The 57,671-nt window shown below is 63.2% G+C and carries 47 protein-coding genes and 2 pseudogenes (1 of these 49 running past the window's edge); 34 read left to right on the top strand and 15 right to left on the bottom strand.

Annotated elements, in window-relative coordinates:
* The 3 genes from ABD906_RS00255 to ABD906_RS00245 form a co-directional block, all read left to right on the top strand.
* Positions 1–138 carry the final stretch of an MSCRAMM family protein gene (locus tag ABD906_RS00255; protein ID WP_345097570.1) on the top strand. 915 nt of this gene lie to the left of the window's left edge, so 138 of the gene's 1,053 nt are visible here — the last part of the coding sequence; its start codon lies beyond the left edge, outside the window; the stop codon is at positions 136–138.
* A 239-nt stretch (positions 139–377) separates the two neighbouring features.
* Positions 378–1,139 (top strand): c-type cytochrome, encoded by a 762-nt coding sequence (locus tag ABD906_RS00250; protein ID WP_345097569.1) that lies wholly within the window; start codon positions 378–380, stop codon positions 1,137–1,139.
* Between the two features lie 361 nt (positions 1,140–1,500).
* Positions 1,501–2,085: a hypothetical protein gene (locus ABD906_RS00245; protein WP_345097568.1), complete on the top strand. Its 585-nt coding sequence runs from the start codon at positions 1,501–1,503 to the stop codon at positions 2,083–2,085.
* 425 nt (positions 2,086–2,510) lie between these two features.
* Here the strand turns inward: ABD906_RS00245 and trhO are convergent, their stop codons facing one another.
* Entirely contained in the window at positions 2,511–3,443 is a 933-nt protein-coding gene (gene trhO, locus ABD906_RS00240) for an oxygen-dependent tRNA uridine(34) hydroxylase TrhO (RefSeq protein WP_345097567.1), read from the bottom strand.
* Between the two features lie 1,000 nt (positions 3,444–4,443).
* Here trhO and ABD906_RS00235 point away from each other — a divergent pair.
* From ABD906_RS00235 to trmB, 11 genes are all read left to right on the top strand, one after another.
* A complete protein-coding gene (locus ABD906_RS00235; protein ID WP_345097566.1) occupies positions 4,444–6,621 on the top strand; it encodes a malate synthase G in 2,178 nt (725 codons plus the stop codon).
* Positions 6,622–6,666: 45 nt separating this feature from the next.
* Positions 6,667–7,347, top strand: coding sequence for a tRNA (adenosine(37)-N6)-threonylcarbamoyltransferase complex dimerization subunit type 1 TsaB (tsaB, locus tag ABD906_RS00230; RefSeq protein WP_345097565.1), 681 nt, complete (start codon positions 6,667–6,669; stop codon positions 7,345–7,347).
* Positions 7,347–7,847 carry a GNAT family N-acetyltransferase gene (locus ABD906_RS00225; protein WP_345097564.1) on the top strand — a complete coding sequence of 167 codons (501 nt, stop codon included), beginning with the start codon at positions 7,347–7,349 and terminating at the stop codon, positions 7,845–7,847. The genes tsaB and ABD906_RS00225 overlap by 1 nt, the downstream gene beginning before the upstream one ends.
* 7 nt (positions 7,848–7,854) lie before the next feature.
* On the top strand, positions 7,855–8,640 hold the full coding sequence (gene olsA / locus ABD906_RS00220) for a lyso-ornithine lipid O-acyltransferase (protein WP_345097563.1): 786 nt from the start codon (positions 7,855–7,857) through the stop codon (positions 8,638–8,640).
* A gap of 111 nt (positions 8,641–8,751) precedes the next feature.
* Positions 8,752–10,176 (top strand): tRNA (N6-isopentenyl adenosine(37)-C2)-methylthiotransferase MiaB, encoded by a 1,425-nt coding sequence (miaB, locus tag ABD906_RS00215; protein WP_378187653.1) that lies wholly within the window; start codon positions 8,752–8,754, stop codon positions 10,174–10,176.
* 13 nt (positions 10,177–10,189) lie between these two features.
* Positions 10,190–11,230 carry a PhoH family protein gene (locus tag ABD906_RS00210; RefSeq protein WP_345097562.1) on the top strand — a complete coding sequence of 347 codons (1,041 nt, stop codon included), beginning with the start codon at positions 10,190–10,192 and terminating at the stop codon, positions 11,228–11,230.
* On the top strand, positions 11,223–11,720 hold the full coding sequence (gene ybeY / locus ABD906_RS00205; RefSeq protein WP_345097561.1) for an rRNA maturation RNase YbeY: 498 nt from the start codon (positions 11,223–11,225) through the stop codon (positions 11,718–11,720). Before ABD906_RS00210 ends, ybeY begins: the two co-directional genes overlap by 8 nt.
* 29 nt (positions 11,721–11,749) lie before the next feature.
* The gene (locus ABD906_RS00200) at positions 11,750–12,805 is read left to right on the top strand and encodes a hemolysin family protein (protein ID WP_378187656.1); all 1,056 of its coding nucleotides are present in this window, start codon (positions 11,750–11,752) and stop codon (positions 12,803–12,805) included.
* Between the two features lie 464 nt (positions 12,806–13,269).
* The gene (locus ABD906_RS00195; RefSeq protein WP_345097559.1) at positions 13,270–13,683 is read left to right on the top strand and encodes a helix-turn-helix domain-containing protein; all 414 of its coding nucleotides are present in this window, start codon (positions 13,270–13,272) and stop codon (positions 13,681–13,683) included.
* Between the two features lie 143 nt (positions 13,684–13,826).
* Positions 13,827–15,104 (top strand): methionine adenosyltransferase, encoded by a 1,278-nt coding sequence (metK, locus tag ABD906_RS00190; protein ID WP_345097558.1) that lies wholly within the window; start codon positions 13,827–13,829, stop codon positions 15,102–15,104.
* 108 nt (positions 15,105–15,212) lie between these two features.
* Complete coding sequence (trmB, locus tag ABD906_RS00185; RefSeq protein WP_345097557.1) at positions 15,213–15,920, top strand: tRNA (guanine(46)-N(7))-methyltransferase TrmB; 708 nt, start codon at positions 15,213–15,215, stop codon at positions 15,918–15,920.
* Between the two features lie 155 nt (positions 15,921–16,075).
* On the opposite strand, the gene ABD906_RS00180 is transcribed toward trmB, so the two are convergent.
* Complete coding sequence (locus ABD906_RS00180) at positions 16,076–16,240, bottom strand: hypothetical protein (RefSeq protein WP_345097556.1); 165 nt, start codon at positions 16,238–16,240, stop codon at positions 16,076–16,078.
* 337 nt (positions 16,241–16,577) lie between these two features.
* On the opposite strand from ABD906_RS00180, the gene rimP reads away from it, so the two are divergent.
* The 10 genes and pseudogenes from rimP to ABD906_RS00130 all read left to right on the top strand — a co-directional run bounded on the left by rimP (position 16,578) and on the right by ABD906_RS00130 (position 29,958).
* Positions 16,578–17,171 carry a ribosome maturation factor RimP gene (gene rimP, locus ABD906_RS00175; RefSeq protein ID WP_345097555.1) on the top strand — a complete coding sequence of 198 codons (594 nt, stop codon included), beginning with the start codon at positions 16,578–16,580 and terminating at the stop codon, positions 17,169–17,171.
* Between the two features lie 159 nt (positions 17,172–17,330).
* A complete protein-coding gene (gene nusA, locus ABD906_RS00170) occupies positions 17,331–18,959 on the top strand; it encodes a transcription termination factor NusA (RefSeq protein WP_345097554.1) in 1,629 nt (542 codons plus the stop codon).
* 37 nt (positions 18,960–18,996) lie between these two features.
* Positions 18,997–19,632 carry an RNA-binding protein gene (locus ABD906_RS00165; protein WP_345097553.1) on the top strand — a complete coding sequence of 212 codons (636 nt, stop codon included), beginning with the start codon at positions 18,997–18,999 and terminating at the stop codon, positions 19,630–19,632.
* A gap of 8 nt (positions 19,633–19,640) precedes the next feature.
* A pseudogene (gene infB, locus ABD906_RS00160) lies at positions 19,641–22,307 on the top strand (translation initiation factor IF-2); the annotation flags it as partial.
* Between the two features lie 111 nt (positions 22,308–22,418).
* A complete protein-coding gene (rbfA, locus tag ABD906_RS00155) occupies positions 22,419–22,817 on the top strand; it encodes a 30S ribosome-binding factor RbfA (RefSeq protein WP_345097551.1) in 399 nt (132 codons plus the stop codon).
* Positions 22,818–23,026: 209 nt separating this feature from the next.
* Positions 23,027–23,965 (top strand): tRNA pseudouridine(55) synthase TruB, encoded by a 939-nt coding sequence (truB, locus tag ABD906_RS00150; RefSeq protein ID WP_345097550.1) that lies wholly within the window; start codon positions 23,027–23,029, stop codon positions 23,963–23,965.
* A 289-nt stretch (positions 23,966–24,254) separates the two neighbouring features.
* Complete coding sequence (locus ABD906_RS00145) at positions 24,255–25,994, top strand: sensor histidine kinase (RefSeq protein ID WP_345097549.1); 1,740 nt, start codon at positions 24,255–24,257, stop codon at positions 25,992–25,994.
* Between the two features lie 158 nt (positions 25,995–26,152).
* The gene (rpsO, locus tag ABD906_RS00140) at positions 26,153–26,422 is read left to right on the top strand and encodes a 30S ribosomal protein S15 (RefSeq protein ID WP_345097548.1); all 270 of its coding nucleotides are present in this window, start codon (positions 26,153–26,155) and stop codon (positions 26,420–26,422) included.
* Between the two features lie 209 nt (positions 26,423–26,631).
* Positions 26,632–28,785, top strand: a complete 2,154-nt coding sequence (gene pnp, locus ABD906_RS00135; RefSeq protein ID WP_345097547.1) for a polyribonucleotide nucleotidyltransferase — start codon at positions 26,632–26,634, stop codon at positions 28,783–28,785.
* A gap of 153 nt (positions 28,786–28,938) precedes the next feature.
* On the top strand, positions 28,939–29,958 hold the full coding sequence (locus ABD906_RS00130) for a class I SAM-dependent methyltransferase (RefSeq protein ID WP_345097546.1): 1,020 nt from the start codon (positions 28,939–28,941) through the stop codon (positions 29,956–29,958).
* A 250-nt stretch (positions 29,959–30,208) separates the two neighbouring features.
* Here ABD906_RS00130 and fabI read toward each other — a convergent pair whose 3' ends face one another.
* The 3 genes from fabI to fabA form a co-directional block, all read right to left on the bottom strand.
* Positions 30,209–31,066, bottom strand: a complete 858-nt coding sequence (gene fabI, locus ABD906_RS00125) for an enoyl-ACP reductase FabI (protein WP_345097545.1) — start codon at positions 31,064–31,066, stop codon at positions 30,209–30,211.
* A gap of 12 nt (positions 31,067–31,078) precedes the next feature.
* Positions 31,079–32,299, bottom strand: a complete 1,221-nt coding sequence (gene fabB / locus ABD906_RS00120) for a beta-ketoacyl-ACP synthase I (protein WP_345097544.1) — start codon at positions 32,297–32,299, stop codon at positions 31,079–31,081.
* A gap of 61 nt (positions 32,300–32,360) precedes the next feature.
* Entirely contained in the window at positions 32,361–32,873 is a 513-nt protein-coding gene (fabA, locus tag ABD906_RS00115; RefSeq protein ID WP_345097605.1) for a 3-hydroxyacyl-[acyl-carrier-protein] dehydratase FabA, read from the bottom strand.
* 222 nt (positions 32,874–33,095) lie between these two features.
* On the opposite strand from fabA, the gene irrA reads away from it, so the two are divergent.
* Positions 33,096–33,530, top strand: coding sequence for an iron response transcriptional regulator IrrA (irrA, locus tag ABD906_RS00110; protein ID WP_345097543.1), 435 nt, complete (start codon positions 33,096–33,098; stop codon positions 33,528–33,530).
* Between the two features lie 177 nt (positions 33,531–33,707).
* Here the strand turns inward: irrA and ABD906_RS00105 are convergent, their stop codons facing one another.
* From ABD906_RS00105 to ABD906_RS00080, 6 genes are all read right to left on the bottom strand, one after another.
* Entirely contained in the window at positions 33,708–33,956 is a 249-nt protein-coding gene (locus tag ABD906_RS00105) for a formate dehydrogenase subunit delta (protein WP_345097542.1), read from the bottom strand.
* A complete protein-coding gene (gene fdhD / locus ABD906_RS00100) occupies positions 33,943–34,761 on the bottom strand; it encodes a formate dehydrogenase accessory sulfurtransferase FdhD (protein WP_378187668.1) in 819 nt (272 codons plus the stop codon). The genes ABD906_RS00105 and fdhD overlap by 14 nt, the downstream gene beginning before the upstream one ends.
* 96 nt (positions 34,762–34,857) lie before the next feature.
* Positions 34,858–37,731, bottom strand: coding sequence for a formate dehydrogenase subunit alpha (gene fdhF / locus ABD906_RS00095; protein ID WP_345097541.1), 2,874 nt, complete (start codon positions 37,729–37,731; stop codon positions 34,858–34,860).
* 10 nt (positions 37,732–37,741) lie between these two features.
* Entirely contained in the window at positions 37,742–39,304 is a 1,563-nt protein-coding gene (locus ABD906_RS00090; protein WP_345097540.1) for a formate dehydrogenase beta subunit, read from the bottom strand.
* Positions 39,304–39,774 carry a formate dehydrogenase subunit gamma gene (locus tag ABD906_RS00085; protein ID WP_345097539.1) on the bottom strand — a complete coding sequence of 157 codons (471 nt, stop codon included), beginning with the start codon at positions 39,772–39,774 and terminating at the stop codon, positions 39,304–39,306. Before ABD906_RS00085 ends, ABD906_RS00090 begins: the two co-directional genes overlap by 1 nt.
* 92 nt (positions 39,775–39,866) lie before the next feature.
* Positions 39,867–40,766 carry a LysR family transcriptional regulator gene (locus tag ABD906_RS00080; RefSeq protein ID WP_345097538.1) on the bottom strand — a complete coding sequence of 300 codons (900 nt, stop codon included), beginning with the start codon at positions 40,764–40,766 and terminating at the stop codon, positions 39,867–39,869.
* A 278-nt stretch (positions 40,767–41,044) separates the two neighbouring features.
* Here ABD906_RS00080 and ABD906_RS00075 point away from each other — a divergent pair, with 278 nt between their 5' ends.
* On the top strand, positions 41,045–42,202 hold the full coding sequence (locus ABD906_RS00075) for an Mrp/NBP35 family ATP-binding protein (protein ID WP_345097537.1): 1,158 nt from the start codon (positions 41,045–41,047) through the stop codon (positions 42,200–42,202).
* Positions 42,203–42,320: 118 nt separating this feature from the next.
* Here ABD906_RS00075 and ABD906_RS00070 read toward each other — a convergent pair whose 3' ends face one another.
* A complete protein-coding gene (locus ABD906_RS00070) occupies positions 42,321–42,797 on the bottom strand; it encodes an SRPBCC family protein (protein ID WP_345097536.1) in 477 nt (158 codons plus the stop codon).
* Between the two features lie 296 nt (positions 42,798–43,093).
* On the opposite strand from ABD906_RS00070, the gene pgi reads away from it, so the two are divergent.
* Complete coding sequence (gene pgi / locus ABD906_RS00065; protein WP_345097535.1) at positions 43,094–44,728, top strand: glucose-6-phosphate isomerase; 1,635 nt, start codon at positions 43,094–43,096, stop codon at positions 44,726–44,728.
* 56 nt (positions 44,729–44,784) lie between these two features.
* On the opposite strand, the gene ABD906_RS00060 is transcribed toward pgi, so the two are convergent.
* A complete protein-coding gene (locus tag ABD906_RS00060) occupies positions 44,785–46,725 on the bottom strand; it encodes a long-chain-fatty-acid--CoA ligase (protein WP_378187672.1) in 1,941 nt (646 codons plus the stop codon).
* A 139-nt stretch (positions 46,726–46,864) separates the two neighbouring features.
* Positions 46,865–47,416, bottom strand: a complete 552-nt coding sequence (locus tag ABD906_RS00055; protein ID WP_345097534.1) for a DUF924 family protein — start codon at positions 47,414–47,416, stop codon at positions 46,865–46,867.
* A 252-nt stretch (positions 47,417–47,668) separates the two neighbouring features.
* On the opposite strand from ABD906_RS00055, the gene ABD906_RS00050 reads away from it, so the two are divergent.
* From ABD906_RS00050 to ABD906_RS00020, 7 genes are all read left to right on the top strand, one after another.
* On the top strand, positions 47,669–49,219 hold the full coding sequence (locus tag ABD906_RS00050) for an ABC transporter substrate-binding protein (RefSeq protein ID WP_345097602.1): 1,551 nt from the start codon (positions 47,669–47,671) through the stop codon (positions 49,217–49,219).
* 102 nt (positions 49,220–49,321) lie between these two features.
* A complete protein-coding gene (locus ABD906_RS00045; protein ID WP_345097533.1) occupies positions 49,322–50,326 on the top strand; it encodes an ABC transporter permease subunit in 1,005 nt (334 codons plus the stop codon).
* 15 nt (positions 50,327–50,341) lie between these two features.
* Positions 50,342–51,277: an ABC transporter permease subunit gene (locus tag ABD906_RS00040; protein WP_378187675.1), complete on the top strand. Its 936-nt coding sequence runs from the start codon at positions 50,342–50,344 to the stop codon at positions 51,275–51,277.
* 2 nt (positions 51,278–51,279) lie between these two features.
* Positions 51,280–52,134 (top strand): ABC transporter ATP-binding protein, encoded by an 855-nt coding sequence (locus ABD906_RS00035; RefSeq protein ID WP_345097532.1) that lies wholly within the window; start codon positions 51,280–51,282, stop codon positions 52,132–52,134.
* On the top strand, positions 52,131–52,967 hold the full coding sequence (locus ABD906_RS00030; protein ID WP_345097531.1) for a dipeptide ABC transporter ATP-binding protein: 837 nt from the start codon (positions 52,131–52,133) through the stop codon (positions 52,965–52,967). Before ABD906_RS00035 ends, ABD906_RS00030 begins: the two co-directional genes overlap by 4 nt.
* 729 nt (positions 52,968–53,696) lie before the next feature.
* Positions 53,697–54,377: a hypothetical protein gene (locus tag ABD906_RS00025; protein WP_345097530.1), complete on the top strand. Its 681-nt coding sequence runs from the start codon at positions 53,697–53,699 to the stop codon at positions 54,375–54,377.
* A 20-nt stretch (positions 54,378–54,397) separates the two neighbouring features.
* Entirely contained in the window at positions 54,398–56,758 is a 2,361-nt protein-coding gene (locus ABD906_RS00020; RefSeq protein ID WP_345097529.1) for an autotransporter family protein, read from the top strand.
* A gap of 559 nt (positions 56,759–57,317) precedes the next feature.
* Here the strand turns inward: ABD906_RS00020 and ABD906_RS00015 are convergent.
* Positions 57,318–57,671, bottom strand: a pseudogene (locus tag ABD906_RS00015) (hypothetical protein); the annotation flags it as partial.

Here is a 57,671-nt window from a genome sequence, read left to right as displayed (position 1 = left end):
AAGGGAACGTATACGGTCTTCGTGTCCCGCAGTCCCTATTTCGCATTCAAGAGCCAAGGGGAGATCAGTGAGGACATGACATTGACCGCCGAGCTGCATGAAGACCGCGCGTTGACCGATGCCGAGTTGTGGGCGTGACGGCCGTGCGTGTCGCGAATGCCTGCCGCGCGCAGCGATCTGCCTGGCGTGCGGTTCCGGCCGCCTGCAGGCGTGCATGCGCGGGCTCGTTGTTGGGGCGCCGCCAGGTTGGTCGCAAGCGGGCCGACATGTGAGCTCAGGCCCGCCGCTGTCGCGCCGGCGGGCCTGATGAGCTGCGGGGTTGTGGAGAGGCTGTGGTTCTTCGCAGCACGCGGGAACAATGAAGGGGGAACAACGGGATGAAGGTGAACTGGAGGATGTTGCTCGCGGCGCTCGGATTGGTGGCGGCGTCCGAGACTTCGGTCCTTGCCCAGGAAGGCGGTGGCGCCGGTCCGATGGAGCAGGGAAGCAGGCTATATGCGCAAAACTGCGCGATCTGCCATGGCGACGACGGCAGGGCAGTGTCACCGGATTTCCCGTCGCTGGCCGAATCCGAGAGCGTGGAAGACCTGAGCCTGATCGTCGCCAACGTGCATCAGGGCGTGGCAATCATGCCGCCGTTTCCCTGGCTCAGCGACGAGGAGATCGCGGCCATCGCCAGCTACGTGCGCAACTCCTGGGGCAATGCCTATGGGCAGGTGAAAGCCGAGGATGTCGCCGCTATCCGCGCGGATCTTGAGCCGGCAAGCGAAATGCGTACCATCTGGGAGGGCGTGTACACGGCCGAACAGGCCAAGCATGGTAAAGCCGTTTACGATGGCGCGTGTGCGCTATGCCACGGCCGCCGTCTGGATGGCGTGCCAGAAGATCGTGACATGCTGCCCGGCCCGCCGGTCGGACGCGCGAAGTTCCTGCGCAATTGGGATGGGCGGTCGCTCGGCGCCCTGTACTCGTACACGCGCTGGACCATGCCCAAGAGCAATCCTGGCTTTCTCAGCGAGGAGGATTACGCAAGCCTCCTGGCTTACATGCTGGAGGTGAGCGGCGTGCCTGCCGGAGATAGCCCGCTTCCTGCTGATCCCCTGGAGACCGGCCTTATCCGCATCACGCCGAAGCAGTGACGGCGGGCAACTACTGAGGCATGGCAGGGGCAGAAACGGGAATGGGCAAGGAAAGAACGGGAATATGACGGGAGGGTCGAAATATCCGAAGGATCACGGAGGGAAGAAGCGCCGAGAAATGCAGGAGGGACTGAGCCGGTCAGAAACGGACATTTCGGGAAAGACCTGTCCCTGGGTGCCAGCTTGGGTGCCCAATGACTTTCTGATACGCTGATAACATTACGCGTATGGTAGCTTGGGCTGCACTGGGGTCTCAGTGTGGTTTGCAGCGGACAGTTGGGGCTGGCGGCCTGATCGTCACGAGCCTTGCCTGTTGTCGTGCGCGGTTTGGTGTCAGACTTCGGCATCAGGGAGGTCTTGAGTGATGCGCGGGGATCGCTCGGCGGAGTGGCAGGAGGATGCGGGTTCCGACTGCGCGGGCCTGCAGCGGCAGCGCAGTGAGGCGACTGATTGCGTGGCTCCCGCGGACACACGGGACGTTGGTAGCGAGGGATCCGGAGAAGCTGCTGAAGACATCCCGGATGCCGGAGCGCCGGATGCGCGTCGCGAACTGTTTGCAGAATACATAAACAGGTTTTCGGAAGTGATGGACAGGATCGCCATGTCGACTCCGGAAAAGAAGAATGTTCTCGCGGCCGCGTTTCTGGCGGGCACTTCGTTATGCCTGGTCACAGCGGCCGTGGATGCGCAGGAACGGGAGGCTGCCACCGCGGGCGGACTGCGCTGCATGGCAAACGGATACGACGTGGTGGTCATAAACGAAGGTTCGGCGGAACTCGAGGCGGGCACGGTCGTGGAATGGTCCGTTTCCAGCGTGCGCGTGGGGGGAGAAGTCACGCTGGATGAGGGCCTGCCAGCATCGGGCTCGCACTTCCTTACAGCGGCCCTCGGGTCCAACTATACCAACCCGCGCGTGAAATGCGTCGTGACCGTGCGCGAGCCATAGCTCAAAGCCGGCCCTGGGTGTGCCATTGGTCGAAGCCCTCCAGGATGTGAAGTGAGTCGCGCAGTTGCCGCTATTGCGGACGGTGAAAGCCCGGCCGTCACACCAATGTGGCTATGGCGCAGTGGCGCGAGTTCCTGCATCTCCGCAAGCAGGTGGCAACACCTAGGGCCGGAATCCGGACGCGACGTATTCCTGGCACGACGTACATGAGCATGACGCCCATGAGCGTCGCAGAGCCGCGGCAGATTTCGGGAAAGGCGCGCGTGAAATAGTCTGGCCGGGCAGTTGCGATCGCTCCCGATGAGGTCTGCGATGGTCCTGGCGATGCGGAAGTTAAGCCGTTCTTCGGTGTGCACGCGGCGTATGAACCAGGCCAGGAGTAAGAAACAGTCCAAGGCCAGCAGATTGAATCTCCCGGGCGGCTGTCAGCTGCCAATGTGCTTGCGGCCGCGCTTTTCCGCGAGCTTCACCTGCCTGTGACGCTCGGCATAGCGGGCGCGGTCCTCGGGAGTGCGCTCATCGTGGCAATATTCGCAGGAGATGCCCTCCACGTAATGCGGAGACTTGCGGTCCTCCGGCGTCAGCGGGCGGCGGCAGGCACGGCACAGAACGACGTCGCTCTCGGCGAGGCCGTGCCCGACGGCCACGCGCTCGTCAAAGACGAAGCATTCGCCCTCCCACAGGCTCTGCTCGCGCGGCATCTCTTCCAGATACTTCAGGATGCCGCCCTTGAGGTGGTAGACCTCGTCGAAGCCCAGGCCCTTGACGAAAGCCGTCGCCCTCTCGCAGCGGATGCCGCCGGTGCAGAACATGGCGATCTTCTTGCCCTCGAGCTTCTCGCGGTTCTCCTCGACCCATCTCGGGAATTCGCGGAAGGTCCGGGTCTTGGGGTTCTCCGCCCGCTGGAACGTGCCGATCGCCACCTCGTAGTCGTTGCGGGTGTCTATGATGATGGTGTTTTCGTCGGAAATAAGGTCGTTCCACTGCTTCGGGGGAACATAGGTGCCGACCGACCGGAGCGGGTCGATGCCGTCGACGCCCATGGTGACGATCTCGCGCTTCAGGCGAACCTTCATGCGGTGGAAGGGCATGGAGCTCGCGTAGGAATATTTGAGCTCCGGGCCGGCAAGCTCCGGAATGGACTCGATGTAGCGGACCAGCTCGGCGATGGCTTGTGCGGAACCGGCGACGGTGCCGTTGATGCCCTCGGCGGCAAGGAGGAGGGTGCCCTTGATGCCGTTGTCATTGCAGAGTTGAAGCAGCGGCTCGCGCAGGTCCTGATACTGCGGCAGGCGCGCAAACCGGTACAGGGCTGCGACCGTGAACGGCAGATTGCTGGTTTGCGCTTTGCTCTGCATGCCTTTGCCTCGAAATTTCCTTGGTGCCGGGACGCGGCCGTCCGGCTATTCCGGGCGGACGGGACGCGGTGACCGGGATAGCGGGCGTCACGGCATCACGGGGCCTTCGCTGCGTGCGGGCCCGGTCCGTCCGGCGTCCGGTTGTGCTGTAATCGGGATGGGTGGCGATGGCAAGCGCCTCAACGGCGGCTGCCTCGCCGGATGCCCTCATGGACTGCCTCGCGGGCACTTCGGCCGTGCCTGGCTGGGCCCGGCGGCGTCTGGCGTGTTGCGCGACGGGGGCGGCGGTTTCGCAAAGACGCCAGCCTCCACTGGAACCAACCGCAGGCATGGCGATTTGAACAGATTGTCGCAACAGGTCAGCTTCCTCCCGGGCCTGTGCGCGAAAGCCGCTCCAGCGCCCCAGCCGGAGCGGCTTTTCCGCCGGCCGCTTTCACCTCTTCCATCACATCTGTCGCGTGGTTTGTGCCGGAAATCGCCCGTGTCGTACCTCCTTCATCGGGCCTTCCAGCGAGGAGATGGAAAACGGCTTGCGCGAGGCCCTTCCCGGCAGGTCACTCGACCGCAGTGATCGAGGCCGCGCCAGATTGCTCTGCGGGTGAGATCATGGTTGGAGTGAGCAGCACACGGACCCGTCACCTGGCGCGTGTCTGGTTGCGCTGAATTGCGGGAGCGGGCGTTGAAACCCGGTCAGGAAGCATTGGATCCCGCCGGGGGCCGCATCTTACCGAAGGCCGCTCTCGGCTTGATGGGCAGAACACTGCCCGTGTGCTCCCCGGAGGGCGCGCAGCACGATGCTGATTGCAGCGGGGGGGGGCGCGGGCAGGTGTGACGCCCCGGCCGGGATTTCATTCCATCACGCAGCGTTGAAAGTGTTTGTCCCCAACGAATGGGATCAGCTGGGCTATGTTTGAAGCGTGACAGATGCGTCACCCCTGTAATTGACGGCTTCGGAAGAAAGTGGTCAAAGCCACATGGGTTTAAGTTTGGGAGAGGCAGCATGAGTGATCGGGTCGAGATCCATGGGCTGAAAGTTTCGCAGGCGCTGTACGACTTTGCCAATCGGGAAGCCCTGCCAGGAACGGGCGTAGATCCGGATGTATTCTGGCGGAAGCTGTCCGAGATCGTGCACGCCCTTGCGCCGAAGAACCGCGCACTGCTCAAGGTGCGTGACGAACTGCAGGCAAGAATTGATGCCTGGCACAAGGAGCACGGCGCGCCCACGGATCTCGCCGCCTATGAGGCTTTCCTCCGCGAGATCGGCTATCTCCTGCCCGAAGGGCCTGATTTCAAGATTACCACCAGCAATGTGGATCCCGAGATTGCCGACGTGGCCGGTCCGCAGCTTGTCGTGCCGGTGATGAACGCCCGCTACGCGCTGAACGCTGCCAACGCGCGCTGGGGCTCGCTCTATGACGCGCTTTACGGCACCGACGCCATTCCGGAGACGGACGGCTGCGAGAAGGGTGCGGGCTACAATCCCAAGCGCGGGGCGAAGGTGATCGCCTGGGCGCGCGATTTCCTCGACCAGAGCGCGCCGCTCGAGGGCGCGAGCTGGACGGATGCGACCGGCTTCGCCGTGGAAGGCGGCAAGCTCGTGGTGAAGACCGAGCAGGGCGGGGCGGCGCTCAAGGATGCGTGGCAGTTCGTGGGTTACAACGGCGATGCGGCGAGCCCGTCCGAGATCATCCTGAAGCGCAACGGCCTGCATGTCCGCGTCCAGGTCAATCCGAACCATCCGATCGGGCGGGACGACAAGGCCAAGGTCTCCGACGTGGTGATCGAGGCGGCGCTGACCACGATCATGGACTGCGAGGACTCGGTCGCGGCGGTCGACGCCGAGGACAAGGTGCTTGCCTACCGCAACTGGCTTGGCCTGATGAAGGGCGACCTAGTCGACACGTTCGAGAAGGGCGGCAAGACCATCACCCGCAAGCTGGCCGGAGACGTCGCCTACAAGACGCCGGACGGCGCGGCGGCATCCCTCAAGGGCCGTTCGTTGATGCTGGTTCGCAACGTCGGCCATCTGATGACCAACCCGGCGATCCTCGACCGCGACGGCAACGAGGTGCCGGAAGGCATCATGGACGCCATGTTCACTGCAGCCATCGCGCTGCATGATATCGGCCCGAACGGCCGCCACCAGAACAGCCGCACCGGCTCCATGTATGTGGTGAAGCCGAAGATGCACGGGCCGGACGAGGTGGCATTCGCCGTCGAGCTGTTCGGCCTCGTCGAGGATGCGCTCGGCATGAAGCGCAACACGATGAAGATGGGCATCATGGACGAGGAGCGCCGGACGACGGTGAACCTCAAGGAGTGCATCCGTGCCGCGTCCGAACGCGTGGTGTTCATCAACACGGGCTTCCTGGACCGCACGGGCGACGAGATACACACCTCGATGGAAGCCGGTCCGATGATCCGCAAGGGCGACATGAAGCAGTCGACATGGATCGCGGCCTACGAGAATTGGAACGTGGACATCGGCCTCGAGTGCGGGCTTTCCGGCCGCGCCCAGATCGGCAAGGGCATGTGGGCGATGCCGGACCTGATGGCGGCGATGCTGGAGCAGAAGATCGGTCATCCGCGCGCCGGCGCCAACACGGCCTGGGTGCCTTCGCCGACGGCGGCAACGCTGCACGCCACCCATTACCACGCGGTGGACGTGAAGGCGGTGCAGGAGCAGATCAAGTCGCGTCCGCGAGCCAAGCTGTCGGACATCCTGTCCATTCCGGTGGCGCAGCGTCCGAACTGGACGCCGGAGGAGATCAAGGCCGAGCTCGACAACAACGCGCAGGGCATCCTGGGCTATGTCGTGCGTTGGATCGACCAGGGCATCGGCTGCTCCAAGGTGCCGGACATCAACGACGTCGGTCTCATGGAAGACCGGGCAACGCTGCGCATCTCCTCGCAGCACATCGCCAATTGGCTGCACCACGGCATCGTCACCGAGGAGCAGGTGATGGAGACGATGAAGCGCATGGCCAAGGTGGTCGACCGGCAGAACGCCGGCGATCCCAAGTACGAACCGATGGCGCCGGACTATGACAAGTCCATCGCCTTCCAGGCCGCCTGCGACCTCGTCTTCAAGGGCCGTCAGCAGCCGAACGGCTACACCGAGCCGATCCTGCACAAGCGCCGGTTGGAGAAGAAGGCGCAGCAGAGGGCTGCCTCCTGACGGGGCAGCCATTCCCCGGCTGCCAAGGATGGCTATAATAGCCGCATGACGATTCTTGCGATCGATACCGCGGCCGCGCTTTGCGCGGCCTGCGTTTTTGACCCGAAGACCCGGCAGGTGCTTGGGCGGGTTTCGCTCGATCTGGAAAAAGGTCATGCGGAGCACGTCATGGCCGTCATTGAACGGGCGCTGTCCGAGGCCGGCCGGACCTACTCCGACGTTGCAAGAATCGGTGTGTCGGTCGGGCCGGGATCCTTCACGGGCGTGCGGGTCGGGGTGGCTGCGGCGCGGGGGCTTGCGCTCGCGCTCAAGGTGCCGGCGGTCGGCGTGACGACACTGGAGGCGCTCGCCGCGGAAACCGCCGAGGCGTGGCCGGGCAGGCCGGTGCTCACGGCCATCAAGGCGGGCATGCAGGTCGCACTGGCGGCTTATGACAGAAATGGCGTCGAGATCGAAGGGCCGCGGCTCGCGAGCCTCGAGGAAGCGGCCGAACAAGCGACCCGGGCAGAAAATCCGGTCCTGGCGGGCGATATGGCGGGCAGGATTGCCCAGGCGATGGCCAGGGATTGCGATTTTGGGCCTTTGCGGGGTACGGCGGATATCCTTTATTTTGCCCGGATCGCGGCGCAGAAGGAGGCCGATGGAGCCATGCCGAAGCCGCTCTATCTGCGACCGCCGGATGCAAAGCCGAGCACGACTTTCGCGGTGCCTTTGAAAGGGCAGTGATGGGGCTGTCATTCTCTTCCTATTTCAAGCGACGCAGCTATGCGGTGCGGCCTCTCTCGCTGGAGGACTGCGAGGCGCTTGCAGCCATCCATGAGGAGGGGTTCTCCCGTCCATGGACGAGCGAGGAGTTCGAGGCCCTGCTGCGGCAGGACACGGTGTTCGGCTATGCCGCGGTTGAGGAGGGCGTGCCCGACGGCCCGTTGTGCGGGTTTGTGCTGGCGCGGCATGTGGCGGGCGAGGGGGAGATCCTCACCATCGTGGTTCCGCGCAAGCTTCGGCGCCGCCGACTCGGCCATACGCTGATGGAGGCGGTGCTGAGACATCTCCACGCGGAGCGGGTGGAAAGCCTGTTTCTCGAAGTGGACGAGACCAATGGGCCCGCGCTGGTGCTCTACCGGCGGCTCGGGTTCCAGCAGGTAGGATTCCGGCCGGCCTATTATGCCAACCCAGGGGCGGCGCCCACAAATGCCCTCGTGATGCGATGGGATCGGACAGGTTGACCAATCCATGATCGGCAAGTTGCGGGTCGCTGGGAAAATTCTGCTTGTTGCCGCCTACACCGGGCCGATGATGCTGGCGCAAAGCATTGCGCTGCGCACGGGCTGGTGGAGCGATCGCTGGATTCCCCAGCTCTGGCACCGGTGTACCCTGAAGGTGATGGGGGTGAGGGTAAGGACCGTGGGCGAGCCCGCGCGGGGTGGACGCGTGATGATGGCGTCCAATCATGTCTCGTGGTCGGACATTCTGGTCCTGGGCTCGATCACGGGCGTTCATTTCATCGCCAAGGCTGAAATCGCAAGCTGGCCGATCATGGGGACGTTCGCCAGGCTGCAGCGGTCGGTGTTCGTCGAGCGCGAGCGGCGCCGGGCCTCGCCCGAACAGGCGAAGGAGATCGCCACGCGCCTGTCGAACGGCGATCCGATGGTGCTGTTCGCGGAGGGCACGACCGGCGACGGTAACCGTGTGCTTCCATTCAAGAGTACGCTGTTCGCCGCTGCCAAGCTCGCCATGAACGACAGCCAGGAGACCGTCATGGTGCAGCCGGTGGCGATCGCCTATCTGGCCCGGCGAGGGTTGCGGCTCGACCGGATGGAGCGGCGCGAGGTGGCCTGGATCGGCGACGAGGATTTCGTGCCGCATCTCCTGCAGGTGCTGAGGAAGGGCGGGCTGGAGGTCGAAGTGGTGTTCGGTGAGCCGATCGAGTTTTCCGCCGACGCGGACCGCAAGGAGATTGCTCGGCTCGCCGAGCAGCGGGTGCGCGACATGCTGGTTTCCACCTTGCGCAAGCCATAGGTGGTGGCGGAGCGGCAGCGACCGGGCTGAAACGCCACAGACGGCAATTTTCTCGCGCCAGGCGGGTGCAAATATTTCCAATCGGCCGCAAAATGGATTAGTTAGGCGCTCATGGAACAGAATATCGCGCTCGAACAACCGATCAGCCCAGCATCTTCGGCGCAGGCGGAGGCTCCCGCCGCGACCAAGAAGGTCTTCATGAAGACCTACGGCTGCCAGATGAACGTCTACGATTCCCAGCTCATGACGGACGCGCTGGCCGCGGACGGCTATCGCCTCACGGACAACATGGAGGAGGCAGATCTCGTTCTGCTGAACACCTGCCATATCCGCGAAAAGGCGGCGGAGAAGGTCTATTCCGAGCTCGGGCGCATCCGCAAGCTCAAGGAAGAGAAGGCGGCCAACGGGCAGGAGCTGCTCATTGGCGTGACCGGCTGCGTGGCGCAGGCGGAAGGTCAGGAGATCATCCGCCGGGCTCCGGCCGTGGATCTCGTGGTAGGGCCGCAGTCCTATCACCGGCTGCCATCCGTGGTGAAGCGGGCGCGGTCCGGCGAGAAGGTCGTCGAGACTGAGTATGCGATCGAGGACAAGTTCGAGCATCTGCCGCAGCCGGAGAAGGCGGCGGTGCGGCACCGCGGTGTGACCGCCTTCCTGACGGTGCAGGAGGGCTGCGACAAGTTCTGCACCTTCTGCGTGGTGCCCTATACGCGCGGCGCGGAAATCTCCCGACCGGTGAGCCAGATCCTCGCGGAAGCCGAGCGGCTCGCCGAGGCGGGCGTGCGCGAGGTGACGCTGCTCGGCCAGAACGTCAATGCCTGGCACGGCGAAGGCCCGGACGGCAAGGAATGGGGCCTGGGCGAGCTCCTGTTCCGGCTCGCGGAAATGCCGGGGCTGGCGCGCCTGCGCTACACCACCAGCCACCCGCGTGACATGACGGATTCGCTGATCGCGGCGCACCGCGACCTGCCGCAGCTGATGCCCTATCTGCATCTGCCGGTGCAGGCGGGTTCGGACCGTATCCTCAAGGCCATGAACCGCCGGCACACGGCGGCGGACTACCTGCGGCTCATTGAACGCATCCGCAAAGCGCGGCCGGACATCGCGATGTCGGGCGATTTCATCGTCGGCTTCCCCGGCGAGACGGACGAGGATTTCGAGGAGACGATGCGGATCGTGCGCGAGGTCAACTATGCGCAGGCCTTCTCGTTCAAGTATTCTCCCCGCCCGGGCACGCCGGGCGCGGCCATGGACAACCATGTCGAGGAGCATGTGAAGGACGAGCGTCTGCAGCGTCTGCAGGCGCTGCTCAACGAGCAGCAGCAGGCCTTCGCCACCAGTCGCGTCGGCCTCGAGATGGACGTCCTGATCGAGAAGCCGGGCCGCCTGCCGGGGCAGGTGGTCGGGCGCTCGCCCTGGTTGCAAGCGGTGGTTATCGACTCGGAACTTGGTGACATCGGTGACATTGTTAGGGTACGAATAGCCAAAGCGGGTCCTCACAGTCTGCTGGCGGAATCCGCTGGGATGGCAAGCTCATGAGGGAGGAGCTCGTTTGAGCAGCCGCACGGACCCAGGTAGCGTTTCTTCCGGTGCTTCGGATATTGCGCATCTCGTTCTGACCTTCGACAGCAACAAGGACGCGGGCGCACTCTATGGTCCCTTCGACGAGAACCTGGCTCGAGTCGAGCAGAAGCTTGGTGTGAGCATTCATTCCAAGGGCAACCAGGTTTCCATCAAGGGCGAGCACACGGCCGCGGAACATGCGCGCCGGGCGCTGGACTATCTTTATGGCCTGGTGAAGGGCGGGGCATCGTTGACGGCTTCGGACGTGGATGGCGCGCTGCGCCTCGTGCAGGCGTCGGACGATCAGCTGAGCCTGCCCACGCTCGAGAACAAGGCGAAGATCGCGGCGGCCCAAATCTCGACGCGCAAGCGCACGATCTACGCCCGGTCCGGCAATCAGGACGCCTATATCCGCGCATTGGAACGGTCCGAGCTCGTGTTCGGCATCGGCCCGGCGGGTACGGGCAAGACGTTCCTCGCGGTTGCCTATGCGGCCATGCTGCTCGAGCGCGGCATGGTGGAGCGCATTGTCCTGTCGCGCCCGGCAGTGGAGGCCGGCGAGCGGCTCGGCTTCCTGCCGGGCGACATGCGGGAGAAGGTCGATCCGTACCTGCGACCGCTCTATGACGCGCTTTATGAAATGATGCCGGCCGACAAGGTGGAGCGGGCGCTCGCTGCGGACGTCATCGAGGTGGCGCCGCTCGCCTTCATGCGCGGGCGGACGCTCGCCAATTCCGTCGTGATCCTCGACGAGGCCCAGAACACGACGCCCATGCAGATGAAGATGTTTCTTACGCGTCTCGGCGAGAACAGCCGGATGATCGTGACGGGAGACCCGAGCCAGATCGACCTGCCGGCAAACATCAAGTCCGGCCTCGTCGAAGCCCTGGAAGTGCTGAAGGAAGTTCCCGGTATCGTAACGGTAAGGTTCAGCGAGAAGGACGTGATCAGGCATCCGCTGGTCGCGGCGATCGTGGACGCCTATGACAGGAAGGATCGCAAACGCGATCAAGACAAGAAGAATGCCTGACAATTCGACTGACGCCACACCGGCAATCGACCTCCAGATCAGCGTGGAGGGCGGCGACTGGCCTTCCGAGGATGCGCTTCAAGATCTCGCACAGAGGGCCATCGAGGCTTCCTTCGCCCAGGTGGGTGACCTCGAGCCCGGACAGACGGTGAGCATCCTGTTCACCGACGACGAGACGATACGGGACCTCAATGCGCGGTTTCGCAACAAGGACAAGTCCACCAACGTGCTGTCGTTCCCCGGGCCCGAAGACGCGCCATTCCCCGGGATTCCGCCACATTTGGGGGATATCGCGCTCGCTTATGAGACGATCGTTCGCGAGGCCCAAGCTGAGGGAAAACCGTTCGAGCATCACCTCACGCACCTGATCGTGCACGGGTTTCTGCACCTCGCAGGCTATGACCACATCGAGCCGGAAGAGGCCGAGGAGATGGAAGGTCTGGAGAGAATAATCCTCCAGGGTCTTGCGATCAGCGACCCTTATGACTAATTTTCAAGTGGTCAACTAACTGAAAGACGATGACAGAGAGTTCTTCCATAGCTGTTGCATCCGCCTCGGGCGGTGATGCAGCAACTCCCTCCGATGGCGAGGGGCAGAGTCGACCGAGACGCTATTCCGACGATGACGTTCCTCGAACGTCGCTCTTGCAGAGGATCGGAGAACTGCTGGGCCTGAGGCGCAGCCATTCCGGCACGGACCTCGTTCGCACCATTGCAAGCGAGCACGGCGAAGTGACGCCTGCCGAACAGGCAATGCTGCAAAACATCCTTCACCTGCGGAAAGTCCGCGTCGAGGACGTGATGGTTCCGCGCGCGGAGATCGAAGCGGTCGAAATCAACACGACGCTGGGCGAGCTGATCCGCGTGTTCGAGCGCTGCGCGCATTCGCGCATGCCCGTCTATGTGGAGTCGCTCGACGATCCGCGCGGCATGGTCCACATCCAGGACGTGCTGGCCTACATCGCCCGCGCCGCCCGGCCGGCCGGCGGTGACGAGAGCGGGCAGGTGCTGCAACTCCAGAACGTTGACCTCAACAAGACTATCGGCGAGCTCGAGCTGATGCGGCCGCTGCTGTTCGTGCCGCCGTCCATGCTGGCGGCCGACCTGATGGCCCGTATGCAGGCGAGCCGCATCCAGATGGCGCTGGTCATTGACGAATACGGCGGAACGGACGGACTCGTCTCGCTGGAAGACATCGTGGAGATGGTTGTCGGCGACATCGAGGACGAGCATGACGAGGACGAGCCGCTGATCGAACAGATCAGCGACGGCGTGTTCGTTGTCGATGCCCGGGCCGAGATCGACGAGGTCGCGGCCGTCATCGGCGGGGACTTCCGCGCCGACGAGCATTCCGAGGAAGTCGACACCATCGGGGGCATGATCTTCAACACGCTGGGCCGCGTGCCGACACGCGGTGAGGTCGTGACCGCCGTCCCGGGCTACGAGTTCCATATCCTGGAAGCGGATCCGCGTCGCGTGAAGCGCGTTCGCATCGTGCGGTCCGCCGACCGACGCAGGCGCCTGCCCAAGGCGCCCAGCCAGCCGGAAGGCCTCAGCAACGCGGATACGATCTGACGGACTGGTACGACCTCATCCCTGGGTTGTACCATTCACATAAGAATACATCCCCAGTTTCGGCCGCCGGGTAGACAATGCCGCCTATCCGGCGGCTTTCGTCATAAGAATACGCTGAGCCCCATCATTTCGCGAACAACACTCTCGACGTAGCGACCTATGGTTGCTATTTTAGTGATGCTAAAATTCCCTATACACGGGATGCGGGCGGTGCCTGCGGCAAGGGAGGACATCTTTGAGAGCGAATCCTGAGGAAATGATGATTATTGATTCTGTTTTGAAACTTAGCTTGCAAAACAAACTTTGTTTATCATCAGGGGATTGTCTGCGCTGAAAATGCTTGCTGTTATTGAGCCGTCGTTATTGGCCTTAACGCAGTCACCTTCCTGGCCTGCACGGTTGTGGTGCAGGATTTCGTAGAGTCCCGGTCGGGATAGTCCCAAACGACTTATGGTATAAACAAAATGGCAAAAAAGAATCCGAATCCTATCGACGTGCATGTGGGCAGTCGGATCCGGCTGCGCCGCAACATGCTCGGACTGAGCCAGGAGCGGTTGGGCGAAAGTCTCGGCATCACGTTCCAGCAAATCCAGAAGTACGAGAAGGGGACAAACAGGGTCGGCGCCAGCCGCCTGCAGGCGATCGCATCGGTGCTCAACACCCCTGTGTCGTTCTTCTTCGAGGGCGCGCCCGAAGGCGTCGATGAGCGCATGCCCAAGGCGGCCGAGGAGGGGACACCCTACGTAGCCGATTTCCTCAACACCTCTGAGGGAATTCAGCTCAATCGCGCGTTTGCGCGGATTTCCGACCCCAAGGTTCGCCGCAAGATTCTCGAACTGGTGAAAGCCCTCGCCGCCGAGCCTTCCTCTGAAGAGTGACGCGGCGCTCACACGGCGGTCACACGGAAGTTGGGGGGCTTCCGCCGTTCTGGCAGTTGACTTTTTCTTGACCTCAAGCTGTTGTGTTGAGTAACAAACTCAAACACACTGTCGGCTGCGTTTTTTCTCAGAGGGGTTAGCCCGTGGCACGCAGGAACTATCTTTTCACCAGCGAATCCGTATCCGAGGGTCATCCAGACAAGGTTTGCGATCGCATTTCCGACGAGATCGTCGATCTCGTTTACCGTGAGGCGAAGAAAGAGGGGATGGACCCCTGGAAGGTTCGGGTCGCCTGCGAAACGCTGGCCACGACAAACCGGGTAATCATCGCAGGTGAGGTCCGCGTTCCCAACAGCCTTCTCAAGAAGGACAAGAGCGGGAACGTCGTCTACGACGAGCGGGGGCATCCGGTCATCAATCCGGCCAAGTTCCGCGCGACGGCGCGCAAGGCTATTCGCGCCATCGGTTATGAACAGCCCGGCTTCCACTGGAAGAAGGTACGGATCGACGTTCTCCTGCACGGCCAGTCGGAGCACATCGCTCAGGGCGTCGACAGCGCTGCCGACCAGCAGGGCCAGGAGGGGGCGGGCGATCAGGGAATCATGTTCGGCTACGCCTGCCGCGAAACGCCTGAACTCATGCCGGCGCCGATCTATTATGCGCACCTCATCCTGCAGCTTCTTTCCGAGGCCCGGAAGAAGGGTGTCGGTGACGTTGCCAAGCTCGGACCGGACGCCAAGAGCCAGGTTACCGTCCGCTACGTGGACGGCAAGCCGGTCGAGGTCACGGAGATCGTGCTGTCGACCCAGCATCTGGACGAGAGCTGGGATAGCAAGAAAGTGCGGGAGGTTGTTGAGCCCTACATCCGCGAGGCCATCGCGAGCGGCGGGCTCAAAATTGCGGACAACTGCCGCTGGTTCATCAATCCGACCGGAAAGTTCGTCATCGGCGGTCCGGATGGCGATGCGGGCCTGACTGGCCGCAAGATCATCGTGGACACCTATGGCGGCGCGGCGCCCCATGGCGGCGGCGCGTTTTCCGGCAAGGACACCACCAAGGTGGACCGCTCGGCGGCCTATGCCGCACGCTATCTCGCCAAGAACGTGGTTGCCGCGGGCCTCGCAGATCGCTGCACGATCCAGCTCTCCTACGCCATTGGCGTGGCGCAGCCGCTGTCGATCTACGTGGATTTGCACGGAACCGGCAAGGTTTCGGAAGAAGCCGTGGAGATGGCTATCCGGCAGGTGATGGACCTGTCGCCGACCGGCATCCGCAGAAAGCTGGACCTCAACCGGCCGATCTATGCCAAGACGGCTGCCTATGGTCACTTCGGCCGCAAGCCGGGCAGGGACGGGTCGTTCTCGTGGGAACGCCTCGATCTGGTGAAGGCCCTGCGCCAGGCAACCGCGCTGGCAGCCTAGCGCGGCCGGGGGTATTGCCCCTTTACCGAATTGCGAAAACAAAAGACTATCGGAGCAGTTCAGGGCGCCTGAACTGCTCCTGAAGAGAGCATTCAAAAAGTGAACGATATGGCCGAAAGCCATCCTGAACGGGCCACGGAGGCCTTCTTTGGCCGCCGTCGCGGCAAGCGACTGCGGCCGAACCAGAGCGAGGCGCTGGGTTCGGTCCTGCCGCAGCTCAAGATCAACTTGCAGGAAAAGGCGCCTGAGAACCTGGGGGTGCTGTTCCGCGATCCGGTGGAACGGTTCTGGCTGGAGATTGGTTTCGGCGGCGGCGAGCATCTGCTCGCCCACCTGGAGCGCAGGCCGGACACAGGCTTCATCGGTGTGGAGCCTTTCGTCAACGGGATGGCAAAGCTGCTGACGGCGCTCGGCGAGCGCGTTCCGGGCAATCTGCGGCTTTATGATGACGACGCCACGCAGCTGCTCGACTGGCTGCCGGATGCGTGTCTGGACGGAATTGACCTGTTCTATCCGGATCCGTGGCCGAAGAAGCGGCACTGGAAGCGGCGCTTCGTCAACCAGACAAACCTGGACCGGTTCGCGCGGGTGCTAAAGCCCGGCGGCACTTTCCGGTTCGCGTCGGACATCGATACGTATGTGAACTGGACGCTGATCCACTGCCGGGATCATGGCGCCTTTGAATGGATCGCCGATAGCGCGGACAGCTGGCGAAAGCCCTATGAGAACTGGCCCGGTACGCGATACGAGGCCAAGGCATTGCGCGAAGGCAGAACGCCTGCCTATCTGACATTCGTGCGCCGTCCCGACCGGTGACGGCTCAATTTCCCTCCCAAGGGCCGTTGCGGCCCTTGCGGGTGGAGGAAATTGGCAATCCGGAGCCTTGCGAAAGCGCGAAGCCTTTGGCTACGGCGGGCCGGTCAAGCTTGAAGCCTGGGGGCCCGGCTCCTGGCAGGAGAATTCAGGGAGCCTTAGTTCCTGTAGGTCTTGATCCCGCTGAACTGGCCGGGGTTGATGCCAAGGCGGACCAGATCACTGGCGCGCGGCATACGGTTCTCGCGTACGGCGTTGGAAACTGCAATGGCGCTGGCTACGGTGTCCAGAAAGCCGCCGACCGTGAAAGCCCTGTTCTTCATCTCGTTCGCTCCTCTGATGGCTGGGTTTTGTGCGATGCACAATCCTTGTGACCTCTATATAGGACGCGTGTCTTGCGTTTAGCAGTGCCGTTTCGGCATCGCATCCATGCAATTGTGCATCGCACAAAATGCTGTCCGCAGGCGGGGCGTCGAGGCGTGCGGTGCGTGTATGTGGTGGGTGGTCGGGCGCCGGGTTGCCAGCGGGGCAAAGTTTGCTTGAAAGCAACTCCCGTTGGCGTTATATAAGGCGCAAATTCTTGGTCGTTATGACGAAGAGTGGGTCCCCCGGGTCCCGCTCTTTTTTGTTAGCCGGCCGTGCAGAAAGGTGCCCATTGCGATGCAGGACGATCGCATCATCAAAGAAACCGGCCTGGAGGCGCGCGTTGCAGCCATCGTTGCGCCGGTCATCAATGCCGTGGGCTACAGGCTCGTGCGAGTCAAGCTGCTCCAGCAGGACGGCCTGACGCTGCAGATCATGGCGGAACGCCCGGACGGAACGATGACGGTGGACGACTGCGAGCAGGTAAGTCTCGCGGTGTCGCCTGCGCTCGACGTGGAGGATCCGATCGAGGGGTCGTATCAGCTCGAGGTGTCGTCGCCCGGCATCGACCGGCCTCTGGTGCGGCGGGACGATTTCGTCAACGCCGTCGGCCACCTTGCGCGCATCGAGACGTCGATCCTTGTGGCCGGCCGCAAGCGTTTCCGCGGCGCGGTGGTTTCCGTTGAGGAAAACGGCATCCGGTTCGAGCGCGACAAGGTTGACGAGGGGGAGGACCCGCTTGTTTCTATCCCCTTCGACGCTATGTCAGCAGCAAAGCTCATTCTGACCGATGCGTTGATCAAGCAGGCGCTCAAGAAGGAAAAGCGCGCGCGGCGCGGGCGCAAGTCCGGCGAGGATGGCGACGAAACGGATGCTGCAACCGAGCACTGACCTGCTTTCGCGGTTCCGGATGGAGCCGGTTCAGCCTTTCCCTGGAACCGCTCCGGTCCGTGGCAGGTGCAGAATGCCGGTCAGGCTTTCAGAGGTATCTCAAACAGGACTTACATGCAGGGCTGGTGACGGCCGGCCTACCCCGAAGGGAGAATAGAAATGGCAGTCAGCGCAAACAGACTTGAGCTTCTTCAGATTGCGGAAGCCGTAGCGCGCGAGAAGTCCATCGACAAGACCATCGTCCTCCAGGCGATGGCAGACGCGATCCAGAAGGCTGCGCGCTCGCGCTATGGCCAGGAGACCAACATCCGCGCCGACATCAACCCGCAGACGGGTGAGATGAAGCTGCAGCGCCTGATGGAGGTGGTCGAGACTGTCGAGGAGCCGGCGCGCCAGATCTCTCTCGAGGAGGCCCGCGGCCGCAATCCCGATGCGCAGATCGGCGATTTCATCGCCGAGCAGCTGCCGCCCATGGACTTCGGCCGTATCGCGGCGCAGTCGGCCAAGCAGGTGATCGTGCAGAAGGTGCGCGAGGCCGAGCGTGACCGGCAGTACGAGGAGTTCAAGGACCGTATCGGCGAGATCGTCAACGGCACGGTGAAGCGCGTCGAATACGGCAACGTCATCGTGGACCTCGGCCGTGGCGAGGGCATCATCCGCCGCGACGAGCTGATCCCGCGCGAGACGTTCAAGTACGGCGACCGCGTGCGCGCCTACATCTATGACGTGCGCCGCGAGCCGCGTGGCCCGCAAATCTTCCTGTCGCGCACCCATCCGCAGTTCATGGCGAAGCTGTTCACGATGGAAGTGCCGGAGATCTACGATGGCATCATCGAGATCAAGTCGGTCGCCCGCGATCCGGGCTCGCGCGCCAAGATCGCCGTGGTGAGCCACGATTCCTCCATCGACCCGGTCGGCGCCTGCGTGGGCATGCGCGGAAGCCGCGTGCAGGCCGTCGTTGCCGAACTGCAGGGCGAGAAGATCGACATCATACCGTGGAACGAGAACCCGGCGACCTTCATCGTCAACGCGCTGCAGCCGGCCGAGGTGTCCAAGGTGGTGCTCGACGAGGATGCCGAGCGCATCGAGGTGGTGGTTCCGAACGACCAGTTGTCGCTCGCCATCGGCCGCCGCGGCCAGAACGTGCGCCTTGCTTCGCAAATCACCGGCTGGGATATCGACATCCTGACCGAAGAAGAGGAATCGCAGCGCCGCCAGAAGGAGTTCACCGAGCGCTCGAAGCTCTTCATGGAAGCTCTCGACGTCGACGAGATGGTCGGCCAGGTGCTTGCCTCCGAGGGCTTTACGAGCATCGAGGAAGTGGCTTATGTCGAGCCGAGCGAGATCTCCTCGATCGACGGTTTCGATGAGGACATCGCCGCCGAGATCCAGACCCGTGCCCGGGAGTTCCTGGAGCGCCAGGAGGCGGAGCTGGACGAGCGCCGCAGGCAGCTGGGCGTCCAGGACGAGCTGCGGGAGATCCCCGGCATGACCACGGCCATGCTGGTGGCTCTCGGCGAGGATGGCGTCAAGACCATCGAGGATTTCGCCGGCTACTCGGCTGACGACCTGATCGGCTGGAAGGAGCGGAAGGACGGCGAGACCAAGGTAATCGAGGGCGTCCTGTCGAAGTTCGATGTGTCCCGCGCCGAAGCCGAGCAGATGATCGTGTTCGCCCGCGTCAAGGCTGGCTGGATTTCCGAGGAAGAGGCCGGTGCGGCCGATGAGGGCGAAGAGGGCTCGTACGACGAGGCCGATGCCGCAGTCGCCGCAGCGTCGGACGAATAAGTGATGGTTCGGGCAGCGTCAGGTCTTGCGAAATCAGATGAACGACCGCACATGTATAGTGACACGGGAAACGCGGGATCCGGACGAAATGATCCGGTTCGTCGCGGGGCCCGACGGTACGGTCGTTCCTGATCTCAAGCACAAGCTGCCCGGACGTGGCTGTTGGGTTGTTGCCGAAAGGCACCTGGTAGAGAAGGCCGCGGCCCGAAACCTGTTTGCAAAAGCGCTGAGAGCGCCGGTTGTCGTGCCGGAGAATTTGGCCGAAATGGTCGATTCTCTCATGGTATCGTCAACTTTGGGCGCTCTTGGTCTTGCGCGAAAGGCCGGAGCCGTGGCATTGGGAGCGACGAAAGTGGATGCTGCCGTGCGCAGCGGTAAAGCAATCGCGGTTGTTCATGCGATTGACGCATCGCCCGACGGAGTCCGCAAGATACTTGCCGCTCGGAAGGCGGTGGCCCATGCCTGCGGACATCGGGTGCCGGCGTTCAAACTTTTTTCCTCCGAGGAAATGAGTTTGGCCATGGGGGCAACAAATGTGATACATGCAGCGGTGCTTGGCCAGGGCGCTGGCGAGGCAGCGCTGAAACGCATGAAGATGCTTGCCGCATATCGGGGCGAAGGTCACGATAATCTGGCGTCGGCCGCGGCGGGAGCCGCAGAGGATAGGGAATGACTGATAGTAAGACTGGTGAAGACAAGACGCTCGGCGTCAATCCGAAGAAGACGCTGACGCTCAAGCGCCCCGAACAGGGAACTGTGCGGCAGAGTTTTTCGCATGGACGCACGAAGGCTGTCGTCGTCGAAACCAAGAAGCGCAAATTTTCGCGCCCCGACGGCAGCCCGGAACCTTCTGCGCCTGCACCCAAGCCGCGTCCTGCCGCTTCGCAGCAGGCGCAGCAGCAGCCGCGCCGCGAGACCCCGCGTCCGCAGCAGCGGACCGGCGTGGTTCTGAACGAGCTGTCGCCGAGCGAGATCGAAGCTCGCCGCCGCGCTCTGCAGGACTCCAAGCTGCGTGAGGCTGAAGAACGCCGCCGCGCCGCCGAGCTTGAAGCCAAGCGCCGCGCCGAAGAGGAAGAGCGCCGCCGCAGGGAGGCCGAGGAATCCGCGCGCCGTCAGGCCGAGGAAGAGGCCCGTCTGAAGGCGGAAGCCGACGCCCGCGCCCGCGCTGAGGAAGAGGCAGCCCGTCGCGCCGCCGCTGCCCCCGCGCAGACGGGGGGTGCCGAGGCGCGCCGTCCGCAGCCGCAGGCTCAGCGCGCCGAGGGTGCCCGACCGGCCGATGCTGGGCGTCGTCCGGCCGGTGGTCCCGTGCGTCCCGCCGAAGAGGCCGCTCCGGCCAAGCCCGCCGCCAAGGTGCCGGGCAAGAAGCTGCTCGACGATGACGACGAGATCGATCCGCGCCGCGGCCCGGCCAAGGAAGCGGTCAGCCGTCCGGTCAAGAAGGGCGTGGAGGACCGCCGTCGCGGCAAGCTCACGCTCAACTCCGCTCTGACGTCGGATGAGGAAGGCGGCCGCAGCCGCTCGCTGTCGGCGATGCGCCGCCGACAGGAGAAGTTTAAGCGCGCCCAGCAGCAGGAGCAGCGCGAGAAGGTCGTCCGCGAGGTCGTCCTGCCCGAGACCATCACGGTTCAGGAGCTGGCCCAGCGCATGGCAGAGCGCGTGGTGGACGTGGTCAAGTACTTCATGAAGCAGGGCCAGATCATCAAGCCCGGCGATGTGATCGACGCCGACACGGCGGAACTCGTGGCTACCGACTTCGGCCACACGGTCAAGCGCGTGTCCGAATCCGATGTGGAGGAAGGCCTGTTCAACATTGAGGACGATCCGTCCACGCTGGTTCCGCGTCCCCCGGTCGTCACGATCATGGGCCACGTCGACCACGGTAAGACGTCGCTGCTCGACGCCCTGCGCCATGCCAATGTGGCCGGGGGCGAGGCTGGCGGCATCACCCAGCATATCGGCGCTTATCAGATCGAGCAGAGCGGCCAGCTCATCACCTTCATCGACACGCCCGGCCACGAGGCCTTCACTGCCATGCGCGCCCGCGGCGCTCAGGTGACGGACATCGCCGTGCTGGTGGTGGCCGCTGACGACAGCGTGATGCCGCAGACGGTCGAATCCATCAACCACGCGAAGGCGGCCGGCGTTCCGATCATCGTGGCGATCAACAAGATCGACAAGCCTCAGGCCGATCCGCAGAAGGTCCGCACGGAGCTCCTCCAGCACGAGGTGTTCGTGGAGTCCATGGGCGGCGATGTCCTCGATGTCGAGGTTTCGGCGCTCAAGAAGATCAACCTGGACAAGCTGCTCGAGGCGATCCTGCTGCAGGCGGAAATTCTGGAGCTGAAGGCCAACCCGAACCGCACGGCCGAAGGCGCCATCGTCGAGGCGAAGCTCGACCGCGGTCGCGGTCCCGTTGCCACGGCGCTGGTGCAGAAGGGCACGCTCCACCCCGGCGACATCATCGTGGCCGGCAACGAGTGGGGCCGCGTGCGCGCACTCATCAACGACCGCGGCCAGCAGATCAAGGCCGCCGGCCCGTCCACGCCGGTGGAGATACTTGGCCTGCAGGGCACGCCGCAGGCGGGCGACCGCTTCGCGGTGGTCGACTCGGAGGCCCGTGCCCGCGAGATTTCCGAGTATCGCACGCGCAAGGCCCGCGAGCGCGCCGTCGCCCGCCAGGCCGGCCAGCGCGGCTCGCTGGAACAGATGATGTCCCAGCTGCAGCGCGCCGGTCTCAAGGAGTTCCCGCTCATCGTCAAGGCGGATGTCCAGGGCTCGGTGGAGGCGATCGTCGCGGCGATCGAGAAGCTCGGCACCGACGAGGTGCGTGCGCGGATCGTGCATTCGGCCGCGGGCGCCATTACCGAGAGCGACGTCTCACTGGCCGAGACGGCAGGGGCGGCGATCATCGGCTTCAACGTCCGCGCCAACAAGCAGGCGCGTGACGCGGCGGAGCGCGCCGGCATCGAAATCCGCTACTACAACATCATCTATGACCTTATTGATGATATCAAGGCGGCGATGTCGGGCCTGCTGACGCCGGAGCGGCGCGAGACCTTCCTCGGCAATGCGGAGATCCTCGAGGTCTTCAACATCACCAAGGTGGGCAAGGTCGCCGGCTGCCGCGTCACCGAAGGCAAGGTCGAGCGTGGCGCAGGTGTCCGCCTCATCCGCGACAACGTCGTCATTCACGAAGGCAAGCTCAAGACCCTCAAGCGCTTCAAGGACGAAGTCTCGGAAGTGCCGGCGGGGCAGGAGTGCGGCATGGCCTTCGAGAATTACGAAGACATCCGCGTGGGCGACATCATCGAGGCGTTCCGCGTCGAGCACATCACCCGCACGCTTTGATGTGTCCAGCCGCCACCGGCAGCGGTGGCGGCCTGCTTCAGGGATAGACTGGTCTGCGTCACGGGTGCCCGTTGGGGCATCCGTGGGCACTGATTTTCAAGAAGATTCGCCATGTCCAACGCTCCTTCACAGCGCCAGCTTCGCGTAGGCGAACAGGTCCGCCATACACTTGCGCAGATCTTTCAGCGTGAGACGCTGCGGGATCCCGCGCTTGAGGGCGTTGTCATTTCCGTTTCGGAAGTGCGGATGTCGCCGGATCTGAAGATCGCCACGGCCTTCGTGTCGCCGCTCGGCGGCGACAAGGAGGCGGTGGTGGCCGCTCTCAACCGCCTGGCCCGCTTCATCCGCGGCCGTGCGGCGGCAGACCTCAAGCAGATGAAATACATGCCGGAGTTCCGGTTCCGCATCGACACCAGCTTCGACAATTTCGCCAAGATCGATCGTCTGCTCCGGTCGCCCGAAGTCTCCAGGGATTTGGGCCAGGATGATGACGAGGGTGAAAAAGAGTAATTTCTCCTGAAGCACCATCTTCCGCAAACATGCCGCCCCGTGCGCTGCCCGGCTCGGGCACCGGGAGGCCATTCGGAAGGTTATCGTGAGGCGGTTCGCGGAAAGCCGGCTGCCGGTTTTCGGGCAGAGCCGCGAAAAAAGACAAACAGGTTGGGGCCGTTCAGGGTTCTGGAAGCCTGACTGCCCCGTGTGAATGAAAGAGATCGTTGATGGCGCGAAGAGGCAAGAAAAAAGGCAGGCCCGTTTCCGGATGGATTGTGCTGGACAAGCCCTACAAGATGGGCTCCACGGATGCCGTCTCCAAGATCAAGTGGCTCTTCGGCGCGCAGAAGGCCGGCCATGCCGGCACGCTCGATCCACTGGCATCCGGCCTGCTTCCCATCGCCCTGGGCGATGCCACCAAGACCGTTCCCTACGTGATGGATGGCGTGAAGGTCTACCGGTTCACGATCACGTGGGGCGAGGAGCGGACGACCGATGACCTGGAGGGGTCCGTCACCAAGACATCCGACAAGCGGCCCACGCGCGAGGAGATCGAGGCGCTGCTGTCGACGTACACGGGCGTGATCATGCAGGTGCCGCCGACCTTCTCGGCCATCAAGATCGACGGCGAGCGGGCCTACGACCTTGCTCGGGAGGGCGCCGAGGTCGAGATCGCACCGCGCGAAGTGGAAATCCTGCGTCTCGATATCGTGGACGTGCCGGATGTTGACCGCGTGGTGATGGAAGTCGAGTGCGGCAAGGGCACCTACGTGCGGTCGCTCGCGCGTGACATGGGCCGTGACCTCGGTTGCTACGGCTACATTTCGGATCTGCGCCGGACGGAGGTCTATCCCTTCACGGAAGACCATATGGTGGCGCTGGACACGCTCGTCGAAGCGGCTAACGAGGCTGCCGACGAGGAGGAGCGCTTCGCAATCCTCGACCAGTACCTGCTCGGCACCGAGGCGGCCATGGAAGGCATTCCCGAAGTGCCGCTGCACGAGGATGCCGCCCAGCGTGTCCGCATGGGCAATCCCGTCATTGTTCGCGGACGCAACGCGCCGATCGAGGCTCCGGAGGCCTGGGCCAGCGTTCGCGGCAGGCTGCTCGCCATCGGCGTGATCGAGCAGGGTATGTTCAAACCACGTAGGGTCTTTTCGGCCTGACGGCGCCGCCTCGGCAGATCCGTACCGGTAACAGTCATTCCAGTGGCGCGGGAAGAATTCTCGCGCCATTTTCGCATGGAGATCAGCCCGAAAATGAGCAGTCTTCGTCAGTCATGTTCCTGACAAGCATGAGGGAAATGGTGTGACGGAGCAGTACAATAGTCGAAAATCATTGTCTTTTTCCGGATAACTCATTGAAATTTCTGCTCGACTTGCCAAAGTGACGCGGGCTTTGATTGCAACGGTTCCGTCGTTTCTGCATTAATGTGCGAAACCGGTTGGATGTGCGATGCAGGAAGCAGGAGCCGAGCAAACATATCGGGAGGGCTGGGCCCCGGGACGGTCTGTCCAACGCTTCCTTGCATGGTGGGCGGGACCCAAGCCCATTGGCGTCTTCCTGTCTCTGCTGATTGCTGCCATCATCATTCCGGCGCTCGGGATTTCGGTGGTGCTCATCAAGCGCAACGACCTCGCACAGCGCGAGATCGCCGCCACCCTGGCCGCGGGTATGGCCGCATCCATAGCGGAGGCGGTTGACCGCGAGCTGAACGGCGTGATGACGACGCTGCGTATCATGGCTTCGTCGCCGACGCTGCTTGAGCAGGACATGCCGAACTTCTACAAGCGTGCGACGGATGCCCTGAAGGGCACGAATTCGCACCTCGCCCTAGTGGACAATCGTTTCAACCAGCTGCTGAACACGCTCGTGCCCTATGGCACGGCGCTCGGGCCGCCAGGCAACCCGCATCTTGCCGAAGCGGCACTGGCATCGCGAGCCACCTCGATTTCGGACATCTTCTTCGGTCCGGTGTCGAGAAAGTGGGTGTTCGACGTGATCCTGCCCGTGTTCCTGCCCAACCAGGAACCAAAGCTGCTGATCCTCACCCAGGAAGTGAATTCGCTGGCCTCGACGCTGTCGCAGCACCGCCTGCGGGGGGGCTGGAACGTAACGCTCCTGGACAGGGAAAACAGGGTGGCGGCGTCGACCGCGGGGACCGATCTCGTCGGTCGCCCCTTCTTCATCTCGATCGACGGCGGGCGGTCGATGCAGCTGGCAACCAGCACCAATCCGCGCGACAAGGAGACTTACCTCATCGTTACGGATGAATCGAATTTCAGCGGCTGGCGTGTGGTGGTCTGGGCGCCGGTCTCGGTGATCGAGGCTCCCATGCGCAAGACGTTGCTGCTGCTGCTCGGCGGGAGCGTCATCGTCATCGCCATTGCAACGATCACCGCCTGGCTCGTGGGCCGGCAGATTACGCGCCCGATGCGCGAGCTTGCGGCGGATGCGCGGCGGGTTGGTTCCGGCGAGACGGTGATGGCCCATGTCTATCCGGTGGCGGAAATGACCACGGTCTCAAGCGCCCTGGCGGAGGCCGCAAGGAACCGCAAGCATGCGGAAAACGAAATCCGTCTGCTGATGCGGGAGGTTGCCCATCGGGCCAAGAACCAGCTGACCGTCGTCTCGTCGATGGCAAAGCAGAACGCGCGTCATGCGCGGTCGCTGCCATCCTTCCTGGACTCCTTCCAGAAACGGCTCTACGGCCTGGCGCGCTCGACCGACCTGCTGATCGCGGGAGGCGCCGCCGGCGTGGAGCTCAGGGAGCTGATCACGGTGCAAGTGGAGCCCTTCAGACCCGAGGAAGCTGAACGGCTGTCCCTCGACGGCCCGACCTTCCGTCTGGCGAACCAGGCGGCCCAGACGATCGGATTGGCGATCCACGAACTGGCCACGAATGCGTCCAAGTATGGCGCGTTTTCCTCGGCAGGCGGCAGCGTCCATGTCTCCTGGACGATGGATGGCGAACGGCTGGTGTTCATCTGGCGGGAACAGGTCAACCGTCCGCGTCGCAAACCGGTCAATCGCAGGGGGTTCGGCACCGAAATCATCGAGCGGATGCTCGGGGGAAGCTTTGAAGCGGAGATAGAGCGCAACTTCCATCCGAACGGACTGGAGTGCATCTTCAGGATACCCGTGGCACGCATCGCGCCGGAGCATGTCATTGCCCAGACAGCCGTGGCGGAGTGAAATATCCGCAGTCCGCCCGCGGTTTTTTGTAGCAAATCGCTGCACAATAGCCTATATGCGCCAGATATCGGCGTGCATGGTGCATGGCCTGCGACCCTGGCTGGACGACATCTCGGCTATGGGCGGCTTTATCCTCCTGTAATTAGAAAGGACTTTCGATGTCGATTACTGCTGAGCGCAAGAAAGAGATCCTGCAGGCTTTTGCAACCGCCAACGGCGACACCGGTTCGCCCGAGGTGCAGGTTGCCATCCTGTCGGAGCGCATCAAGAACCTGACCGAGCACTTCAAGGACCACAAGAAGGACAACCATTCCCGCCGTGGCCTCCTGAAGCTCGTTTCGCAGCGCCGCCGCCTCCTCGACTACCTGAAGAGGAAGGATGAGGCGCGCTACCAGGCCTTGATCGAAAAGCTGGGTCTGCGCCGCTAATACTGAAAGCGGGCCTTTCCGCAGAAAGGCCCGCTTTCAAGAATGAAGTTCGCGTTCGACGCGAGGCTGAAATGGATAGGTCATGGGGCAGGATTGCAGGTCGCTTGCCGTAACAGCACAAGCTCCCTGTTGTCTTGCCCATGACTGGTCCGCGAACTGGAAGACGGGCTGCGCCACGGTGGCAGCAGTCCAATACGTAAGGACAAGACATGTTCAAGGAACATAAAGTACAGATCGAATGGGGTGGGCGTCCGCTCATCCTCGAGACGGGCAAGATCGCAAGGCAGGCCGATGGCGCCGTTCTGGCGACCTACGGCGAGACCGTTGTTCTGGCGACCGTCGTCTCCGCCAAGGAGCCGAAGCCGGGCCAGGACTTCTTCCCGCTGACCGTCAATTATCAGGAAAAGTCGTTTGCAGCCGGCAAGATCCCCGGCGGTTACTTCAAGCGTGAGGGCCGTCCGACCGAGAACGAGACGCTGGTCTCGCGTCTCATCGACCGCCCGATCCGTCCGCTGTTCGTGGAAGGGTACAAGAACGAGACCCAGGTCATCGTGACGGTTCTCCAGCACGACCTGGAGAATGATCCGGACATCCTGGCGATGGTCGCCACCTCGGCCGCGCTGACGCTGTCCGGCGTGCCGTTCATGGGCCCGATCGGTGCTGCCCGCGTGGGCTACATCAACGGCGAGTACGTGCTGAACCCGCATATCGACGAGATGGAGGAATCGAAGCTTGACCTCGTCGTGGCCGGTACGTCCGAGGCCGTGCTGATGGTCGAGTCGGAAGCCCAGCAGCTGCCGGAAGACGTGATGCTCGGCGCCGTGATGTTCGGTCACCGCCATTACCAGTCGGTGATCGACGCAATCATCAAGCTGGCCGAGGTCGCGGCGAAGGAGCCGCGCGAGTTCCTCCCCGAGGACCTGAGCGAGCTCGAGGCCGAGATGCGCAAGGTCATCGAGGATGACTTGCGCGCCGCCTACAAGATCGTCGACAAGCAGGAGCGCTATGCCGCCGTCGACGCTGCAAAGGCCAAGGTGAAGTCCATCTTCCTTCCCGAGGACGAAGAGGCCGAGAGCAAGTGGAACGCCGAGCAGGTCGCGACGGTGTTCAAGGCCCTGCAGGCTAAGATCGTCCGCTGGAACATCCTCGACACCGGCACGCGCATCGACGGCCGCGACCTGAAGACGGTCCGCCCGATCGTCGCCGAGGTCGGCGTTCTGCCGCGTACGCACGGTTCCGCGCTGTTCACACGCGGCGAAACGCAGGCGCTGGTGGTGGCCACGCTGGGCACCGGCGAGGACGAGCAGTACGTCGACTCGCTCACCGGCACCTACAAAGAAACCTTCATGCTGCACTACAACTTCCCGCCGTACTCGGTGGGCGAGGCCGGTCGCCTCGGTTCGCCGGGCCGCCGCGAGATCGGCCACGGCAAGCTGGCATGGAGAGCAGTCCATCCGCTGCTGCCGACGCAGGAGCAGTTCCCGTACACGATCCGCGTGGTCTCCGAGATCACCGAGTCCAACGGTTCATCGTCGATGGCGACGGTCTGCGGTACCTCGCTGGCCCTCATGGACGCCGGCGTGCCGCTCGCCAAGCCGGTAGCCGGCATCGCCATGGGCCTCATCAAGGAAGGCGACCGCTTTGCGGTTCTGTCCGACATCCTGGGCGATGAGGACCACCTCGGTGACATGGACTTCAAGGTCGCCGGTACGGACCAGGGCGTCACCTCGCTGCAGATGGACATCAAGATCACCGGCATCACCGAGGAGATCATGAAGATCGCCCTCGAGCAGGCCCGTGAAGGCCGCATGCACATCCTGAACGAGATGGCCAAGGCCATCACCGAGAGCCGTTCGGAACTCGGCCAGTTCGCGCCACGCATCGAGGTGATGCAGATCCCGACCGACAAGATCCGCGACGTGATCGGCACGGGCGGCAAGGTGATCCGCGAGATCGTCGAGAAAACCGGTGCCAAGATCAACATCGAGGACGACGGCACGGTGAAGATCGCCTCCTCCAACGCGAAGGAGATCGAGGCGGCCCGCAAGTGGATCCACTCCATCGTGGCCGAGCCGGAAGTTGGCGAGATCTACGAGGGAACGGTGGTGAAGACGGCCGACTTCGGCGCCTTCGTGAACTTCTTCGGCCCGCGCGACGGCCTGGTCCATATCTCGCAGCTCTCCAGCGAGCGCGTGCAGAAGACCACGGACGTCGTCAAGGAAGGCGACAAGGTGTTCGTGAAGCTGCTGGGCTTCGACGAGCGCGGCAAGGTTCGCCTGTCGATGAAGGTCGTGGACCAGAAGACTGGCAAGGAAATCGTCCGCGAGAAGGACAAGAAGGAAGATCAGGCCGCCCAGGGCTGATCTTGCCTGCAGGATCTGACAGAGGGCGCGGTCTTCCGCGCCCTTTTGCTATATGAGGCTGTCGGACCGTTGCGGACGGAAGATGCCCGCGTGCCTGTCGCGGACCGTCCCATGATTCAACCATCTCACGGGATACAAATGCGGGAGTTCATCATGAACGAAGGTTTGCCTACACTGCTGTTCCCCTTCGAGCGTGGAATCCTCGACGTGCCGCAGGCCGGACAGCGCGTGCTGGTGCTCGGTGCCGCTGGCTTCCGCATGCCGGATGAGAGCGCTGCGGACGTGGTCGCGGTACAGGATTTCCGTCCGGATCATCTTGCGCTTGTGCGGTCAGGCATCCGCACTGTCGCGGAGGCGGGCGAGGGCGGTTTCGACCTGGCCCTTGTACTGCTCAGCCGTCACCGGCGGGAGAACGAACGGCTCATCGGCGAGGCGCTGGCGCGGGTGAAGCCCGGCGGGTTGATCGTGGCTGCAGGCACCAAGAAGGACGGCGCGCCAAGCTTCGCCAAGCGCATTGGGGGGGTCGTGCCGGTTGCCGCCCACATGTCCAAGCACCACGGCGTGGTGTTCTGGATCGTGCGGCCCGAAGAGATCTCGACATCCGTTCTGGAGCAGCTGAGACCCGAGCCCCTGTTCACGCCGGAAGGTTTCGAGACGGCATCCGGTGGTTTTTCCGAGGGGAGGATCGACGAAGGATCCCGCCTTCTGCTCGAGTGTCTGCCGGAGAAACTCGTCGCGTCGGCGGGCAGGGTGGCCGACTTCTGCGCCGGATGGGGGTATCTCGCGGTTGAGATCGCGAAACAGTACGAGATCGCGGGTGTGGACCTCTATGAGGCTCACAAGCGGTCGCTGGACGCGGCCGAACGGAACTTCGCACGCATGGCGCCGGGCAAGCCGGCCCGCTTCTTCTGGCACGATCTGGCAACCGAGCCGGTTGCCGAGCGCTACGATGCGATCGTAATGAATCCGCCGTTCCACCAGTCGCGCTCGGCGCAGCCGGAACTCGGTCAGGCCATGATCCGGGTGGCCGCAGGGGCGCTCAAGCCGGGAGGGCGGCTGTTCCTCGTCGCCAACCGCGGCCTGCCCTATGAGGCGGTGTTCAAGGAGCATTTTGCGGATCACGGCGAGATCAGGCGGAATGACACCTACAAGGTGCTGTGGGGACGGCGTTAAGGTAATGCCAGACGGTTGTTGACGTTTAAGAGAACAACTGTCACGTGTACGAGGTTGCCAGGCTGTTGGGAGCAGAAGCAGAAGAGCCGAGCCGGCTGATGCAAACAGGAAAAATGGGCTTGACTGGCTGCGGCAACAGCCATTTCAGACGGGCGAACGGTCCCCGCTTTCCCGGGCTGTTTCAGGTGTCGTCCATACATGCAAAAAAGCCGCCTCAACGGGCGGCTTTTTCGTCGTCAGAATGTGGCTGCTACTTCGCGTTGGAGAGCGCCGCGGCTGCAGCAGCCGCCTCGGCACGTTCCTGGGCCTCGCCGCTCGCCTTCAGTTCCTCGAGCACGGGCATCGAGACGATGTTGTAGCCCGCGTCCACGTAGTGGATCTCGCCCGTGACACCCGCCGCCAGCTCGGACAGGAGGTAAAGGGCGGAGCCGCCAACATCGTCAATGGTGATGCTGCGGCGGAGGGGCGAGTTGCGCTGCTGGTAGGAGAAGATGTGGCGCGCGTCGGCAATGCCGGCACCGGCAAGCGTGCGGACGGGGCCCGCCGAAATGGCGTTCACGCGGATGCCGCGCGGACCGAAGTCATTGGCGAGGTAGCGAACGCTCGCCTCGAGACCGGCCTTGGCAACGCCCATGACGTTGTAGTTCGGCATGACGCGCACGGAGCCTGCATAGGTCAGCGTCAGTACCGAGCCGCCATTGGGCATCAGTTCCACCGCCTTGCGGGTGACCTCCGTGAACGAGTAGCAGGAGATCACCATCGTGCGGATGAAATTCTCCTTCGAGGTGTTGGCATAGAGACCACGAAGCTCGTTGCGGTCGGAGAAGCCGATGGCGTGCACCAGGAAGTCGATGGTTCCCCACCGCTCCTTCAGCTCGGCGAAGACGGCATCGATCGAGGCGCTGTCTTCGACATCGCAGGGCATGATGAAATCCGAACCGACCTGGGCGGCCAGCGGCTTCACGCGACGCCCAATGGCATCGCCCTGGTAGGTGAACGCGAGTTCAGCTCCGTGGGCGGCAAGCTTCTTTGCAATCCCCCAAGCGATGGAGTGGTCGTTGGCCACTCCCATCACCACCCCGCGCTTGCCTTGCATCAACAGTTCCATGCAGGGTTCCTCTTAGCCGTTATAACGCTGGAAGATCAGAGTGGCGTTGGTGCCACCGAAGCCGAACGAGTTGGAGAGAACCGTGTCGATCTTCGCATTGTCGATACGCTTGCGAACGATCGGCACGCCCTCGAACTCAGGGTCGAGCTCCGTAATGTGCGCGCTTTCCGCGATGAACCGCTCCTGCATCTGCAGGATGGAGTAGATGGCTTCCTGAACGCCGGCGGCACCAAGAGAGTGTCCGGTAAGGGACTTGGTGGACGCCGTAGGCGGGATATTGTCGCCAAAGACTTCACGCAGGGCATTGATCTCGGCGGCGTCGCCAACGGGAGTCGAGGTGCCGTGCGTGTTGATGTAGTCGATCGGCTCGTGAACCGTGGAGAGAGCCTGACGCATGCAGCGGACCGCCCCTTCGCCGGACGGCGCGACCATGTCGTAGCCGTCGGACGTCGCGCCATAGCCGACCACCTCGGCGTAGATCCTGGCGCCGCGGGCCTTCGCATGCTCCAGTTCCTCAAGGACAAGGACGCCGGCGCCGCCGGCAATGACGAAACCGTCGCGCGACACGTCATAGGCGCGCGAAGCCGTGGCGGGCGTGTCATTATACTTGCTGGACATGGCACCCATCGCGTCGAACAGATCGGACATGGTCCAGTCCAGATCCTCGTGGCCGCCAGCGAAGATCAGGTCCTGCTTGCCCCACTGGATCAGCTCGTAGGCGTTGCCGATGCAGTGTGACGACGTCGCGCAGGCGGACGAGATGGAATAGTTCACGCCGTGGATCTTGAACCACGTGGCAAGTGTGGCCGAAGCGGTCGAGGACATGGCCTTCGGCACAGCAAACGGGCCGATGCGCTTCGGGCTGTTGTTCTTGCGGACGATGTCGGCCGCCTCGACGATCGCGCGGGTGGATGGGCCGCCAGAGCCCATGACGATACCGGTGCGCTCGCTGGTGATTTCTTTTTCGGTCAGGCCGGCGTCGGCAATGGCCTGCTCCATGGCGATGTGGTTCCAGGCTGCTCCCTTGGACAGGAAGCGCATGGCGCGGCGGTCGACCAGCTCCGTCGGATCCAGATTTGGCTCGCCCCAGACCTGGCAGCGGAAACCAAGCTCTGCAAACTCTTCCGAGAAGGAAATGCCGGACTTTGCCTCGCGCAGGGATGCAGTGACTTCCTGGGCATTATTTCCAATGGAAGAAACAATGCCGAGGCCCGTGACAACGACGCGTCTCATATAGTCTCTCCTTGGGCACCCCGAAGGACACCCTCGCGTAATTGAATGTTAGGCGGCTCGATCAAGCATCCTGCCTGAAAAGGCCAACCCGCAAGTCGGTAGCCTTGTATATGGTCTCGCCGTCAGCTTTCAACCATCCATCCGCGATGCCGAGCACCAGGCGCCCGCGCATGACGCGCTTGAAGTCCACGCCATACTCGACCTTCTTCGTGGCCGGCGTGACCATGCCGCTGAACTTGACCTCACCCGTGGAAATGGCGCGGCCACGGCCAGGTTCACCGAGCCAGCCCAGGAAGAAGCCGGTCAGCTGCCACAGGGCATCAAGGCCGAGGCAGCCGGGCATCACCGGATCGCCGATGAAATGGCAGGGGAAGAACCAGAGGTCGGGCCTGATGTCGAATTCGGCGCGGATATAGCCCTTTCCATACTCGCCACCGGTCTCGCTCACTTCCGTGATCCGGTCGAACATCAGCATCGGAGGCGCGGGAAGCTGCGCATTGCCTGGGCCAAACAATTCGCCGCGAGCACACGCTAGGAGCTCTTCATAGGTGTAGCTGGATTTCTTCTGCGCCATCATTCCTTCTCACTTCACACCCGATGCCTCAGGGGTATGTTTTCATTCTCCCTATCACAGCTTCTTTCCGGTAGGAAACCGCGGAAGCGCAAATTCCTGGAGAAATGACCGCGACTTATCAACATTCCGCGTGCTATTGATTGGATTATTCTCGCGGAATATATCAGGGAAGCGGCATAGCATTTGCGCCGCCCCAAGGAGCAAGCAAAGGAAGCGGCTGACTTGAGCGAATTGACCGACCAGGACATCTTCCAACTGGAAGCCCGCGTCCGCGAAGCCGGATTGCGGCCGACGCGGCAGCGGATAGCCCTTGCCCGACTTCTGTTTGGAAGCGGAGAACATCGCCACGTTTCGGCGGAGGAACTGCACGAGCAGGCGGTGGCAGCCGGTATCCAGGTGTCCCTTGCGACCGTCTACAATACTCTGCACCAGTTCACCGAGGCGGGCATGCTGCGCATCCTGCCGGTCGAGGGCTCGAGGACCTATTTCGATACGAATACCTCCGAGCATCATCACTTCTTCTATGAAGGCGAGGAGCGGCTGGTTGACATCCCCGATGGCAACATGTCGGTGACCAATCTGCCGGAGCCGCCCGAGGGCATGGAAATCGCCCACGTGGATATTCTCGTGCGCCTGCGTCCGAAGCGGCGGCACTAAGCCTCCGATTGGCCGCCTGCGGGCGCGCGTGCGCAAATCCTGTCGGTCGTTCTGCTGCCCTGCGGTTCATTGGTCGTCCGCTTGCTGCGGAACAGGACCAGACGGCAGCCAGCGCCATCAAGCCTACGGCATTCCCGCGAAATCAGCTTCAAACCGTTGCCCTACCGGCCATCCGGCTCAGGCCGCGTCCTGGGGGCGGCGGATAAGGGGGATTGCATCCTTGACGGCGGGCTTCAGCGAGACATTGCCGCTCTCGACCAGTTCCAGGAAGCGCTTGCGCATGCGCGGTTCCCAGAAACTGTTGATGTGATCCGCGACGCCCGCAGCGGCCTTTTCTCCCGGCTGCGTCTCGAAGAAGGTCGCGATCTGATTCGCCATGTAGACGAGACGTTCGTCGGTCGTCGTCTGGCCCTCATGATGAGACATGGTCAGACACTCCTATGCGTTCCGAATGGGTGAAAACATCATACTCCTCGCCGCGAACCAGGGCGACCAGCGTGATGCCGGCGGTCTCCGCGGTGCGCACGGCAAGGGCGGTCGGGGCGGAGACGGCGATGACGACCGGCGCGCCGATGGCGGCAGATTTCTGCACCATCTCCACTGAGACGCGGCTGGTAATGACGACGGCGCCGGTTCCCGCGGCCACGTTCATGCGGGCGAGGGCACCGGCGAGCTTGTCGAGCGCGTTGTGGCGGCCCACATCCTCGCGGGCGGCGACAACGCCCTCGCCGGGCATGTAGAGTCCTGCGGCGTGAACCGCGCCCGTTGCCTTGTGGAGCACCTGCCGCTCGGAGAGAAAGCGCACGGCGGCGACAACCTGGTCGTGGGCGAGGCGGACGTCTGTTCCCGGCACCGACGGGACGGAGCGCATCGCCTCCTCGATGGATTCGATGCCGCAGAGACCGCAGCCCACGGGGCCCGCCAGACGGCGGCGGCGGGCCTCGAAGCGGTGGTTGGCGGCGTCTTTCAGCCGGATCTGCACGTCGAAACCGACGCCGAGATCCTGCACATCGATGGTTTCGATCTCATCCGGCGATGCGATGATACCCTCGGTGAGACTGAAGCCCAGCGCGAAATCCTCGAGGTCCGCCGGCGTTGCCATCATCACGGCATGGGTGGTGCCGCCATATGAAAAGGCGACGGCCGCTTCCTCCGGAAGGGTGCGGGGTTCCTCGCGAATGCCGTCGCGGCGGCGGGCGATGCGGGGGAAGGTGGCGAGGGGGGAAGTCACGGCCAGATCTTCCCTTTCTCCCTCGCCCAACCGTGCAAACTCCGGTGCCTGCGGCTCATCATGACCGTCCTGCCCAACCGCTTCCGCCCCGGCTTTTTACTCGGCCGGTTCTGCGTAGATGATGCGGCGGCTCTTCTCCGTGTGCTCGCGATAGTCGCGCTGCCAGTCGGTCGGGCCGTTGGACGGCGAGACCTGAACGGCCGTGACCTTGTATTCCGGACAGTTGGTTGCCCAGTCGGAATACTCGGTCGTCACCACGTTGGCCTGGGTCGCAGGGTGGTGGAACGTGGTGTAGACCACACCCGGCGCCACGCGGTCGGTGATCCTGGCCCTCAGGGTGGTTTCGCCCGTGCGGCTCGCGAGCTTCACATAGTCGCCATCGCGGATGCCGCGATCCTCCGCATCGTGCGGGTGGATCTCCAGCACATCTTCCGGATGCCACATGGAGTTGGCCGTGCGGCGGGTCTGAGCGCCGACGTTGTACTGGGACAGGATACGGCCGGTGGTCAGCAGCAACGGGAAGCGCGGGCCGACCTTCTCGTCCGTGGCGACATAGGCCGTCCGCATGAAGCGGCCCTTGCCGCGCACGAAACCGTTGACGTGCATGACCGGCGTGCCGAGCGGAGCCTTCTCGTTGCAGGGCCACTGGACGGAGCCGACGCGGTCAAGCAGCTCGTAGCTCACGCCGGCGAAGCTCGGCGTGGTCGCGGCGATCTCGTCCATGATCTGGGACGGATGGGTGTAGTTCCAGTCAAGGCCCATGGCTTGGGCAAGCTTTTGCGTCACCTCCCAGTCGGCATAGCCGGACTTTGGCTCCATCACCTTGCGGACGCGGTTGATGCGGCGCTCGGCGTTGGTGAAAGTGCCGTCCTTTTCGAGGAAGGTGGAGCCGGGCAGGAAGACGTGGGCATAGTTGGCCGTCTCGTTCAGGAACAGGTCCTGGACCACCACGCATTCCATGGCGGCGAGGCCAGCGGCCACGTGCTTGGTATTGGGGTCGGACTGCAGGATGTCTTCGCCCTGGATGTAGATACCCTTGAAGGTGCCGTCGACGGCGGCATCCAGCATGTTGGGGATGCGCAGGCCGGGCTCGCTGTCGAGCTTCACGCCCCACAGGGCCTCGTAGATTGCGCGGGTCGCATCGTCGGAGACGTGGCGGTAGCCCGGGAACTCGTGCGGGAACGAGCCCATGTCGCAGGAACCCTGCACGTTGTTCTGGCCGCGCAGCGGGTTCACGCCGACGCCCGGGCGGCCGATGTTGCCCGTCGCCATGGCGAGGTTGGCGATGGCCATGACGGCTGTGGAGCCCTGGCTGTGCTCGGTGACGCCGAGGCCGTAGTAGATGGCGGCGTTGCCGCCGGTGGCGTACAGGCGGGCGGCGGCACGGATCATCTCGGCCGGGACGCCGGAGACCTTCTCGACGGCCTCGGGGCTGTTCTCGGGCTGCAGCACGAAGGAGGCCCAGTCCTGGAACTCGTCCCAGTCGCAGCGCTCGCGCACGAAGGCTTCGTTGACCAGGCCCTCGGACACGATCACATGCGCCAGCGCGGTGAGCACGGCGACGTTGGTGCCGGGGCGCAGGGCCAGGTGATAGTCGGCCTTCACGTGCGGGCTGCGGACGAGGTCTGTCCGGCGCGGGTCGATGACGATTAGCCTGGCCCCCTCGCGGATGCGCTTCTTGATGCGGGAGCCGAACACCGGATGCGCATCGGTGGGGTTGGCGCCGATGATCACGATCACGTCGGAGTAATCGACGGAGTCAAAGTCCTGCGTACCGGCGGAGGTCCCGTAGGTCATGCGAAGGCCGTAGCCCGTGGGCGAATGGCAGACGCGGGCGCAGGTGTCGACGTTGTTGTTGCCGAAGCCCTGGCGGACCAGTTTCTGGACCAGGTAGGTCTCCTCATTGGTGCAGCGGGAGGAGGTGATGCCGCCGATGGCGCCGCGGCCGTACTGGTACTGGATGCGGCGGAATTCCTTCGCAATGTGAGCAAATGCCTCTTCCCAGGTCACCTCGCGCCAAGGATCGGTGACCTTCTCGCGGATCATCGGGTTCAGGATGCGATCCTTGTGGTTCGTGTAGCCCCAGGCGAAGCGGCCCTTGACGCAGGAGTGGCCGTGGTTGGCCTTGCCGTCCTTGTAGGGAACCATGCGGACGACTTCCTCGCCGCGCATTTCGGCCTTGAAGCTGCAGCCGACGCCGCAATAGGCGCAGGTGGTGACGGCCGACCATTCCGGCATGCCCTTCTCGATGACCGATTTCTCGCGCAGCGCACCGGTCGGGCAGGCCTGCACACAGGCGCCGCAGGACACGCATTCGGAGTCGAAGAAGGGGGTGTTCATGCTCGCGGCAATGCGGCTCTCGAAGCCGCGACCCTCGACGGTCAGGGCGAAGGTACCCTGCACCTCGGCGCAGGCGCGCACGCAGAGCGAGCAGACAATGCACTTGGCCGGGTCATAGGCGAAGTAGGGGTTCGAGAGATCCGGCTCGCGGAAATGCGGGTTCACGTCGCCATGGATGCGCGGAACAACATGGTTCTCGCCGTCGCGGCCATAACGGATTTCCGTGAGGCCGACCTTCTCCGCCATACGGGCCATCTCGCAGTCGCCCTCCGCGCAGGCGGGGCAATCCGCCGGATGGTCCGACATGTAGAGTTCCATGATACCGCGGCGGATGGCGTTGACCCGCTCGGTGGTGGTGAAAACCTTCAACCCTTCCGCAACAGGGGTGGTGCAGGAAGCCGGCGTGCCGGCGCGACCGTCGATCTCCACAAGGCAGAGACGGCAGGAGCCGAAGGCCTTCACCATATCGTTGGCGCATAGCTTGGGCACTTCGATGCCCGCCTCGCGGGCCGCACGCATGATGGATGTTCCTTCCGGAACAGTGACCTCGCGACCATCGATGGCGAGTGTGACCATACGGTCGGACTTCGAGGCCGGCGTGCCGTAGTCGATTTCATTTACCAAGCACATGGCGCATCTCCTATTCCGCGGTCTGGCGCACGGGCGCCGGGCGGAAATCTTCCGGGAAGTGCGTGATCGCGCTCATCACCGGATATGGGGTAAAACCACCAAGAGCGCAAAGAGATCCGAACTTCATCGTGTTGCAGAGATCCTTCACGATCTCCAGCTGGCGCTCCGGCTCAATGCTCTGGGCCAGGCGGTCGAGCACCTCGACGCCACGGGTGGAGCCGATACGGCAGGGCGTGCACTTGCCGCAGGATTCCACCGCACAGAATTCCATGGCGAAGCGGGCCTGTTTCAGCATGTCCACCGTGTCGTCGAAGACGACGATGCCGGCGTGGCCGATCAGGCCATCCTTGGCGGCAAAAGCTTCGTAGTCGAAGGGCGTGTCGAAGAGCTCGCGCGGGAAATAGGCGCCCAGCGGGCCGCCCACCTGCACTGCACGGACCGGACGGCCCGAGGCCGTGCCGCCGCCAATGCCGTCGACGATCTCGCCGAGCGTCAGGCCGAAGGCGGCCTCGAACAGGCCCCCGTATTTCACATTGCCGGCGAGCTGGATCGGGATCGTGCCGCGCGAGCGGCCCATGCCGAAGTCCCGGTAAAAGGCCGCACCGCGGTCGAGGATGATCGGGACGGAAGCCAGCGAAATGACGTTGTTGATCACCGTCGGGCGACCGAGGAAGCCGACATGGGCGGGGAGCGGCGGCTTGGCACGGACCATGCCGCGCTTGCCCTCCAGACTATCGAGAAGGGCGGTTTCCTCGCCGCAGACATAGGCGCCCGCGCCCATGCGGACTTGAAGGTCGAAGGCATATCGGGAACCAAGGACGCTCGGGCCCAGCAGACCGGCCTTGCGGGCGACTCCGATGGCCTCGTTGAGGGTGACTTCCGCATGCGGGTATTCGGAGCGGAGGTAGATGTAGCCCTTCGTGGCGCCGACGGCGATGCCGGCGATGATCATGCCCTCGATGAGGACGAAGGGATCGCCTTCCATGATCATGCGGTCGGCGAAGGTGCCGGAGTCGCCCTCGTCAGCGTTGCAGACGATGTATTTCTGCGGACCGGCAGCTTCCAGCACCGTCTTCCACTTAATGCCGGTGGGAAAGCCCGCGCCACCCCGGCCGCGCAGGCCCGATTCCGTGACCTCGGCCACGATCTGCTCAGGCGTCATCGCCAGGGCATTGCGAAGACCGCGCAGGCCGCCATGGGCCTCGTAGTCCTCAAGCGATACCGGATCGATGACGCCGCAACGGGCAAAGGTCAGGCGCGTCTGCCGCGCCAGGTACGGAAGTTCCTCCGGACGGCCCAGGTCTAGGGAATGTGGGGGGAGGCCGCCGGAGGAAAGGTGATGCTCAAGAATCGAAGGAACGTCGGACGGTTTGACCGGGCCGAAGGCCACGCGGCCGGCCGGCGTCTCCAGCTCCATCATGGGCTCGAGCCAGTAGAGGCCGCGAGAGCCGTTGCGGATGATGCGGGCGTCGAGGCCGCGGGCGGCGATCTCTGCCTTCAGGGCACGCGCCACCTCGTTCGCGCCAAGCGCGATGGCGCCGGAGTCGCGGGGAATGTAGATCTTCAGGGTCATCAGGAACGGACCTCCGCCGCAATCTCTGCCACCTTGTCGTCGTCAAGGCGGCCGATCACCTCGCCATCCAGCATGGCGGAGGGACCGCAGGCGCAAAGACCAAGGCAATAGACGGGCTCGAGAGTCACGGAGCCGTCGATGGAGGTTTCACCGAACCGGACACCCAGAAGCTTCTGCAGCTTTTCGGCCACCGCTTCGCCGCCCAGAGCCTGGCAGGCTTCCGCGCGGCAAAGCTTCAGGACGTGCCGGCCGGGAGGCTCCTGCCGGTAGTCGTGATAGAAGGAGACAACGCCATACACGTCCGCACGCGTAAGGTTCAGCGCATCAGCAATGACAGGGATGGCCTCCCGGGGGACATAACCGAGCTCGCGCAGGATCCCGTTCAGGATCGGAAGGAGCGGACCTTCCTCGTCCTTCCACCGTTCGATGATGGGGGTGACGGATGCGATAATCTCGGTATTGGCCGGCATGCCTCCTCCTAAAAGCTGCTTCCCCAGCCATCAGATACCGGAAGCCGGTAATGATCAATATTGCAGATCCGTGACTTGATAGAAAAAAACTATCAGACCCGCGCGGGGAGCCGATCTGCCGCCAGTCTGGCTTCGTAGAGGAGGGCGGATACCATGGGAGTGTGCGGCTCGCGTTCCAGTGCGACCACGCCGACGCGGTGGCTAACGTCCGGTTCAGTGATGGGAATGGCGCGTATCGGTTCGGCGAGCCCCAGCACTTCGGTCAGGTTCATGGGCATGATGGAGGCCCACTTGCCCGTGCGGATGTGGGAGAAGAGCAGGATCATCGAGTTCGACTCAAGCGTCGGCTGCACGATGGCGCCGGCCTCACGCAGATGCTTGTCGATGATGCGGCGGTTCTGCATGTCCGGCGTCAGCAGGCAAAGGGGCAGCGCCGCCACCTCGGACCAGGTGACGTGGTCGCGGTCGGAGAACTGGTTGCCGACAGCGGTGATGAGGCAGTAGCGTTCGGAGTACAGCGGGACCGTCACCACACGGCCGAGCGGTTCGTCCTCAATGTATGTGATGCCGATATCGATCTCGAAGTTTTCCAGCAGGGACAACACTTGAAGGGACGTGCAGGACCGCACGGAAAAGGTGACGTTCGGATGTTTCCCGCGGAAGGGCGTGGTGATCGAGGGAACCATGGCGAGCGCGGTCGGAATGGCCGCAATGCGGACATGGCCGGAAAGGCCACGGCGGGCGGTTCGCATTTCCTCGCGCAGGGTGCGTACGTCGCCGACGATGCGGCGCGCCCATTCGAGCACGCGCTGGCCCTCCGGCGTCAGCTCCTGGAAACGCGAGCCGCGCTTGACGAGCATGACACCCAGCTGGTCCTCCAGCTGCTTGATCGCAGCCGACAGCGTGGGTTGCGTCACGCCAAGCTCCACGGCGGCGCGGCCAAAATGCTGCTCGCGGGCGAGCACAAGAAAATATTCCAACTTGTCGATCATTCGACCATCCGTCCCAGTCTCCCTCCGGGTGAATGATCTATAACAGTTTTCTATCGAGCGGAAATCCCTGAAAATTCAAAGGGCTTGGGCGCGCTCGGGGCAGGGCGGGGCGCGGTGTGACCGCATACATGCTTGGTTCTCGGGGCAGTCTGGTCTATGAAGCCATGGCCTCAGCACCGGTTGAATGCCGGCCGGTGCCCGAACATATAGAGGCCAGCACAGAGCCCAGCCGGGCAATGCAAGCTCCCTCGCGGCCAAGAAATCTGAAGGCAAGACAAATGACCGTCACGCGTGAAGCCGTCATCGAAAAGCTCAGCACGATCAAGGGTCCGGACTTCAAGGATGACATCGTTTCGCTCGGCATGGTGTCCGAGATCTTCATCGCGGACGGCAAGGTATTCTTCTCCATCACGGTGCCCGCCGAGCGGGCCGAGGAGCTGGAGCCCCTGCGCGAGGCGGCGGAGCGGGCGGTCAAGTCCATCCCCGGCGTGACGAACGCGCTGGTGGCGCTGACGGCCGAGCGGCAGGGCGGCATGGGTGAGGCGCCGCGGTCGCGCCCGCAGCCCGCACCGCGACCGGCCCCCCAGTCGTCGCGGCCGGCAGGCCCCGCAGCGGGGACCATTCCGCCCAAGGCTGAAATTCACGGCGTGCGCTGGATCATCGCCGTGGCGAGCGGCAAGGGGGGCGTCGGCAAGTCGACCACGGCGGTCAACCTGGCGATCGCGCTCCGCGCGCTGGGCCAGAAGGTCGGCATTCTCGACGCGGATATCTACGGCCCGTCCATGCAGAAGCTGCTTGGGGTCAAGGAGAAGCCGGTGACGACGGACGGCCGCACCATGCAGCCGATCGAGGCATGGGGCGTAAAGGCCATGTCGATGGGCTTCCTGGTGGAGGAAGATACGCCGATGGTCTGGCGCGGGCCGATGGTCATGTCGGCGCTCAGGCAGATGCTGCGCGACGTGGAATGGGCGCCGCTCGACGTTCTGGTCGTCGACATGCCGCCCGGCACCGGTGATGCACAGCTCACCATGGCGCAGCAGGTGCCGCTGGCGGGCGCGGTGATCGTCTCGACGCCGCAGGATCTGGCGCTGATCGACGCGCGTAAGGGCATCAACATGTTCCGCAAGGTCGAGGTGCCGATCCTCGGCGTGGTCGAGAACATGAGCTATTTCATCGCGCCGGACACGGGCAAGCGCTACGACATTTTCGGCCATGGCGGCGCGAAGGCTGAGGCCGAGCGTATCGGCGTGCCGTTCCTCGGCGGCGTTCCGCTGACAATGGACGTGCGCGAGAAGTCGGACGCCGGCACGCCGGTGGTCGCCGTCGATCCGGACGGCGCGCAGGCCAGGGTCTACCGCGAGATCGCCGAGAAGGTACTGGCGCAGCTCAAGGCGCAGGCGGGCGCCGGGGGCGGACCTAGAATCGTTTTCGAGTAAGGCGTTTCGCCGCGCCCTGCGTACTGAGCTTGTTGAAGCAGGCGGGGACCGGCGGCCCCATGGTCCCACGGGCTCACCATGAGGCCGAAAGGAACGCCCGCGGTGTGCCGGGGTGCCTTCAGGCTGTCGCTTCCTCGGCAGAGGCGCCGCCGCTCACCTGGGTGTTGAAGTCGCCGAAGAACTGGGCGGCAAGCTTCTTCGATGTCGATTCGATCAGGCGCGATCCGAGCTGCGCCATCTTCCCGCCCACATCGGCCTTGGCCGCGTAAGTGAGGATCGTGGTGTCGGGGCCATCCTCCTTCAACGTCACGTCGGCGCTGCCCTTGGCGAAGCCGGCGATTCCTCCCTTGCCCTCGCCGGAGATCGTGTAGGAATAGGGCGGATTGAGGTTCGACAGCTCCACGGAGCCGTTGAACTTGGCCTTGATGGGGCCGATCTTGAGGGTCACCGTCGCTTCCAGCTCGGTATCGGATTTCTTTTCGAGGTTCTCGCAACCCGGAATACAAGCCTTCAGGATCTCCGGATCGTTGAGAGCGCGCCAGACCACGTCGATCGGCGCAGAAATCCGCTCCTCACCTTCAATTACCATTGCCATCTGCGAGGTCTCCAACCGTCATTGTTGTATAGGGAAGCAAGGCTAATCCATGGATGACGGTTTGCAAACTGGTTGCTTTAGCCGGCGCGCCGCGGGCGTGGCGGCGGATCTGTGGAGGAATGGGTGAACGGGAGCGGCCATATGTGGAGGACAAGAAAATCCGCCCCCAAGAAAAGATGCGCACAGCCTTCACAGATGTCTTATGAAGGCCCTATTTCTCAAGAGTCTTTCGTTGAATTTTCTGCATCACGTTTTCAGTCTCGATATTTGTTGTCGGCAAGCCAGTGAGGGTACGAATGATCGCTTATGCGGATGCACTTGCAGCTTTACGGGAACACCGGAGCCGGTTTCACTCGTTCGACCTCAGGGAGGCCTTCAGAACCGATCCGCAGCGCTTCAGCCGTTTCTCCGCTTCACTTGACGATCTCACGCTCGACTATTCCAAGTGCGCGGTAACGGACGAAACGATGCGGCTGCTGGCGCAGCTCGCCGAGGCGGCAGGCGTGGCCGGGCGGCGGGACGCCATGTTTGCGGGCGAGGAAATCAACATCACCGAACATCGCGCCGTGCTGCACACAGCGCTCCGCCATTCCGGCGGGCCGGTCTACTGCAAGGGCCGGGACGTGATGGCCGACGTGCAGGCGGTTCTCGCCGCGATGGAGGAATTCGCCAGCGGCATCCGGTCCGGGTCGCTGAAGGGAGCCACGGGCAAGCGCTTCACCGATGTGGTGAACATCGGCATCGGCGGTTCCGACCTGGGGCCGTGCATGGCGACGCTGGCGCTCGCGCCCTACCATGACGGGCCGGCGCTGCATTACGTGTCGAATGTCGACGCGGCGCACATTGCTGACACGCTGGCCCGGCTTGATCCGGAGACTACGCTCATCATCGTGGCGTCCAAGACGTTCACGACGGTCGAGACGATGACGAATGCCGCGACCGCACGGCGGTGGGTCGCGGAGAAGCTTGGCGAGGAGGCGGTGGGCGCGCATTTCGCAGCCGTGTCGACGGCGCTCGACAAGGTGGCGGCCTTCGGCATCGACCAGTCGCGCGTGTTCGGTTTCTGGGACTGGGTCGGCGGGCGCTATTCGGTCTGGTCGGCCATCGGCCTGCCGTTGATGATCGCGGTGGGACCGGAGAATTTCCGCAAGATGCTGGCGGGGGCGGCGCGGATGGACGAGCATTTCCGCGAGGCGCCGTTCGGGCAGAACCTGCCGGTGCTGCTCGGCCTCGTCGGCTTCTGGCACCGGGTGATCTGCGGCTATCCCTCGCGGGCGATCATCCCCTATGACCAGCGGCTTGCGCGGCTGCCTGCGTATCTGCAGCAGCTCGACATGGAGTCGAACGGCAAGCGGGTGCGGCTGGACGGCTCTCCGGTCGAAACGCCGACCGGGCCGATCGTCTGGGGTGAGCCGGGCACCAACGGCCAGCACGCCTTCTTTCAGCTTCTCCATCAGGGTACGGACGTGATCCCGGTGGAGTTCATCGTCGCGGCCGAGGGGCACGAACCGGAACTCAGGCGCCACCACGACCTGCTGGTTGCCAACTGCCTCGCCCAGGCGGAAGCACTGATGCGGGGGCGGACGCTGGAGGAGGCGAGGGCCCAGCTTCTCGCCAAGGGCATGAGCGAAGAGGAAGCAGAATGGCTTGCGCCGCACCGGGTGTTCCCGGGCAACCGCCCGTCGGTCACGATCCTTTACCGGAAGCTCGATCCGTTCGCGCTCGGGCGGCTGGTCGCGCTCTACGAGCACCGGGTTTTTGTCGAGGCCGCGCTGTTCGGGATCAATGCGTTCGACCAGTGGGGCGTGGAGCTCGGCAAGGAACTGGCGACCGAGCTGCTGCCGGTGGTGGAGGGCAGGAAAGATGCCTTAGGCCGGGATTCCTCAACGGCCGGCCTGGTCCAGAGAATTCATGCCCTGCGGAAGGGGTGAACGCCGGTGACAGTTGAACACGCGGTCGCCTGTCCTCCTCCTGTCCGGACCCGGTCCTATTCGCCCTCGTCGTCGGGTTCGTCGCCTGTCGGCAGGGGCTGTTCCTTCAGTTCCCTGCGCAGAAACTTGCCGACCGGGGACTTCGGCAGCGAGTCCCGGAACTCCACGTAGCGGGGCCGCTTGTATCCGGTCAGCCGCTCGCGGCAGTAGTTGAGGATGTCCCTCTCCGTGAGGTTCGGGTCCTTGCGGACGACGAAGACCTTGGGAACCTCGCCGGAATGCCGGTGCGGCACGCCGATGACGGCGGCTTCGAGCACGCCAGGATGGGATGCAACGACCGCCTCGATCTCGTTGGGATAGACGTTGAAGCCCGAAACGATGATCATGTCCTTCTTGCGGTCAACGATGCGGATGAAGCCCTGCTCGTCCATCTCGGCCATGTCGCCGGTACGGAAATAGCCGTCTGGGGTGAACGCTGCCGCCGTTTCCTCCGGGTGCTGCCAGTAGCCGGCCATGACCTGGGGGCCCTTAACGCACAGCTCGCCGACCGCGTTGAAGCCGCGGGGCTCTCCCCCTTCGCCGCAGATCTTCACGTCGGTCGACGGGATCGGAAGGCCGATGGTGCCGGTGAACTCGTCGTCGCAGAACCGGTTCGCGGCCACGACCGGCGAGGTTTCGGACAGGCCATAGCCCTCATGGATCGTGCCGCCGGTCACCCGTTTCCAGCGTTCGGCCACGGTAGGCTGCACGGCCATGCCGCCGCCCAGGGTCAGGATCAGATTCCCGAAGTTCAGATTCCGGAAGTCGGGGTTGTTGAGCATCGCGTTGAACAGCGTGTTCAGCCCGACAATGATGTTGAACGGATACCTGGCGAGCTCGCGGATGAATCCCGGGATGTCGCGTGGGTTGGCGATCAGCAGGTTGGTGGCGCCCAGCCGCATGCCCATCAGAGCGTTCACGGTCAGGGCGTAGACGTGATAGAGCGGCAGGGCGCAGACCATGAACAGATTGTCCGGCTTCGGCCGTCGAATGAACGCGGTCTGCACCCATTCGGTGTTCTGCATCATGTTGGCGAGGATGTTGCGGTGGAGCAGCATCGCTCCCTTGGCAACGCCGGTCGTGCCACCCGTGTACTGCAGGAAGGCAAGGTCATCGAGGCTGACGGGCGGCGGATCGAACGGGAGCCGCGCGCCGCGGCGCAACGCCTGACGGAACGGCATGTGGCCGGGTATCGACCAGGCGGGGATCATGCGTTTGACATGGCGCAGGAGGAAGTTCACCGCAAAGCCCTTGAGGCCCAGCAGATCGCCCATGCTCGCAACAACCACATGCCGGACGGAGGTTTCCGGCAGTGTCCTCTGCAACGTGGCGGCAAAATTCTCCAGGACGATGATCGCCTCGGCTCCGGCATCCTTGAGCTGGCGGGCGAGTTCCGGCGCGGTGTAAAGCGGATTGACGTTGACCACCACCAGCCCGGCCCGCAGCACTGCCATGAGGGCAATCGGGTACTGGAGGACGTTCGGCATCATGAGCGCGACGCGCGAGCCCTTTTTCAGGCCGAGCGACAGGAACCAGGCGGCGAGATGACGCGACATCTCTTCGAGCTTCCCGAAGCTGAGCTCCCTGCCCAGGCTGATGAAGGCCGTCCGATCGGCGTAGCGTCGGCAGGTGTCGGCCATGAAGTCGCCGATCGAGGCGTGTTCAAAGGGCCCGATCTCGTGGGGTATCCCTTCGGGATAGCTCCTGAGCCACGGGCGAGACCCGATCGGGTTGCCCGGCGAATTCGATGCGCCGGACTGCCCGCCAGCGGTATCTCCGGCTGACGTGTCCAATTCCTCGGCTTCCTCCAGCGAGTTCGCTTTGTCCGGGCCGGGCACGGGCGAATCACCCGCCGCTTCCGTTGTCAAAGAAGAGTGTTCCTCAGGGGGCGCCGCCGGCGTCGTTTGGTCAATTTCGTCCGGGGAGCCTTGACGTTCTGTCTTTCTGTTGCGTTTCATCCCTTCCGGGCGCTCGGCCGCGCCATCCTTCCTGGTGGATCGAACCAACGTTACCTCCCCGAGCGTTTTCTTCTTAAGTTGTTATCTTTCCAATAACGCGCCGGCCGGGAGAGCACGCCGGCCAGGGCGGGTTGTGCGGTTACTGTCCGAAGCCTGCGTGTCCGGCCATGAATTCCAGTTCCGCTTCGGTGCTGTGGCGGCCGAGAACCTTGTTCCGGTGCGGAAAACGGCCGAAGCGGTAGACGATATCCCGATGCTCCTTCGCGTAGCGCAGGGGCTCCTCCATCCCGAGCTTTTCGAACAACGCCACCGATCGGCTCTGCACGGCCGCGATTTCCGAATGCTGGAACGGCATGTAGAGGAACAGGCGCTCTTCGGGCGCCAGCTTCTCGTCCAGGCGGGCATCCAAAGCCTGCCGGGCAAGAAAGAGCGCGAGATCGTCCGTCACGAAGGCCTGCGCCGTGCCACGGAACATGTTGCGCGGGAACTGGTCCAGGACAATCACGGCGGCAAGCGCCGCCCGCGGGTCAGTTGTAGCGGCCGCAGGCGGGTTGGCGCTCAGCGCCATCCACAGATCTTTGAACCGCGTGGCAATCTGCTGGTCCACATCGGGATCGGGGGCAAACCACTTCGACGGTTCAAGCTCCTTGAACCAGAATGTCAGAACTTCGGTAATCCAGTTTTCCGCCATTGTGCGGGATTCCCAATTCTCCAGAGCTCCGGTTCCCCAGTGTGACTTGCTTTGTGTCCGTGCGTCCAGTGCGAAGGATCAATTCCCCCTATGAGGTGAAACTCCTACAAAGAATTACACATTTATGTGGCTTGCGTACCTGTGATGAAGTCTGATTATATGACCCAATACAATCGGTTAAAGTTACTGGCGTTGAGGGAGGTACTGTTGAAACTCACGGCCACATTCGCAACTGCTCTGCTCGCTGCGACGATGATCAGCGGCGCAGCGGCAGCCAAGACCTTTGTGTATTGCTCGGAAGGCTCTCCGGAGGGCTTCGACCCGAGCCTCTACACCGCGGGCACCACGTTCGATGCCGCCGCGCACACGGTCTACAACCGCCTGCTGGAGTTCAAGCCGGGCACGACCGAAACTGTTCCGGGTCTCGCCGAGGACTATGAGATCTCCGAGGACGGCCTGGAATACACGTTCAAGCTGCGTCCGGGCGTGAAGTTCCAGACGACCGACTTCTTCACGCCGACGCGCGACTTCAACGCTGACGACGTCATCATCTCCTTCGAGCGTCAGTGGAAGAAGGATCATCCGTGGCACTCCTACGTTCCGGGCGCCAACTGGGAGTACTTCGTCGGCATGGGCCTGCCGGACCTGATCGAGTCCATCGAGAAGGTCGACGACATGACCGTCCGCTTCAAGCTGAAGCGTCCCGAGGCTCCGTTCCTGGCCAGCCTCGCCATGCCGTTCGCTTCGATCATGTCGAAGGAATACCTCGACAAGCTCGAGGCCGAGGGCAACATGCAGCTGCTGAACCAGCAGCCGGTCGGTACCGGCCCGTTCCAGTTCGTCGCCTACCAGCAGGATGCCGTCATCCGCTACAAGGCCAACCCGGATTACTGGAACGGCAAGCAGAAGATCGACGACCTGGTGTTCGCGATCACGCCCGACGCCTCGGTTCGTTACCAGAAGTTGAAGGCCGGCGAGTGCCACCTGATGCCGTTCCCGAACGCGGCTGACGTGGAGGAGATGAAGGCCGACCCGAACCTGAAGGTCATGGAGCAGGAGGGCCTGAACGTCGCCTACCTCGCCTACAACACGAAGGTCGCGCCGTTCGACAACGTCAAGGTCCGCAAGGCGCTGAACCATGCGATCAACAAGGAAGCCATTGTTGACGCCGTGTTCCAGGGTCTGGCCACTCCGGCGAAGAACCCGATCCCGCCGACGATGTGGTCGTACAATGATGACATCGAGGACGACGCCTACGACCTCGACCAGGCGAAGAAGCTGCTTGAGGAGGCCGGCGTTTCCAACCTCAGCATGAAGCTGTGGGCGATGCCGGTCAGCCGTCCGTACATGCTGAATGCCCGCCGTGCCGCGGAGATCATCCAGTCCGACTTCCAGAAGATCGGCGTGAACGCCGAGATCGTCAGCTACGAGTGGGCCGAATATCTGGAGCGCTCGAAGGCTGAAGACCGCGACGGCGCCGTGATGCTCGGCTGGACCGGTGACAACGGCGATCCGGACAACTTCCTGCACACCCTGCTCGGCTGCGAGGCCGTGGGCGGCAACAACCGCGCCCAGTGGTGCAACGAGGAGTTCAACAACCTCGTGATGCAGGCCAAGCAGGTTACAGACGTCGAAGAGCGCACCCGCCTCTACAAGGAGGCCCAGGTCGTGTTCAAGCGCGAGGCTCCGTGGGCCACGCTGGTCCATTCCGTGGCCATCGTCCCGATGCGGAAGGAAGTCGTCGGCTTCGTCCAGAGCCCGCTGGGTGACTTCGCCTTCGAAGGCGTCGACCTGGCTGAGTAAGACACATCCAGACCAGAGTACCGGGGGCGCGCTCAGGCATGAGCGCGCTCCTGCCATTAGCCAACATGGCTCTTCTGGCCAAAAAAGGAGAGCGGTCGCGCCATGCTCCAGTTCATACTTCGGCGCCTTGCAGTTCTTATTCCCACATTCATAGGCGTTTCGATCATTGCCTTCACGTTCATCCGTATTCTCCCCGGCGATCCGGTGCAGATGCTGGCCGGCGAACGCGTGATTTCGCCCGAGCGCCATGCGGAACTGTCCCATCAGTTGGGGTTTGACCGGCCAATCATCGTTCAGTATCTCGATTATCTGGGCGGGGTTCTGCGGGGCGATCTGGGGAACTCCATCGTCACGCGCCGTCCCGTTCTTGACGAGTTCCTTTCCCTTTTCCCGGCAACGCTTGAGCTTTCGATCTGCGCCATCCTGGTGGCCGTGCTGGTCGGCGTGCCGCTCGGCATCGTCGCAGCCGTGAAGCGCGGGTCCTGGTTTGACCAGTCGGTGATGGGCTTCGCGCTGGTCGGCTATTCCATGCCCATCTTCTGGTGGGGTCTGCTGCTCATCATCCTGTTTTCCGGCGTGCTGCAGTGGACGCCCGTTTCGGGCCGCATCTCGCTGCTCTATTTCTTTCCGCCGGTGACCGGTTTCATGCTGATCGACAGCCTGCTGTCCGGTCAGGCCGGGGCCTTCAAGTCGGCCGTGTCACACCTGATCCTGCCCACCATCGTGCTCGCCACCATCCCGCTCGCGGTGATTGCGCGGCAGACGCGCTCGGCGATGCTTGAGGTGCTGAGCGAGGACTATGTGCGCACGGCGCGGGCCAAGGGCCTGCCGCCGCAGCGGGTGATCGGCCTGCACGCGCTGCGCAACGCGCTCATTCCGGTGGTCACCACCATCGGCCTGCAGATCGGCGTGCTGATGGCCGGCGCGATCCTTACGGAAACGATCTTTTCGTGGCCGGGCATCGGCAAGTGGATGGTCGATAGCGTGTTCCGGCGTGACTACACGGTCGTGCAGGGCGGCCTGCTGCTGATCGCAGGCATCATCATGATCGTGAACCTGCTCGTGGACGTGCTCTACGGCCTCATCAATCCAAGAATCAGGCACTAGGTATCGGGTCGGGAAATGGCTATCAATCAAACCAAGACCGCAGATCCGGCAGCCGCACTCGAAGGCGAGTACAGCGCGTCCGCAATCCGCCGCGCGATGCTGGCCGAGTTCTGGTACTATTTCCGGCAGAACCGCGGCGCAGTCATTGGAGCGGTCACCTTCCTCATCATCCTGCTGGTGGCGATCTTCGCCCCGTTGATTGCCCCGCACGACCCGGTCCTGCAGGTGCGCGACGCCTTCCTGAGACCGCCGGCGTGGGTCGAGGGCGGCAGCTGGACGTACATCCTGGGAACGGACGCGGTCGGCCGCGACATTCTCTCACGCCTCATCTACGGCGCGCGCTACTCGCTGTTCATCGGTCTCGTCGTGGTGACGATCTCCGTGTCGGTCGGCGTCGTTGTGGGCCTCATCGCCGGATACTTCCGCGGGCCCATCGACACGTTCATCATGCGTGTGATGGACATCATCCTGGCCTTCCCCTCGCTGCTGCTGGCTCTCGTGCTGGTTGCCGTGCTAGGTCCGGGCCTGCTCAACGCCATGATCGCCATCGCGCTGGTGCTGCAACCGCACTTCGTGCGTCTCACCCGCGCGGCGGTGATGTCGGAGAAGACACGCGACTACGTGACGGCGGCGAAGGTGGCAGGCGCGAGCCGCATGCGGCTGATGTTCAGGACGATCCTGCCGAACTGCACGGCGCCGCTCATCGTGCAGGCAACGCTGTCGTTCTCGAACGCCATTCTCGATGCCGCTGCACTGGGCTTTCTGGGCATGGGCGCGCAGCCGCCGACGCCGGAATGGGGCACCATGCTCGCCGAGGCGCGCGAGTTCGTGCTGCGCGCGTGGTGGGTGGTGACCTTCCCGGGCCTCGCCATCCTGATCACGGTGCTGGCCATCAACCTGATGGGCGACGGGCTGCGTGACGCGCTCGATCCGAAGCTGAAGAGGTCGTGACGATGGCTCTGCTCGAAATCAAGAACCTCACGGTGACGTTCGACACCGTTTCGGGTCCGCTCAAGGCGGTCGACAACATCTCGCTCCATGTCGACCGGGGCGAGGTGCTGGCCATCGTCGGCGAATCCGGTTCGGGCAAGTCGGTCTCGATGCTCGCGGTGATGGGCCTGCTGCCCTGGACGGCAACGGTCACCGCCGACTACATCCGCTTCGACGGAAAGGACATCCTGAACCTGAAGCCGGCCGAACGGCGCAAGATCATCGGCAAGGAAATCGGCATGATCTTCCAGGAGCCGATCGCCAGCCTCAATCCGTGCTTCACCATCGGTTTCCAGATCGAGGAGACGCTGAAGCAGCACACCAACCTTGACCGGGCGGGGCGGCGCAAGCGGACGATCGAGCTGTTGCACATGGTCGGCATTCCGCAGCCCGAGGAGCGATTGCGGTCGTTCCCGCACCAGATGTCCGGCGGTCAGTGCCAGCGCGTGATGATCGCCATGGCGCTCGCCTGCAACCCGAAGCTGCTGATCGCCGATGAGCCGACGACGGCGCTCGACGTGACGATCCAGAAGCAGATCCTCGACCTGCTGGTCAATCTGCAGATGGAGACGGGCATGGCGATGATCCTCATCACGCATGACATGGGCGTGGTGGCGGAGACCGCCGACCGCGTGGCCGTACAGTACAAGGGACGCCGCGTCGAGGAGGCGGACGTGCTGAGCCTCTTCGAGGCGCCCAAGCACCCCTACACCAGGGCGCTGCTCTCCGCGCTGCCGGAAAAGGCAACCGGCGACAGGCTTCCGAGTATCTCGGACTTCTACTTCGAGGACGAAGTCCTGAAGGGAGAAACCGCATGAGTGAGATCGTTCTCGAAGCGCGCAACCTCGTGCGCGAATATCGCACCGCCGGAAACTTCTTCCGCAAGGAAAAGGTGGTGCGGGCCGTGAAGGGCGTGAGCTTCAAGGTGGAGCGGGGCAAGACGCTGGCGATTGTGGGCGAAAGCGGCTGCGGCAAGTCCACGCTCGCACGCATGATCACGATGATCGACCCGCCGACCTCCGGTGAGATCTTCATCGACGGCGAACAGGTCGACATCTCCAAGGGGATCTCGAAGGAGCTGCGCCGCAAGGTGCAGATCGTGTTCCAGAATCCCTACGGCTCGCTCAACCCGCGCCAGAAGATCGGCGACGTGCTGATGGAGCCGCTGGTCATCAACTATGACCTTCCGGCTTCCGAGCGCCGCCACAGGGCCATGGAGATGCTGAAGAAGGTTGGCCTGGGCCCCGAACACTTCAACCGCTACCCGCACATGTTCTCGGGCGGCCAGCGGCAGCGCATCGCCATCGCGCGGGCGCTGATGCTCAACCCAAGCCTCCTGGTGCTGGACGAGCCGGTCTCGGCGCTCGACCTTTCCGTCCAGGCGCAGGTCTTGAACCTTCTCGCGGACCTTCAGGACGAATTCGGGTTGACCTACGTCTTCATCAGCCATGACCTGTCGGTCGTGCGCTACATCTCGGACGAGGTGATGGTGATGTACTTCGGCGAGTGCGTGGAATACGGAACGCGCGACGAAGTATTCTCCGACCCGAAGCACGAGTACACGAAGACGCTGTTTGCGGCCACGCCGCGCACGGACGTCGAAAGCATCCGCGCGCGCCTGGCCCGCAAGGCGGCCGCCCGCGCGGCATAGCAAACCAGCCGTTCCCGCCGGGCGCACCCCCCCTGGCGGGAACGCCGCGGTCGAACAGCAGGCGGTTCCGGCCCTTCCTGCCTGATCTGTTCTCCGTGCAGGCCCCGCAGGATTGACCTCTCCGCGGGCGGCCGGTCATTCGCTTCACATGAGGGCCCTCTAACTCGGCATTCTCCAGCCGCACGCCATCTTCTCACGCGGCTTCCCGGAACCTTGCAGGCCGAAGCAAGTCAATGCCGACTTGCTTCGGATGCGATAGGCGCTTCCCTTTCTGCCTTGTCCAGGACGAAAAATGGCAAAGGCAAGGCGGCCCTTAACACGCAAAACGCCAACGAAGCGAAGAAACACTATCAACAAATGGGCAGGGAATTTTCTTCAATGTCGATCGATGACAGGATGTTAAAAGGAAAAAGCACATAAAAATCAGCGTCTCACAGAGATAAATGAAAAATTTTTCTCGTATGAAGTAGTTATAACAATCACATTTTTAACATATTCTGTGCCTCTGACGTGCTTAGCAAGCTAACGAACGGAGGTGGCATGTTTGCTGAACAGCGGCAGCCAAGGGCGCTTAACGAGACGGGAAGGACTGCCGCAATGGGGGCGGCCAAACATGCCCGGAAAACGCCCAGGGGGTCTGAGGAACCCCTGCAATTGCAAAAAACTCAACGGAACCAAGAGACACAGTGGTTCGTCGGATCGCGCGGGAAACAGTTCCGCCAAGCTTCCGTGCTGAAGAGAATCCGTCTGGCAGCCCTCGTGTCCTGCGGCGTCTGCCTGCCTGCATCGGGCGCATGGGCGGCATGCAGCGCATCGGCCACCATGTATCACGCGCCGGGCGGGTCGACCTGTACTTTCGACGCGACTACGCCGGGCACGACTACGCCGGGCACGACCACGCCGTACAACTATAACGGCAAGAACTACACCGCCCTCATCAGCGGCGCCTCAACCACTGCCGTGATGAATGTCGTCACTGACGGCACGATGAACATAACGGTAGATGCCCTCATCTACCAGACGGGCGGCGGTGCGCGTCACGCAATTCATGTCCTCAGCGGCGGCACCATCAATGCTGCGGGCAACCTGACTGCTGTCAGCTACAATTCCACCAACAGCCGCGCGGTATATGTCAACAACGGCACGATCAATGTGGGCGGTGACCTGGAGACCTACCGCTACGGCACCAGCGGCACCGCCAGCCTGCAGGTCGACACCACCGGTGTGCTGCACGTGGCCGGCAACGGCTATGTCTTCTCGATGGCGCGGGATATCCAGGGTTTCCGCAGCTACAATGTTGCCACGTTCGGCGGGAATCTGACGATCCATCACCTGGGAGAAACGGACGATCGTCCCGGCGGCTCAACCGCGCTGGCGCACCGCGGGAACCTGGAGGTCGGGGTGCCCTGACCATCCTGGCCGAAGACAGCGTGGCCATCGCGCAGACCGGCGGAACGATCACGGCGCAGACGCTCTCGATCGAGACGACACCGCGCCGCAACGGCGTGATCGGCAGCGCCAGCTCGGGCGACGGCTATCGCATTTCGAGCGGCACCGCCACCTATGCCGGCGACAGCAGCATCGACACCACCGGACGGGGCGTCGTTATCCAGGGCACCGGCATCACGCTCAGCATGGGCATGGGGACGACGGGGGTGGCGCCTGAAAGCGGGGTGGCGAAGGTCGGGATCGGCGGGCTCACCAGCATCGAGTCAGACCAGACAGCCATACATCTCGACAATAGCGCAACGAAATCCCACACGCTGATCGATGCCGGCGCGTCGGTCACAGGCGCGGTGGCTGCCTACAATGACGGAACCGGCGATGCCCATCTCGAGATCAATGCGGGCGCGGACATTTCCGGCCTCATCCAGATGGGAGACGGCTCGGATGAGCTCACGCTGAATGGTCAGGTCGATCTTTCCGGCATACCGTCCATCGACGGCGGGGACGACATGAGCGCGGCCGACGGGATGATCGACAACCTGACGTTCCGGGGAGGCTATTCCGGGATCGACAACGGAAAGTTTCTCAACTGGGAGAACGTCAACTTCCATGACGGCACCTACACCGTTGCAGGCGGCACGCTGTCAGCCGGTTATGACGAGGGGACGGGCGTTTTCGTCTATTCCGGCGGCGTACTCGATGCCGGCAGCTCCTTCACCGTCGACGCCAATCTCACGACCGTCGGGACTGGTTCCTTCCAGATCCGCGGTGGCGGCTCGGGCACCTACTTCGTCGAGGGGTCGGTGACCAACGGCGGCCTCATCGACTCCAACGATGGCGCGACGGGCGACATCCTTACCGTGCGCGGGGATTTCGTGGGCAACGGCGGCACCTATCATCTCGATACGGTGCTCCAGGACGACAGCTCGCCGACCGACATGCTGGTCGTCGAGGGCGGCACGAGCGGCTCGTCCTATGTCCGGGTGGCCAATGCGGGCGGCACGGGCGCGGTGACCACGGAAGGCATCAAGATCATCGACGTTACGGGCGACTCGGACGGCACGTTCATCCTCGCCGGCGATTACGTCCATGAGGGAGAAGGCGCGGTCGTTGGCGGCGCCTACGCCTACAAGCTGCACAAGGGAGCGCCTTCCTCACCCAACGACGGTAACTGGTACCTGCGTTCCAACCTCACCGCAATAGACGAGCCGGAGGATCCGGACGGCCCGGGCGATCCGGATGATCCCGGCGAACCGGGCGGCCCGGTGGACCCCAGCAATCCGAGCATTCCGGAGGGGCCGCTCTACCAGGCGGGCGATCCTGTCTACGAGGCCTATCCGCAGCTGCTCCTGGGCCTGTCGTCGCTGCCGACGCTGCAGCAGCGCGTGGGCAACCGCTACTGGGCGGGCAATGGCAACCGGCTGATGGTTCAGGGCGCCGACGCGCCGGATCTCACCTATGCGCCTGCCCAAGAAGCGGGTTCGTTCGTTGAGCTCAGTGGAGCCTGGGTCCGTCTGGAAGGGACACACCATCACATCGAGCCGCGTGTTTCGACGTCGCGTGCGGACTATGACCACAACACCTACCGCCTGCAGGCGGGCTACGATGCCGCGCTGCTGGACAATGGTGCCGGCACCCTTATCGGCGGGCTCAGCGTTCACTATGCCCGCGGCGCGGCCAGCGTCAGCTCGCCCTATAATGCCGACGGCGGCAGCGGCAAGATCAGGACCGACGGTTTCGGCGTCGGTGGCACGCTGACCTGGTACGGTGATGGTGGCTTCTATGTCGACGGGCAGGCCCAGGTGACCTGGCACCGGAGCGACCTCAGCATCGACGGCGGCCGTCTGCGGGTGGCCTCGGACAACGATGGCCATGGCTACGCCTTCTCAATCGAGGCGGGCCAGAGGATCGCCATCGATCCCACCTGGTCGGTTACCCCGCAGGCCCAATTGTCCTTCGCGAAGGTCAAGTTCGATGACTTCATAGACGTCTTTGGGGCTGACGTGAGCTTCGGCCGTGGCGAGAGCCTGCAGGGACGCATCGGCATTGCCCTCGACCACGAGAACTCATGGCAGAACGACAAGGGTACGCTCGATCGCGCGCATGTCTACGGCATTGCCAACCTGTACTATGAGTTCAAGGATGGCACGCAAGTCGATGTCTCAGGCGTCAGCTTCGAGAACAAGCAGGACCGTCTCTGGGGCGGGATCGGCGTCGGCGGTTCCTACAACTGGGACAACGACCGGTACTCGGTCTACGGCGAGGGCCTTGTCACCACGAGCCTGAACAACTTCGGCGACAGCTATTCCGTCAAGGCAACGGTGGGCCTGCGTATGAAGTGGTAGGCCGTCTTCCACGGAAAGCCAAGAGGGCGACCGAGGAGAACGCCGACGATCCGAAATGAACAGAAGCCCTGTCCGGCGTCATGCCGGGCAGGGTTTTACTTCATGGGAAATCAAGTGCCTGCCGGACAACGCATGCGTTGGAGCCGATCGGGGGGGCAGGTGGCGCGCGTCGTTGCTGGAAATACGGTGTCGCGGAGCGCCGGTATTATAATTGCTATTCAGAAATCTTTAAATCGGACTCGATTCATGCGTATATCTATTTGCCTAAACGGAGAAAAAAAGGTGATTTAATGTACGTGATTTATTGAGCATTATTGAATGAAATGTTGGAGATATCAGAGATGATTCACTGGATATGGAGTAAAGAAGATCTGAATATGGGCAATTGTGGTAATCTGAAAATGATGATTGAGGAAGTTGTCGAGCAAATTGTCGAACTCGTTGATGAGGGATTATTGATATTGGCATTATGAGTGATGAGGCATGCTGACCGCGGTGGCATTACGTCTGGAAGCGTTCCGCCTGCCGCGGTCAGAGATTTATTTATGGTTTCTGGTGCTCAAAAGCTCAGCGAGCAGAGATAGACGATCAGGATTGCCGCAATGCCAAGGTCGGACACCATCGCGGCGATTTCCGGCGCGGTCGTGGGGTGGTTCCGAACGTGCTGCACGCCCGCCAGCAGATAGAAGATGGCGCCGGCAAGGGCCGCTGCCGGGATCCACTCGGGAAAGTACAGGCTGGCGATTGCCGTAATGCCTATTGATCCACCCCCATTGAACGGGTCCACCTTGAAGTATGGTTTTGACCCTGAAGGAGGACCACAATGGCCAACAAGCGACACAAGCCCGACGAGATCGTCACGAAGCTTCGGCAGGTTGAGGTTTTGCGCGGCCAAGGCATGGCGATGGCGGAT

It is taken from the genome of Chelativorans composti (assembly GCF_039541695.1).
GTDB classification, from domain to species: Bacteria; Pseudomonadota; Alphaproteobacteria; order Rhizobiales; family Rhizobiaceae; genus Chelativorans; species Chelativorans composti.
This window is presented reverse-complemented; position numbering and strand designations above follow the sequence as displayed.

Excerpts from the sequence above, each read along its gene's own strand:
- ABD906_RS00080 (WP_345097538.1), bottom strand. The coding sequence starts at position 40,766 with ATGATCGACAAGTTGGAATATTTTCTTGTGCTCGCCCGCGAGCAGCAT.
- ABD906_RS00200 (WP_378187656.1), top strand. The coding sequence starts at position 11,750 with ATGACAGAGAGTTCTTCCATAGCTGTTGCATCCGCCTCGGGCGGTGAT.
- ybeY (WP_345097561.1), top strand. The coding sequence starts at position 11,223 with ATGCCTGACAATTCGACTGACGCCACACCGGCAATCGACCTCCAGATC.
- ABD906_RS00180 (WP_345097556.1), bottom strand. The coding sequence starts at position 16,240 with ATGAAGAACAGGGCTTTCACGGTCGGCGGCTTTCTGGACACCGTAGCC.
- trmB (WP_345097557.1), top strand. The coding sequence starts at position 15,213 with ATGGCCGAAAGCCATCCTGAACGGGCCACGGAGGCCTTCTTTGGCCGC.
- miaB (WP_378187653.1), top strand. The coding sequence starts at position 8,752 with ATGGAACAGAATATCGCGCTCGAACAACCGATCAGCCCAGCATCTTCG.
- ABD906_RS00195 (WP_345097559.1), top strand. The coding sequence starts at position 13,270 with ATGGCAAAAAAGAATCCGAATCCTATCGACGTGCATGTGGGCAGTCGG.
- fabB (WP_345097544.1), bottom strand. The coding sequence starts at position 32,299 with ATGAGACGCGTCGTTGTCACGGGCCTCGGCATTGTTTCTTCCATTGGA.
- pgi (WP_345097535.1), top strand. The coding sequence starts at position 43,094 with ATGATCGCTTATGCGGATGCACTTGCAGCTTTACGGGAACACCGGAGC.
- ABD906_RS00030 (WP_345097531.1), top strand. The coding sequence starts at position 52,131 with ATGAGTGAGATCGTTCTCGAAGCGCGCAACCTCGTGCGCGAATATCGC.
- fdhF (WP_345097541.1), bottom strand. The coding sequence starts at position 37,731 with ATGTGCTTGGTAAATGAAATCGACTACGGCACGCCGGCCTCGAAGTCC.
- ABD906_RS00045 (WP_345097533.1), top strand. The coding sequence starts at position 49,322 with ATGCTCCAGTTCATACTTCGGCGCCTTGCAGTTCTTATTCCCACATTC.
- ABD906_RS00165 (WP_345097553.1), top strand. The coding sequence starts at position 18,997 with ATGAACGACCGCACATGTATAGTGACACGGGAAACGCGGGATCCGGAC.
- ABD906_RS00090 (WP_345097540.1), bottom strand. The coding sequence starts at position 39,304 with ATGACCCTGAAGATCTACATTCCCCGCGACTCCGGCGCCATCGCGCTT.
- fabA (WP_345097605.1), bottom strand. The coding sequence starts at position 32,873 with ATGGCGCAGAAGAAATCCAGCTACACCTATGAAGAGCTCCTAGCGTGT.
- ABD906_RS00040 (WP_378187675.1), top strand. The coding sequence starts at position 50,342 with ATGGCTATCAATCAAACCAAGACCGCAGATCCGGCAGCCGCACTCGAA.
- rbfA (WP_345097551.1), top strand. The coding sequence starts at position 22,419 with ATGTCCAACGCTCCTTCACAGCGCCAGCTTCGCGTAGGCGAACAGGTC.
- ABD906_RS00250 (WP_345097569.1), top strand. The coding sequence starts at position 378 with ATGAAGGTGAACTGGAGGATGTTGCTCGCGGCGCTCGGATTGGTGGCG.
- ABD906_RS00235 (WP_345097566.1), top strand. The coding sequence starts at position 4,444 with ATGAGTGATCGGGTCGAGATCCATGGGCTGAAAGTTTCGCAGGCGCTG.
- ABD906_RS00105 (WP_345097542.1), bottom strand. The coding sequence starts at position 33,956 with ATGTCTCATCATGAGGGCCAGACGACGACCGACGAACGTCTCGTCTAC.
- ABD906_RS00075 (WP_345097537.1), top strand. The coding sequence starts at position 41,045 with ATGACCGTCACGCGTGAAGCCGTCATCGAAAAGCTCAGCACGATCAAG.
- ABD906_RS00035 (WP_345097532.1), top strand. The coding sequence starts at position 51,280 with ATGGCTCTGCTCGAAATCAAGAACCTCACGGTGACGTTCGACACCGTT.
- truB (WP_345097550.1), top strand. The coding sequence starts at position 23,027 with ATGGCGCGAAGAGGCAAGAAAAAAGGCAGGCCCGTTTCCGGATGGATT.
- fabI (WP_345097545.1), bottom strand. The coding sequence starts at position 31,066 with ATGGAACTGTTGATGCAAGGCAAGCGCGGGGTGGTGATGGGAGTGGCC.
- ABD906_RS00130 (WP_345097546.1), top strand. The coding sequence starts at position 28,939 with ATGAACGAAGGTTTGCCTACACTGCTGTTCCCCTTCGAGCGTGGAATC.
- olsA (WP_345097563.1), top strand. The coding sequence starts at position 7,855 with ATGATCGGCAAGTTGCGGGTCGCTGGGAAAATTCTGCTTGTTGCCGCC.
- tsaB (WP_345097565.1), top strand. The coding sequence starts at position 6,667 with ATGACGATTCTTGCGATCGATACCGCGGCCGCGCTTTGCGCGGCCTGC.
- ABD906_RS00060 (WP_378187672.1), bottom strand. The coding sequence starts at position 46,725 with ATGAAACGCAACAGAAAGACAGAACGTCAAGGCTCCCCGGACGAAATT.
- ABD906_RS00050 (WP_345097602.1), top strand. The coding sequence starts at position 47,669 with ATGATCAGCGGCGCAGCGGCAGCCAAGACCTTTGTGTATTGCTCGGAA.
- nusA (WP_345097554.1), top strand. The coding sequence starts at position 17,331 with ATGGCAGTCAGCGCAAACAGACTTGAGCTTCTTCAGATTGCGGAAGCC.
- rpsO (WP_345097548.1), top strand. The coding sequence starts at position 26,153 with ATGTCGATTACTGCTGAGCGCAAGAAAGAGATCCTGCAGGCTTTTGCA.
- ABD906_RS00085 (WP_345097539.1), bottom strand. The coding sequence starts at position 39,774 with ATGCCGGCCAATACCGAGATTATCGCATCCGTCACCCCCATCATCGAA.
- trhO (WP_345097567.1), bottom strand. The coding sequence starts at position 3,443 with ATGCAGAGCAAAGCGCAAACCAGCAATCTGCCGTTCACGGTCGCAGCC.
- ABD906_RS00055 (WP_345097534.1), bottom strand. The coding sequence starts at position 47,416 with ATGGCGGAAAACTGGATTACCGAAGTTCTGACATTCTGGTTCAAGGAG.
- ABD906_RS00225 (WP_345097564.1), top strand. The coding sequence starts at position 7,347 with ATGGGGCTGTCATTCTCTTCCTATTTCAAGCGACGCAGCTATGCGGTG.
- ABD906_RS00145 (WP_345097549.1), top strand. The coding sequence starts at position 24,255 with ATGCAGGAAGCAGGAGCCGAGCAAACATATCGGGAGGGCTGGGCCCCG.
- ABD906_RS00070 (WP_345097536.1), bottom strand. The coding sequence starts at position 42,797 with ATGGCAATGGTAATTGAAGGTGAGGAGCGGATTTCTGCGCCGATCGAC.
- rimP (WP_345097555.1), top strand. The coding sequence starts at position 16,578 with ATGCAGGACGATCGCATCATCAAAGAAACCGGCCTGGAGGCGCGCGTT.
- pnp (WP_345097547.1), top strand. The coding sequence starts at position 26,632 with ATGTTCAAGGAACATAAAGTACAGATCGAATGGGGTGGGCGTCCGCTC.